This is a genomic window from Cognatundibacterium oligocarboniphilum (assembly GCF_013377855.1).
Taxonomy (GTDB): domain Bacteria; phylum Pseudomonadota; class Gammaproteobacteria; order Burkholderiales; family Burkholderiaceae_D; genus Undibacterium; species Undibacterium oligocarboniphilum.
In genome coordinates this window covers 288,174-345,844 of record NZ_JABXYJ010000002.1, presented here as the reverse complement: position 1 = coordinate 345,844, position 57,671 = coordinate 288,174, and the positions used below count along the sequence as shown (strand labels likewise).

Genomic DNA, 57,671 nt, shown 5'->3' with positions numbered 1-57,671 from the left:
TGCGCTCGCCAAGTTTGAAATCATCGCTTCTAATTTCGAGAAAATGCGCAAGTCCTTTGAAAAGGAAGGCTATAACTCGAAATCATATGTCAAAGCGCAGGAAGCGATTTCCAATGAATTGCTCGGCATCCGCTTCACCGCTAAAGTAGTTGAAAAATTATGTGATACGCTGCGCGGCCAGGTTGATGAAGTGCGGCACATTGAGAAGCAGATTCTGGACGTTGCTGTGAATCGTTGCGGTATGCCGCGCTCGCATTTCATCAAGGTTTTCCCCGGAAATGAAACCAACCTGAGCTGGGTTGAGGGTGAAGTCAATTCTGGCCATGCATACAGCGCTGTTCTCGGGCGTAATGTGCCTGCAGTCCAGCAATTGCAGCAAAAGCTGATTGATTTGCAGGCACGGGTCGTTCTGCCATTAACTGATTTACGCAACATCAATAAAAAGATGTCTGCCGGCGAAATGAAAGCGCGCAAGGCCAAGCGGGAGATGACCGAGGCGAACCTGCGTCTGGTGATTTCGATCGCCAAGAAATATACCAACCGTGGCCTGCAATTCCTTGATCTGATCCAGGAAGGCAATATCGGTTTGATGAAGGCGGTGGATAAATTCGAATATCGTCGCGGTTATAAATTCTCGACTTATGCCACCTGGTGGATTCGTCAGGCAATTACCCGCTCGATTGCCGATCAGGCACGTACCATCCGTATTCCTGTGCACATGATTGAAACGATTAATAAGATGAATCGTATTTCACGTCAGATTTTGCAGGAAACTGGTGTGGAACCGGATCCGGCAACGCTGGCGATCAAAATGGAAATGCCGGAAGATAAAATCCGCAAGATCATGAAGATTGCGAAAGAACCGATTTCGATGGAAACACCGATCGGTGATGACGATGATTCCCATCTGGGCGACTTCATCGAAGACAACCATACGCTGGCGCCGGCCGACGCGGCATTGCACGCATCGATGCGCAATGTCGTGAAAGATGTGCTCGACTCCCTGACGCCGCGCGAAGCCAAGGTTTTGCGCATGCGTTTTGGTGTGGAAATGTCGACTGACCACACATTGGAAGAGGTCGGAAAACAGTTCGATGTGACCCGCGAACGGATTCGCCAGATTGAAGCAAAAGCCTTGCGTAAACTGCGCCATCCATCGCGTTCTGACAAGCTCAAGAGCTTCCTCGAAGGCAATTAATGGTATACAATGGGCGCTGATTTTTTTTCGGTGCCCGTTTAACAAGTTGTGCTGATTGTTCGGCGCAATATTTTGCAGGCGGCAGCATCAGGTTTTTCCTGCAAAGACTGAAGTCAGCATCCAATCCTGGATTCACCTCAGATTACCGCAGGCAGAGCTTGCAGAAAGAATTGGGCCTCTAGCTCATGCTGGTTAGAGCAGCGGACTCATAATCCGTTGGTACCGTGTTCGACTCACGGGAGGCCCACCATTCAATTATCATGACTGATACAAAGTCCCAATCCACTTCTTCCGCAGACACCACCACAGGTTCAGACGTCAAGTTTGACGATTTTGGTTTGTCTCCCGATATATTGCGCGCTTTGTCCGAACAGGGCTATGTGCATCCGACCCCCATTCAGGCGCAAGCCATTCCCGTTGTCTTGCAAGGCAAGGACGTGATGGGAGCAGCTCAGACCGGAACTGGAAAAACGGCAGGTTTTTCCCTGCCGATCATTCAGCGCTTGCTGACGCATGCTAGCAGCAGCGCATCACCTGCACGCCATCCGGTTCGTGCATTGATTCTGACACCGACCCGTGAGTTGGCGGATCAGGTGGCGGATAATGTGAAAGCGTATTCCAGATATACGCCTTTGCGCTCGACAGTCGTATTTGGTGGCGTTGATATGGCACCGCAAACGGCAGCATTGCGTGCGGGTGTGGAGATTGTGATTGCCACGCCGGGCCGCTTGCTGGATCATGTTCAGCAAAAAACAATTAATCTGTCCCAGACCCAGATTCTGGTCATGGATGAAGCGGATCGTATGCTGGATATGGGCTTTTTGCCTGACCTGCAGCGCATTATCAATCTGCTGCCCAAGAGTCGGCAGAATCTCATGTTTTCTGCGACCTTTTCACCGGAAATTAAAAAGCTGGCTGCCAGCTTCCTGAGCCAGCCGCAAACTATCGAAGTCGCCCGTAGTAATGCGACTGCCGACAATGTGACCCAGATTCTGTACAAAGTCGCTGAGGATGAAAAAAGGGATGCTGTCTCTTTCATTATTCGTGAGCGGGGCCTGAAGCAGGTGATTGTTTTCAGCAACACCAAAATTGGTGCTTCACGGCTGGCAGTACATCTTGTGAAGCAAGGTGTGAAGGCGGCAGCTATTCATGGCGATAAATCGCAAAGTGAACGCATGTTGGCTCTGGATGATTTTAAACGTGGTGAAGTGGAAGTGCTGGTGGCAACGGATGTTGCGGCGCGTGGGCTCGATATTTCGGAAATGCCTTGCGTGATCAATTTTGATCTGCCATACAACGCGGAAGATTATGTACACCGGATTGGCCGTACAGGCCGCGCCGGCGCGAAAGGTGACGCCATTTCCCTGCACACTGATCAGGATGAGCGTTTGCTGGTCGATATTGAAAAACTGATTAAGCAAAAGATTGTGCGTCTGAATCTGGCAGGATTTGTGGCAACATCGGTTCATCAGCCTGAGCGGGCGCGTCCGCATCGTGACAGGAATGACTATCCGGATCGCAGCGAGAAACGTGGTTATGCCGCACCCAGGGAAAAAATCGACCCTTGGTTTTTGAAGCCCTATGAACCAAGCGTCGCTGCTCCTGTCGCTGCACATTCGTCAACCATGGGCAGCAAAACAAAATCTGCTGACGATGATGCAAAGCCAGTGCGCCGTGCTGCCTTGCTGGGCGGCTTGCCTAAACGCTGATTTCCCGGGACTGGCGATACTATTCTGTCTGCTGTGCAGGACATTGATTCCATACCAGCTCGGCAGCGCATAAGTCTTCGATGGCGGTACCGACTGACTTGAACAGCGTGATATCCAACCCTGGAATTGATGTCGGTATTTTTTTCCCAGCACACAATTCACTGAGTTCTGCCAGAATATTCCCACGACCGATAATTCCGTTTTTCATTGGCTGAGTTAAATCACCGGCTTCAGACAATGCTCCTGAATACGTATCTACGGCGATCCGGCTGCGGCCGACAGCGGTATCATCCACTTCCCGCATGTCCGGTCGGAATCCACCAACAAGATCCAGATGTGTACCGGGTTTCAGCCAATTTCCCTGAATAATCGGTGCGCGGCTGGTCGTCGCACAACTGATGACATCTGCCTGGCCCGCTGCGTTAGCTAAGTCGGTGGCGACGATGACCTCCACATCGGATGGAAAGTCCGGGTTATTTCTGATATTCATCGCGCATTGATGCGCTTTTTTTTCATCACGTCCCCAGACTTGCACCTGTCTGAATACCCGGGTAACAGTATGCGCAGCTGCCAGTGCCGGAATCAGTGTTCCTGTACCAACCATGAGCAGTGTGCGGCTGTCGGGCCGTGACAAATAAGAGGATGCCAACGCTGATGCCGCAGCCGTTCTTCTTAGTGTCAGTTCTTCGCCATCCATGAGTGCCAGTGGAACTCCTGTCCGGGCATCTAACAGGATAAAAATCGCATGTACGGATGGTGCCGCTGTGTTTTCCGGCGCGACGGTCACCAGTTTGACGCCGGCTTTACCACCTTCTTGCCAGACGGGCATTAATAGCAGTGTGCTTATTGGTTGTTCTGAAATGGTGTGGACATGACGCTGCGGGGCTTGAATCGGTTGACAAAACTGTTCGGCCAGTGCGCTGATCAGTTCCTGATATGGCAGGGCTTGCCGGATTTGTTGCCTGTCAAAATATGGAATCATTCATACTCCAGTGTGGTGCGAAAAAAATTCCCGGCGGAAGAGTCATTTTCTGATTGTCGGGGGGAGTTTTGATCGGGATGGAAGTGCTCCTGACGGAAAGTAGTTTGATGCTGGTACCTATCTTATTTTCCTCTAGTTTTGCGCTCTTCTGATTGAAATATCTGTTCTATCGGTAATTGAAACAGACGCGAAATACCAAAGGCAAGAGGCAGGCTAGGATCATAGCGACCAGTTTCAATCGCATTGATCGTTTGACGCGATACTTCCAGGTTGTCCGCCAGTTCTGCCTGGCTCCATTCCTTCTGCATTCGTAATTCTCTCAAGATATTTTTCATGACTGGTGTTCCGTCCATTTACGAATACAGCTGATTCCTCCCCAGGACCCCATTAGTATCGGCCAAACCCAGAACATGCTGATCAGTGGAAAATCCGCCGACTCCATAAAGCCGTAGGTTAGTGATAAAGCGGCGGTCAGACCGGCGGCGATACCCATGTTTTCGAGCGACCATAAACGTAGATAAGTGTCCATTCGCTGAAATTGGCGCACTATCGCCCATAGTGTTGCCAGCGAAGGAATGATCGGACTGATGATAACGAGTGTTCGTGATAAACCGTTATTCATACTTCGCGCAAAACTGACGGAGGCAAACAGAATGATGCAATAACCAGCAATGCTGATCCATAATTCACGTTGGTATTGGCGATTCATCTCTTTTTCGCGCATGTTTCTCTCCTTTTAGTCAAGTAGACTTGACATCATTGATGAATAAAAAAGCAGGCAAAATAATTTTCCTGCTAAGTCAAAGGGGGTGCTTAACAATAAAATATTGTCATAATGTAAAATATGCTTTACATATTAGTTGATAGAACTGTCTTATCAAGTACGCTTTACAGAAAATTATCCAACAATGCGGATAATTTTCTGTCACAACATGGAGATACGCTGAGATGGTGGGATTGCTATGCTCAGAGAACGTTGAGCTGCACGTCAATATTGCCTCTTGTGGCATTGGAATAAGGGCAGACTTCATGTGCCTTTTGTACCAGCGCAGATGCGGCAGCTTTGTCCATGCCGGGTAGGGAAATATTCAGTGTGACCTGAATACCGAATCCACCATGTCCATTTGGTCCGATACCTACCTGACCGTGAACGGAAACATCCGCCGGCATAGGGATTTTTCCAGCTGCAGCAACAAACTTCATCGCGCCAATGAAGCAGGCTGAGTAACCAGCAGCAAATAATTGCTCAGGATTGGTGCCATCACCACCAGCGCCTCCCAGCGCTTTTGGGGTGGTCAGTTTTACGTCTAATTGCTGATCGTCTGACATAGCGCGGCCATCACGCCCACCGGTTGCGGTGGCATTAGCTGTGTAAAGAATTTGCATGGTAAAGCTCCTTAAAAAATATTAGAAACAATCAAAAGACCGTGCAATTATTTTATTGTGCAATTTAATTGCATGCAATATAAATAGTGATTGAAATTTTCTATGATACGTATTGAAAATTTATTCCTGACGGCTTAATTGTTCGTTTAACTGATCGCGTAAGGCAGATAGTTGCTGTCGTAAACCGGTGACAGAGTCTCTTTGCAAGCCACTGGCACACATGATTTGAAGGGGGACTTCCCGGGCAGCTTTCTTGATATGTTTGCCCTGAGTGGTGAGCGTGATTCTCACCTGGCGCTCGTCCGATGCATCACGGTTTCTCTTTATAAATCCTGCCGCTTCGAGCCGTTTCAACAGTGGTGTCAGGGTACCAGAGTCGAGAAATAACAGACTTCCGATTTCTTTGACTAAAAGATCATTCTGCTCCCACAGCACCAGCATCACCAGATACTGGGGATAGGTCAGGCCGAGTTTGTCCAGTAAAGGCTTATATGTTTTGGTTAATGCCAGTGAGGCGGAATAGAGCGCAAAGCAAAACTGGTTATTCAGTGCCAGTACATCAACATCGGATTTCGTGAAAGATTTTGCGTTCATGAATGTGACCGGGGAATTTCAGAAAAATGAGGGATGTCGCTATCATAATGAAAAGTCTCTGTTCTGCCAGCAGGTTTCGCATCAGACAGGGCAGGTATAATGGCATATTTCTGAAATAGCGCATTTTCGAGCATTATTTCTCATTATTCCTCAAGCATACAGATGCTTTTTAATACCTAAGGGTTTGTTGTGACATTTACAGAGAAACTCAATAGCGCATGGCGCGGCAATCAATCCTTGCTTTGCGTAGGGCTGGATCCGGATATCCCCCGTTTTCCGGTAGAGCTAAAGGGAAAGCCAGATGCGATTTTTACTTTTTGCAAAGCGATCATTGATGCTACGGCAGATTTGGCATGCGCATTCAAACCGCAGATCGCGTATTTTTCCGCTTTGCGGGCGGAAGATCAGTTGGAAGAGATTTGCCGTTATGTCAAAACAACTTATCCTGCCATTCCTGTCGTGCTTGATGCAAAGCGCGGAGATATTGGCGCGACGGCCGAACAGTATGCTCGTGAGGCGTATGAACGTTATGAGGCGGATGCTGTCACCGTGAATCCGTATATGGGATTTGATTCAGTGGCACCCTACCTGGAATGGAAAGACCGCGGCGTTATTATATTGTGCAGAACTTCGAATGCCGGTGGTTCAGACCTGCAATTCCTGGATGTCGGTGGTAAGCCGCTTTATCTGCATGTTGCCCGGCTGGTAGCAGACAAATGGAATCTGAACGGGCAATGTTCACTGGTGGTCGGTGCCACCTTTCCTGATGAACTGGCTCAAGTGAGGCAAGTCATCGGCGACATGCCTTTACTGGTACCGGGTATTGGCGCCCAGGGCGGAGATATCGCTGCGACAGTCCATGCTGGTCAGACAACAGATGGCACAGGCATGATGATCAATTCATCCCGCGCTATTTTGTATGCAAAACAGCTTCAATCTGAGACGTATGCGGCAGCAGCCAGACGGATTGCTGTTGAGACGCGTGATGCGATTAATCGCTACCGCAAGGTCACCGGCTGATCTTATTTCGCCGGAAGTCGCTATTCATAACTTAAACCAGTAAAGACCTGACACGTTCATAGCCGGAGCGGCTCACAGGAATCTTCGCGCCGCTTTTGAGGCAGGCTGATTGCGAGTCTTTACTGGAGCGCTCAAAGCCGGTCAGCGCATGTAATGCCAACAGATAAGAGCGGTGTACCCGAACAAATTTTGCTGGATTCAATTGTTTTTCTATGTCCGACAAGCTCTGGGTTTTCATCCACGATTTCTCCCCGGAATGAATGACGATATAGTCATCCTGCGCCTCGATATAATCAATATCACTGAGTGGCAAGGCATGCACTGTGCCACGATCGCGAATCAGCAGCCGCTGCGATGTTTCTGTGGCGGCCGCCAGTACTTGATGTAAGCTGCCTGGAGTATTGCTAGCCGCTTCGTCCACGCTGTTACTGTCGGTCGTCTTGTTTCCGATGGTTTTTTTTGCTTTTAAAACGGCCTCATCAAAGCGCTGTTGTGAAAATGGTTTGAGCAGGTAATCAACTGCATACAAGTCAAAAGCTTTGACAGCATACTGATCGTAGGCGGTTGTGAAAATAACACCGTGCCGCCGCCCCGTCACTTCCAGGATATCGAGACCAGTCATTTCTGGCATCTGAATATCGAGAAAAATCAGATCCGGTTGCAATGCTTCAATCTGCATCACAGTGTCGAGGCCAGTTTCAGACTCACCGGCAATCTGTAAATCGCCATGTGAGCGCAGATACTCACGAATCAGCCTGCGAGCCAGATATTCATCATCAGCGATCAATATTTTCAGATCAGATTTCATCTTGCTTCAGCTCCAAAGGTAAGGCGATCTCAAGGATGAACTGCTGTTCTTTTTTTTCCCAGTGTATTCTTGCCTGATCACCATACAGGGTGGCCAGTCGCTCGCGGATATTCAATAAACCAAGCCCATTTCCTGTTGTTGGCGTGGTATTGCTGGCGCACGGATTTTCTGTACGGATATGCAGCCAGCCATGATGCTGCAGTATCTGCATGGCGATGGTGCCGCCAGATCGTAAATGGCGTATTCCGTGCTTGATGGCATTTTCAAACAGTGGCTGCAGCAGCATACCCGGTACCAGTGCATCGGCAGCATTGGCGGCAAGTTGAATATCAGTCTGTAGTTTATTGCCAAAGCGAATTTTTTCGACTGCCAGAAAATGTTCGCACAATTCAAGCTCGACACGCAGCGTTACCTTTTCTTGCTCTGCCAGCGTCAGAGTTTTCCGGAAAAAATCCGCCAGAGCAATCGTCATTTCTCTGGCCGCAGAGGGATCAACCACGGTTAATGCGCTGATGGAGTTCAGGCTGTTAAATAAGAAGTGTGGATCAATCTGTGAACGCAATACCTGTAGTTCAGCATCTCTGGCAGCCAGTTTGGAATTGGTTGCGCGGCGTTCGGCTTCGCGCATCGTGTTAAAGGCAATCAAAACGTCATAAGCCAGCAGCGACAGCAGGTACAAGGTGAAACCGAGAATCAGTAACAGAACATTCAGATATTCCGTCATTTGTAAGGCATAAGTACTGCCGGTGAACAATGCCAGTACCTGATTCCAACCCTGGCACAAACCCAGCAATATCGCCCCGGAAATCAGGGCGCTGCTGCCGAAAATAACAATGGCAATATAAAAGGGTCTTTGATTGACCGGAAATGCACGACAGATATAGTAGGCAGATGTTGCAAAAAAACTGAAAACAAAAATGACCGGCAGTGTCAGCAACAGAGAATAAGACCAGTCGCTCATGCCTGCTGTGACCAGAAATCTGGCAAACAGAATTCCAGTCAGCAGCCATGTCACAACATACCAGAGCAGGCGGCGAAAATCAGACAGTACCGGATGCATTATGAATCAGGACGGTCAATTTTTAATTTCAACGCCACCCATGATGGCGTAGCCCTGGATGTGCAATTTTTTGTCTCTCTGCATCGGCGGAACAGTCTGGTCGTCAAAGCCGCCAAGAATCGGTACTCCCTGAGAAATCACGGTCCAGTCATTCGGAATTTTCAGTGAAATGCCACCCCACATGGCAAAGACATTTAATGTTGCCTCGCTTTGGATGGAGGCATTACGCAAATCGAGTTCGATTCCTCCCATGACGGCAGTCAATTCTCCACCACGAAAATCCTGAGTAGAATTTTGCAACTTGGCACCACTCATGATGGCCGACACATTGCTTTCATTACTGCTCAGATTCTCTGTCCGGTAAGGACTCCATTTTCCCTGTCCGTGCATTTTGTCTTTAAAAATAATCAAAAGACCGGCTCCGATCATGAAAACAGGCCATAAATCGCGCATTCTGAAATAAACGATGCCCAGGTGCTGTAGCGTCATCGTCACACCAATGAAAATGAAAACGCCACCGATTAAATGACCCGCGACGTTCTGGCTGCGGGATATTTTCAATAATCCAATCAAGATAAATACGGTTGGCCAGAACTGTATATATTGCGTAAAACTGAAAATATTCAAATTGTCGACCATTGCCAGTACACCGAAAATCAATAGCAATGCGCCGAGAAAAATTCTGGTCTGAGGTTGACGGTTATCCATGATGTTGGCTCCTGTTTGAAAGCGTAATCGTTATTGACGGTTTGAAAGAATACCGGCGATGATGCTTTGTATGCCCCAGGCAATCAGGATCACCGGCCAGCTGGAATGGAAAGTCCATCCCCATAAATGTTCAATCGAGGCATACAGCCAGAACGCAAAGATGATGCGAAAAACACCTTTCGCGATCAGGTCGGGATGACTGCTGCTGAAAATGAGGATGATGCCTGACAAGGCAATCAGTGCCGGGAACAGATACCAGTAGTCGACCGCATCAACCCAGTGCATCTTATCCATCAGAAATAAACTCCCGATGACGATCAGTACCAGACCGAAACTGACATTTTTTCCATTTCTGTATTTTCTTTTGTCTTCGTCGAGACTCATGGTGACTCCTTTTGTTCTGAAATGAATGATCTGCATTCATTTTCCTGATGGTGTGAAGATAATCGACAGATGGTATTTTGTCGCCATCAATTCGGTGAATGGCGTAATGCTGTCGGTGAATGACGAAAAAATGAAGATACGGTGCATTTCCGGATGAAATGCAACGTGAGGCAGTGTGTAAGACAAGTGGCGCTGAAGAGATATGAAATCAGCAAATGTCAGCAGAAATCCCTTACGGTCAGGTCATCTGCTGCAGAGTGTACCCAACAGGATGCCTATCTGCGTATTTGCCGCAGGTTTAGCTGAGCAGTTGATTGAAATGATCTGCCTGACGCACGATCCGCTTTGACTCTGTACCGAAAAGATCGTGCGTTTCCTGCACAATATATTCATTCGATCCTTTGGTGCAATACAGCAGGCCGCGAAAATTGGTGCCCAGATAAGCGAAGGGGGTCAGCTTTGTTTTGACGGGAACATCGCTGTTGATCAGCGCGCGAAGTTTTTTTTCTATCTCGTACAGATTGCCTTCTTTGAGCGAAATCATGCCGCCTTTTGGGGTGGGGAAAGTGGTTTCAAACAATGGTTGCTGCCCCATGGGATTTTTGAATGTGATTTTAATTCCCAGTTTCAGAAATTTCGCCACTGCAAAAAAGTCATTGTCATCGTACATAGCCCTTCTCCTTACGCTTCTTTATTTTTGCTGCTTTATAACAACTTTGTACCTTAAGCTTGCCAGAAAGCTGTTGGTCTGACAATTCATGCAACGATGACAATTGCCATAAATTCAGAAAGTGTTGTTTGCATTCATTTCAGGAAATTTCTGTCGGCAGCAGCGGCTTGTTCCATGGCTTGTATGCGGGCTTTCCATTCGGTATAAGTGTGCGGCACCTTCGCATCACGCACCAGCACCGATCGCAAAGGCATAATGATGGGCATCAGATCATTCGGATCAGTGTGATGCTGAATCCGGTGGAAGGTTGCCAGCATTTGCTGTAAAGGCAGCTCGGAGAATTTCTCCTGACACAGCTCCAGATGCTGCAGCAGTGTGTCATCCGATATCGTGTGGCGGGATACAAAGACCAGCAGGTTATAACTGTCTTCTGAGCGTATCCAGCGCACAGGTTGTTCAAATTGCCGGTGCAGGCGATACAGCATCGGTGCGACAGCACTGGGTTTGCCCCAGATATTGGCAACCAGCACACCATCAGGAGACAGGCAGCGCTGACAATCCCCATAAAATTCTGTACTGTTGAGTGCCGGAACCGGCCCCTGTTCGCTGTAAGCATCCAGAAAAATGACGTCGGCATTTTCCTGGTGATCGCGCAGCCATACAGCTGCATCGGCGTGAATAACGGTCAGCCGCTCACTGTCGGGTGGCAGATTGAACTGATCCCGCATGGCGATGACGTCGGCACTGATTTCAAGCGCAGTAATACGACAGGCAGGAAAATGGCGGTAGCAATATTTGAGTAATGATCCGCCGCCCAAGCCGATTAAAATAATATGTCGTGGTGCCGGATGAAATAATAAAAAGCCCATCATCATTCTGGAATATGCACACAGCAAACGTTCGGGTTCTGCGCGTGACATGGCACTCTGCATGCAGTGAGGTGTCAGGTACATCATACGCAGATCACCATCATCAAACAGGAACGGGCGACCTTGATGAACTACCGATAGCTTTTCCAACTCCTGCAGATGCATTTGTTCCTGCGGTGAAGGTTTGTTCAGGAACAGGTTGGATAGACTCTGGCGGCGTGTCGGCATAAATATCCTGAAATTGGGAACAAAAGCTGGGTGCAGCAAAATGCGCTATGACGAACTTGGAGGTTGAACTTTTCGCTGATATCTGATGCGTTGACGTTCAGCCTGTCGCGTAGCTCGCTGCTGCGGAAAGTCTCAGATTCAATTGCTGGATTTGTGCATGTAATGCAGTGTTTTCCTCTTCAAGTACCTGAATTTTCTGACGCAGGTGGTTGATTTCAGACTGTTCTGGAATTTCAGGTATCTGTTCACGGGGTATTTCTGCACGATCTTGGCCAGCCGGGGCTGATACCGGTGTTTTCCGGGGTGATTTTTGTTCGCGCTGCTTCTCCCGAGCCTGGCGCGCCAGTTGTTGTAACTCTTTACGTCCACCGGCGACGGCGCTGGCCTGTTCCTGTTCCGGAAGGCTGGCAATGGCTGCCGCGGCACTGATGGAGATGGTTCCGGCGCGGACTGCCTGCACCAGCTCTGGCGCGGCAGCACGCTGGATTTTTTCGATCTGTACGACAGCATGACTGCTGATGCCAGCAAGCCGTGCGATTTCCTGGCGGCTCTGTGTCGTTTTAAGAACGGGAGCGACTTCTTCCGCTGGTTCCGGAGCGCTTGTCGTGACGACGGTCTGGCTGACGGATTGCTGACGCGAGATCAGAATTTCTTTTTTACGTAATGCCAGCATTCCACGCTGAAAATCGCTGACGCTGCGTCGGGCCAGATGGTTTTCTATCATCCAGAGCTGCACATCCTCGATATTTTGAAATTGCCCGTTCTGAACCGTTTTAAACGGCAGTTGATGTTTTTGGCAGATGGCATAGCGATTATGTCCATCGATCAGCACATCTCCCCACAGAATCAGTGCATCCCGGCAGCCTTCGGTCAGCAGACTGCGCTCCAGTGCGGCGTATTCATGCTCTGTCAGCGGATCAATATAAGCGCGCAGTTCGTCGTGAAGGATGATATTCATGGCAGTGAGTGCAGATGGAAATACAAGAGCGCGCATTGTAGCTGACAAACTGGTTTTGTCCGCACCCGACGTATCAGTATTGGTCAGCCAGGACATGCAACCTCAGGGAGGCACACTGTTAAAATATGATTTCAATAATTTTTCCTGGAGTCGTGTTTATGATCAAAGGCAGTTGCTTTTCTCTTCGTCATGTCCGCAAAGATGATGTGCCGCAATTGGTTGAGCTGTTAAATCATCCCGACTCAAAGGGCGATTATCTGTCGCTGGAATTAATGTTGCCAGGCGTTGCAGAGAAAAAATATGAAGAAGAATCGCGGTCCAAAGAGTTCAGTGAGACATTCCTGATCGTGGATCAGAATGATGAAATACTTGGACGTGTATTTCATTTCAAGACCGTACCTTATTTTAATGCGCGCGAAATCGGATATGGATTATTTGCCAAACACTTACGAGGCAAAGGGTTGATGACGGAAGCGGTGCAATTGCTGACCGACTATCTGTTTAAGACGACCTTGTTAAATCGTCTGGAAATACACATGAATACTGATAATCTGGCTTCGGAAAAAGTGGCCATTCATTGCGGTTTCACGAAAGATGGCATTGCGCGGGGTGCTGTGTTCTCGCGCGGCAAGCATGTGGATATTGCGATGTACTCATTGCTCAGGGCAGAGTGGGAAGCGCTGCGGGGTTGAGCACATTGCATTGGTGGCATAAAAAATCCGGTGCCGGCAGACGGCTGGCACCGGGAAAATGGATAAATCAGGCATCAGGTGTTGACGCACGTTTTTTGACGGCGCCAGATGTGCTCGATTTTGGTTTGTTGTTTGGATTAGCGTTGGCAGACGTGCTCTTTGCCAGGTTTTTCGGTGCCGGAAACGGAAACTTGGCGACCGGTTCTTTTGCTGCCACAGCTTTGGTCGCAGGAATGGACGGGGTTGATGCCGGTGTTGTCGCTGCTGCAATGGCTGGCGTGGGGATGACAGGTTTTCCGGCCTTGGCAGCGGTGACAGGTTGGGTTGTTTTTGCAGTAGCGACCGTTGCTTTTGCCTTCGTTGCTGGTTTGGATGTTTTTTGTGCTGTGTTCGCTTTTACCGGTGATTTGGTGGCGGGTGTACTGGCTTTTTTTGCACCGGTATTGACGGCGGGAAGCAATAGTTGCTGCGGGTGACCGGCTTCCGGCGTAGACGGAGCTTTGATGACGGGTGCTTCGGTGCGGTGTACTGGGGTTGCATGTGCATGCGATGTGACGGAGGTTTGCGCAGTTCTGACCGTTTGCAACAGGTTTTCCCGGGTTTCCTCAGAGATGGCCGCCAGCTGTCGTCCATAAGCCAGCAAACGTTCCATCTCAGGCTGACTATGTGTCTGTGACAGATGCAGCCAGTCTTGTGGCGCTTTGACTGACCATAGCTGCAGTGAGCGCGCTGTTGCCTGAGAAACGGCTTCTTTGACAGTGGATAAATTCAGTGCGAGGATTTTTTCCAAACCTGTCAGCGTAGTGGATGACAACGCCTGGAGTACGTTAATCTGTTGCGCAAGCTGCTCTTGGGCAGCGGTGGATATCTGTTGTTGTATCAAAGGCATGAATCTCTCCTAAAGGGGGGACAGAATATTTCAGGCAATGGGAAATCAGAAATTGACGCGATGCAGCAATGTTGATTGTAATCGCTGGCATGGTGTTGCTGCAAAATATATTTGCAATGCAACAAATCCTGTTTTCCGAAAGATCGGGATACAACATCCGAATCTTGATTTTTAAAAATTTTAAAGGACCCGCGTATCACTATGGAAACTTCATCATTGCCCATGAAAAATTTGCAAGATGTCCGGGATCGTCTGCGCGACTTTTCTGCGCAGAGAAATTGGGCGCAGTTTCACACGCCCAAAAACCTGGCAAGTGCATTGATCGTGGAAGCGGCTGAATTGCTGGAGCCTTTTCAATGGCTGCAAAGGGGAGGCAGGGAAGAACTGGGGGAACAGCAATGGCAGGCAGTCCGGCATGAAATGGCAGACGTCCTGGCTTATCTGGTGATGCTGGCAGATCAATTAGAGATTGATCTGATCAGTGCCGTGAATGAGAAAATCACGTTGAATGAGCTGAAATATCCCCGCCATATTGTTCATGGGGATGCGCGCAAATATGACCAGTATTGAAGCAGGGCGCAGTTGATGAGCGTGCAGAGATGTCCGGATCAGGCTATTTTAAAGAAGCTGCTATGCGGATCGCTTTCTAACTCTATCCTTGCTTTTTCGATGAAGGCGTGGTGCGGATATTCCTGAATGGAGAGTGGAAATCCTTTTGAGCTTAACCAGGCGCAGGCCTCTTCGGTGGTTTCACAGACATGAAAATGCTCATCGGGATTGACCCCGGCATTACGTTTCATAATATCCAGATGGAATTTGCTGGGGCAGACGAAAACCACATACTCACAACCATGCTGCCAGACCCATTGCAGCATGGAGCTGTAGGATTTCAGGGCAGCTTCCGGCGCCATTTCCCAGTACTGACCTTGCGCCATGCTTACCCATGGCCGCCCTCTGGGTGCGATGGCTTTGAGCTCTTCAAATAAAGCGTTGAATCCCTGTTCATTAAACGCACCGGCAAAAGTACGTATCACAATGTTACGGACTAAACTGATTTCCCATTCACCATGTATTTTCATCAGATCACCTGCAGAATATGCTCAGATTCTAAGCGCTGGCGTGAATTTGCGATACTGGTCAACATGGAAAATAATGTGAATTGCTTACCTTATTGCGCTCGTGGAGGCAGACCATATCGGGTGTAATGACTTAATTCTTTCCTGTATTCCTGTACAGATCCGGTATTTTCCGGTGACTGAGTAAGACCATGACCAGACTGGCTATCGCCAGCAGCAGCCAGTTCAGGCGGGGCCAGTGCCAGCGTTGCGCCAGGTCGAACAGAACACCACCAGTGAGGCTGCCAATCATACTGCCCATGCTTTGATATAGCATTTGTTGCGACATCAGTTTTCCTGTGTCGGCAGAAACCTTATTGGCAAAGCGTGCAGTCAGTACATCGAGAGAAGGGCCGTAAAAAACCTGACCAAATGAAAGTAATGCCGCAGAAGCAATCACTGCGGCTGCAGAATGGGGCAGTCCTACCATCAGGGCAAAGCTGGCAAACAGACATGCATAGCCGATCTGCAGGAACAGGAAATGATCCCGGGTACGGATTGCGCGCTTTGAGACCGGGATCTGGAAAAAAATGATCACCAGTGCACCTAACCAGAATGGTGTCGATACCGGAATTTCGGGAGTGAATTTCGGAATGTGCAGGCTGAATCCGATCATTGGTTGTACCGCAAAGCACCAGAATACGGCATTTGACAGATAAAACAGCAGCGGTAATTTTGTGACTTGTGCCGGAGATGCCACTCTGTCTGTTGCATAGATCGCAGAGGTCGATGTGCCGGTCTGTCCGGATAGCGTTTGTTGCGACAGATATTGTTGCTCATGCTCTGCAATGGAGCGCATGGCGACCAGCATAAAAATGCCATAGGCAATGAATGTAATGAGGACAATCAGAAAAACCAGATTCAGGCTGTCATGCGGTACCCAGCTTGCCGTCAGATAGCCACCCACCAGGCCGATACGGATCGCAAATGCCAGGCGGCTGAAGAGTGAAGACTGATCCAGTTCGCGCAGTTTCAGCAGATAATTTTTCAGTCCCGGAAAAGACAGGCCACTACCCAGTCCCGCCAGTAATGCAAACAGCGCCAGCATCCATGCCTGCGGGAGAAAAGCCATGCAGTACAGCGCAACACCTTCCAGCAGGATATTTCCAGAGACTGACCAGGGATAATTTGCCAGCGTTGAATATTTACCACCCAGATAGGAGCCGATCACGCGTCCCAGATTCAGGCCAAATAAAATCGAGGCAGCCCAGAATCCGGAAAAATGCTGGCCTGTTTCAGAAACGATCAAAGGGGTATAAAGGGCGACTCCGCCGGACGCAATCGCGACACCGATATAAATCAGATAGGCGTTAAAAACGGGATTAAATTTTGGATTTTGCATAGGCGGAAGGTTCAGATGCCGGCAGGTAAGCGCACCGTGATGTTTCTTGCGTTCAGGATTACCCGGGATGTGGGATCGTCTGAAAAAACACCAAATTATTTTTTAGAATCATTACATTGTACGCTGACATCACAGAGCTTGTCGCAGAGCACAGAAAGAGCAATTATTTGCCCAATCATGTATCTTGCCCGACTTACTTTTGTCATAGGTATGTGGGGATGGATTTCTGCCAGTGCGCAGAAAACTATTCGCAATCAAATGCGCCAGATATTTTGCGCAAACGAGAGTGTGTTGGTGCCGCTAGTTATCAAGAGGTGCAGTGTGATCTGCAGATCTGATGCAGTATTCGTTCAGTAAAATTTGTAACCGATTGAAAGGTAGCGTATTGCGGTACCTGCTGTTTTACTGAGGGATGCCTGGGGATTTTTTCTTTTCAATGATTAGTCGTAGTGCCAGACTTGCTTCAAACCCGAGGCCTAAGCGGCATTCTTCCTGAATGCGAGCAACTCCGGGTTCTGCCTGAATAGCTGATGGAGCTGTCCGGGTATTTCATGAAACAAGGAGAACATCATGTTGAAAAATAAAATCATTCTGACTGGTCTGATGGCAGTAGTCATGGTCAGCGGATCTGCATTTGCTCAGGTGGCGCAGGTGCCTCAGGTATATATGGGCGCAACTGTCGGTAAAGGCCAATGGAATGACGATTGTAAAAACGTCGTTTCCTGCAGCACGAATTCAGATACTTACAAAGTATTCGGTGGCTATAACATCGATAAGAATTTTGCAGTTGAGGCCAGTTACTTTTCTCTGGGCACGATTTCTGCCAACAGCAGCGCAGGTGGAGTGAATGCAACATCACAAGTAAAAGGAAAAGGTTTTGAATTAGCCGGTCTGTATAAGCATGAATTCACCCAGCAGTTGAGTGGATTTGCCAAACTGGGAATTGCCAGCATCAAAGCAGAAGGTAGTGGTAGCGTGGCAGGTGTTGGGGTATCCAATGGCAGCACGACTTCGACTCAACCTGTATTCGGACTGGGCGCGACCTATCAGCTGACCAAAGAACTGGCTCTGCGCGGTGAATTTGAAACACGCAAGATCAAATTCAATGGTGACAAAGAGGCTGTGAATAACGTTTCTATAGGCATGCAATACAGCTTCTGATCTGTGGCGGCTCTCGCCGCACGGCTTGATTCCGGTGTGGGTTTCTCACTTTGTCAGGACTGACTGAAAGAGTGGGCGCACCGGGACTTCGCTGAAAAATCATTGTCCGGCACTTATCACCTTATTTGACTATCTGTGTCGAAGCAGTCAGCAGATTTTTCTGTACTGGTGATTGCCCCATACCCACTGGATGATTACCGGTACGGTTTCCACTGTGTTTCTGATTCATCCGACGATAAATCCGTACCGGAAACATGACGTTTCAAATGATGTGCCACGGGTTTCCGAGTACCGGAAACTACTGTTTTTTACGGTAAACGGAAAGAAGAAATTTTTAATCGGAATTATCTATTGCGTTCCCCGACCGGATAAATTTCCCTCTGACCTGTTTTACATTTACTTACGAATGAAACACCAATCCGGTCAACTGTTTGGTAGTGCGCATCGTTTTTGGATTACATTGCAGTCACTTTTTTTGAAAGGAAATACATCATGGCCGAGACAACAAATAAACGCATTCATCCACTGGTTGCAGGGGCTGCAGCTTCCGTGATTCTGGTGAGTCTGGTTGGCGTTGCCGCGATGACCGGCTTATTCCCTAATTCAAACAGCACTCCGAAGGCGGATTCCTCAATGGTCGCTGCGCCCGCATCTTCCGTTGCTGAAACAGATACCGGAATAAAAGGCAATAACATCAGAAATAATGTTGCTACATCCAATTCAACATCAACACATGAACAGCCAGCGCGAACACATTCTGGCGGCAGCTATCAGGCCGTGCATCAGCAGGCACATCAGGTCTGCGACAATTGCGGTGTGGTTGAATCTGTCCGTGCCGTAGAGCAGCAGCCAGCACAGGGCAGCGGTCTTGGCGCGGTGGCTGGTGCGGTTCTCGGCGGCGTCCTGGGCAATCAGATCGGTGGTGGTGACGGACGTAAATTAGCAACAGTCGCCGGTGCTGTCGGTGGCGGTTTTGCCGGTAATGCGATTGAAAAACGGACGCACACGACAACCGTCTATGAAGTCCGGGTCCGTATGGAAAATGGGCAATTGCGCACATTTACACCATCTTCCCAACCCGGCTGGCAATCCGGTGATCGTGTCCGGGTGATTAATGGCAGCCTGCAATCTGCCTGATCGCACCCGATGATCTGAGCGATACCAGATATTGGAAAAAGGCCCGCTTCCCGCGGGCTTTTTTATTTCCTCGTTGTAGTTCAGACAGGTATTAATCCGGTCTTGCCACGACGATTTTTGGTGTTTGACTTGCATCAAACACCAGTAGTGGAGAATTGGCTATTTTTGGGAGAATTTCTATACTGGGTTACGCATACAGTAAGCACTGTGTGTGGATTTTTGGAAACCAGTTGATTTTGAAAAGGAGAAGAAAATGGGTGCATTAAGTAATCGTGGCGGTTTTTTTGATGATTTTTTCAGGGATTTGAGTCCCAGTTTTTATGTCAAACCTCTCCACGGCGACCCGCTGCCGCATCCTTCCCAGATCAAGATTGATGTGAAGGAAACCGATGCCGCTTATACCGTGAATGCGGAAATACCCGGTGTTGCGAAAGACGATATTCATGTTTCTCTGGACGGCAACGTCGTTACGCTGCGCGCTGAGGTGAGGCAGCATGACAGCAGCGAGACGGAGCACAAGGTGTTGCGGAGCGAGCGGTATTTTGGTGAGATTTCGCGCAGTTTTCAGTTACCGCTGGATATTGAGGCCAATGATGCCGGTGCGAAATATGACAACGGTATCCTGACGCTGACCTTGCCTAAAAAACGGACAGCAGGCGGTGTGCAGAAGCTGAAAATAGACTGATCTGGCATATCAGCAGAAACCGCAATCCTTAAAGCCGAAAAAGCGGTTTCTGATGACCGATCAGATATTCACGTTCCGGTTTTGTTATCCCACTGGTCGACCAGCAGTATGCCAGCCAACATGGGCAGGATGAATGCAGCTCCTTTGAGTGGATCAATGCTGATGACCACCAGGGCAGGTCCAGGACAAATACCTGCCAGTCCCCACCCTGCACCGAATAAGGCGCTGCCGGCGATTAACCGCCCTGTAATCCGGGTCAGCACCGGTAATTGCATTGGTGTCCCCAGCAAGCTATAGCGGCGTCTGCGCGCCAGATAAAATGGCCACAGCGCCATGCCGATTGCTCCGGCCATCACCATGGCCAGCGACGGGTCCCAGTGCCCGGCCAGGTCGAGAAATGACAGCACTTTGGCAGGATTGGCCATGCCGGCAATGATCAGCCCGGTGCCAAACACCAATCCGCTGATCGCGGCAAAGATTAGATGTAACATCTGCAAACTTTCTCAGAAAACGTGCCGCAACACAAAAACAGTCAGGAAGCCGGTAAGCATAAAAGTCAGCGTGGCGATCAGGGAACGCATGGACAGGCGCGCCAGACCGCAGACGCCATGACCGCTGGTGCAGCCATTACTGAGCCGTGTGCCGATGCCGACGATGAATCCCGCCAGAATCAATTCACCCCAACTGGCATCGATGCGTATGGCAGGCAAGGGGGCGACAATCCGGTATAGGAAAGAAGATAAAAACATCCCGGCGACGAAGACCAGCCGCCAGCTCCAGTCTCCGCGAACAGGGGTGATCAGGCCAGCGACGATGCCGGTTATTCCGGCGATGCGTCCGAGGCACCACAACAGCAGGATGCTGGCGAGGCCGATCAGTATTCCTCCGATCAGTGAAGAATAAGGTGTAAATTGTTCCCAGACGATATGCATAAAATGTGAGCGAAAGTTTCAACAGGCAGGTGAATCCATGGCATTACTGCCTGGCATGGGGTCAATCAGGATAAACGGTGGCAGGATATTGCCATTAATCCGGAATTCAGAAATGCAGGGATGCTTTTATTTCAGTGTTTGCCAGTATTGTGTACTGGACGGGTACTGAGGACAAAGTCTTCATGGGGGTAGTCCGCCATGGTAAAGGGAAAACCGCGCGCTGTCAGCCAGTTGCATGCTTCTTCCATGTTGGAAAAGTAACGCACCAGATTTTCAGGCATGTTGCCGGTCTGGCGCTGATGGATCAATTGCCGGATCTGGCTTGGAACAACCACGGCAAGGCACACGCAGTTGTTCTGAAACGCCCATTCACGCATTTTGGGAAAAGATTGCAGCGCTGCGGCATTCGACATTTCCCAGTTGGCCGCATTCGTGAGACCCGCCCAGGGTTTGTCGACCGGTGCCTTTTGCTGTGTTTCTTCAAAACATGCCTGAGTTCCGGCTTCATTGAAACTGCCGGCAGTGGTACGGACCAGCACATTCCGAATCAGTGTAATTTTCCAGAGACCATGTATTTTCATGGATGATCAAGTCAGATTCATTGCGGAAAATGGCATTTTACCGGATTTTGCGAATTATTTTTCAAAACATGCTGTACTGTCTGCACCCGAAAAAATGTGGGCGCACTTTAATGCTGAGTGCGGAGATAAGCCAGTAAATCAGCAATTTGCTGTTCATTGCTGATACCGTAAAAACGCATTTTATTTCCGGGAATAAAATCACCCGGCGCACGTAAAAACGCCGCCAGATTTTTTTCCGTCCAGATAATGCGTGCATTTTTCATGGCAGCCGAATATGAAAAATCAGTCGTACTCCCAGCCGTCCGGCCGATGACGGCGTTTAGCTGTGGTGCGAAACCGCCGCGGGCCGAAGACCCAAGCTGGTGGCAGGATGCGCATTGACGAAAGGCTGACTGGCCGGCAACCGCATCACCCGCCGCCTGAGCACTGCCAGCGGACAGCAGCGCCAGGGCGAGCAGGAATGGATATCGCGTCATCTTCATTTGGCGGGAATGCGTTCCAGCACTGCCAGCAACAAGGTCCAGTATTGGCCTACGGTTTTAATATTCACCATTTCATCGGGGCCGTGCGGATAACGGATAGTCGGGCCGATAGACACCATATCCAGATCAGGATAATGCTTTTTGAACAGACCGCATTCCAGCCCCGCATGGATCACCATGATCACCGGTTCTTTGTGATAAATGCTTTGATAGGTGTCTTTGACGATCGCCATGACCGCTGAACTGGTGTCGGGCTTCCAGCCCGGATAACAGCCGGAAAACGTAATCTGCGCCCCTGCGAGATCGCTCAGCGATTGCAGGGTACTTTCGATATTTTCACGACCACTGTCAATCAGCGAGCGGATCAGACACAGGATCGTTACTTCATCTTGTGTGGTACTGATGACGCCGACATTCAGCGAGCTTTCGGTGACACCACTGATTTCGTCGCTCATGCGGATCACGCCATTCGGGCAGCTGTTGATCAGGTTGATCAGCGTTTTTTGGGCTGTCGGTTGCAACACCTGTGCGGGCAATGGCGTGCTTTGCAGACTGAGTTTTAATGCGGGCTCCACGACAGCCAGTTCAGTCTGTAATATCGCCTGATATTGTGCGATGCATTGCTCCAGCAATGGAAGCTGCGCCGCATCAATCGTAAAGTTGCACTGTGCTTCGCGGGGAATTGCATTGCGGAGAGATCCACCTTTAATCTCTGACAACGACAAGCCGAGTTCTGTCGCATGTCCGGCAAGGAAGCGAGCAATCAGTTTATTTGCATTGCCCCGCCCCAGATGGATATTCACACCGGAATGGCCGCCCTTGAGCCCGGTAATGCTCAGCGTGTATGCCATTTGTTGCACCGGTGCCTGCCACTGCAATGGCAAGCTGATTTCAGCATCGACGCCGCCAGCGCAACCCATATAGATTTCGCCTTCCTGCTCAGAGTCGGTATTGATCAGAATATCGGCATTTAACATGCCCGCCTGCAAGCCGAAAGCGCCTGTCATACCGGCTTCCTCATCCACTGTCAGCAATACTTCCAGCGGACCGTGGCAGATATCCTCCGCCCCCAGTATCGCCAGCGCAGATGACATACCGATACCGTTGTCCGCCCCTAGCGTCGTACCGGTCGCTTTGACCCATTCGCCGTCAATCCAAGGCTGTATCGGATCGGTTGTGAAATCATGCACTTTATCGGCATTCTTCTGCGGCACCATATCCAGATGCGCCTGAATCACTACGGTCTTGCGCTCTTCCATGCCAGCGGTGGCCGGTTTGCGGATGATGAGGTTGCCGACATGATCGACCACCACCGGCAAGCCGCGCTGCTTTGCCCATTGCTGGATATGTTCGCTCAATGCGGCTTCATGTTTGGAAGGATGCGGAATGGCGCAGATTTGTTCAAACCATTGCCACAGCGGGCGGGGAAATAACTGATTGATCTCAGATGCAGTAGTCACGATAAGTATCCTGTAAGACCTGTAATGCGTGGGTAACGCAGTGCGGGCAGAGGGCGGCAAGTTTACCATACCGTCATCCTGAGATATTTCCCCGCATTTTCAGGATATTAAGTCGCTGACAGAATCAGGCGAGGTATCTGCTATGCCGTATGTGCTGGTGCGACGAAGCGGACGAGTGGATTTGTACTGCAACCTATCTTGTGCGGCTAAAAGAACGGATAATGGCGCCTGATTTACTTTTAACGCGCTTTTGCTTGCTTTTTTTGGAACATTCTCATGGAAATTAAGGTCAACTTTCTCGATAAGCTTCGCCTCGAAGCCAAATTCGATGATTTCACGGTGATCGCTGATCAGCCTATCCGCTACAAAGGCGATGGCTCTGCTCCCGGGCCTTTCGATTACTTCCTGGCTTCATCGGCATTGTGTGCGGCGTACTTTGTGAAGTTGTACTGCAACACGCGCGATATCCCTACGGAGAATATCCGTCTATCACAAAATAATATCGTTGATCCGGAAAACCGTTACGCGCAGATTTTCAAGATTCAAATCGAATTGCCCTCCGATATTTCTGATAAAGATCGCCAGGGTATTTTGCGTTCGATTGAGCGCTGCACGGTCAAAAAAGTCGTACAGGAAGGTCCGCAATTTGTCATCGAAGAAGTCGATAATCTCGATGCCGACGCACAGGCCTTGCTGACCCTGAACCCAGATGTCGACGCAGCGACCTATATCCTCGGCAAAGACTTACCCTTAGAGCAAACCATCGCGAATATGTCCGGCTTGCTGGCGGGTCTGGGCATCAAAATTGAAATCGCATCATGGCGCAATATTATTCCGAATGTGTGGTCATTGCATATCCGCGATGCGCATTCACCGATGTGTTTTACCAACGGCAAAGGTGCAACCAAAGAAAGCGCTCTGGCGTCAGCACTTGGCGAGTACATTGAACGTCTGAGCAATAATCATTTTTATGCCGGTTCGTTCTGGGGCGAAGACATTGCGAATGCAGAATTCGTGCATTACCCGAATGAAAAGTGGTTCAAGCCGGGTAAAAAAGATGCGCTGCCAAAAGAGATTCTGGATAAGCACACTCTGGCAATTTACAACCCCGAAAAAGAACTGCGCGGCTCACATCTGATTGATACCAATTCCGGTAATACAGAACGCGGTATCTGCTCGTTGCCATTCGTTCGTCAATCGGATGGCGAGACGGTTTATTTTCCATCCAACCTGATCGAAAACCTGTTCGCCAGCAATGGCATGAGTGCGGGTAATACGCTGGCCGAAGCGCAGGTGCAATGTCTGTCTGAAATTTTTGAACGCGCGGTGAAACGCGAAATTCTCGAAGGCGAAATCGCCTTGCCCGATGTACCGCAAGACGTGCTGGCAAAGTATCCCGGCATCCTGGCTGGCATACAGGGCCTGGAAGAACAAGGCTTTCCGGTGCTGGTCAAAGACGCTTCGCTCGGCGGGCAATATCCGGTCATGTGCGTGACGCTGATGAATCCGCGCACCGGCGGCGTGTTTGCTTCGTTTGGTGCGCATCCTAGCTTTGAGGTCGCGCTGGAACGCAGCCTGACAGAATTGCTACAAGGTCGTAGTTTTGAAGGTCTGAATGATTTACCGCAACCGACCTTCGTCAGTCAGGCTGTGACTGAACCAAATAATTTCGTTGAGCACTTCATTGATTCCAGCGGCGTTGTGTCATGGCGTTTTTTCAGTGCCAAAGCCGACTACGAATTTGTGGAATGGGATTTCTCTGGTCAAGGCGAAAACTCGAACGCCGACGAAGCTGCCACCTTGTTCGGCATCCTTGCCGACATGGGCAAAGAAACCTATATGGCGGTGTATGACCAGTTAGGCGCCACCGCTTGCCGCATTCTGGTGCCGGGTTATTCAGAAGTCTACCCAGTCGAAGATCTGATCTGGGACAACACCAACAAAGCCTTATTGTTCCGCAACGATATTCTGAATTTACATCAGCTCGATGATGATGCGCTGGAAGACTTGCTCGATCGTTTAGAGAATAACGAACTCGACGATTACAGCGATATCGCCACCCTGATCGGTATCGAATTTGATGAGAATACGGTGTGGGGACAACTCACCGTGCTTGAATTAAAGCTGCTGATTCATCTCGCCTTAGAACAACTCGAAGACGCGCAGGATTTGACGCAAGCCTTCCTGCAATACAACGACAACAGCGTCGAACGCGGCTTGTTTTATCAGGCGCTGAACGTGGTGCTCGAAGTGACGTTGGACGATGATTTGGAATTGGAAAATTACGAAACCAATTTCCGCCGCATGTTTGGCAACGAGCGTATGGATGCCGTCATCGGATCCGTCGATGGCAGCGTGCGTTTTTACGGCTTAACGCCGACGAGCATGAAACTGGAAGGTCTGGAGCGCCACCAGCGTTTGATTGACAGCTATAAAAAATTGCATGTGGTACGGAGCAAGTTTGCTGGTAAAGCTAGCTGATTTTTTGATGAGCAGCTTAATGTCTGCACATTAGGTGTCAGGCATGAAGCGCTTTACAATCTCGAAATTTTAAAATTCATAAGCGGCTTTTGGGCAAATATGTGCGTCCGCGTCGGAAAAAAAGATAGACTTTTGATTGAGAACAGTTGCAAACAGGTTATTGCGTTAAGCCCTTGATTTAAGCGGGTGATATTTGCAGACAGAGCTATCTGTCGTGCAGCAAGATAATTTTTAACGGAAATCCTTAATGGAAAAAGTTCGGAATTTGCAGTTTCAATCATGCTTGCTGCTGGTCGTATGGCTGTGGTCTTCTTGCTGCTTTTCAGAAACCACGCTAGTGTCAGTAGAGAGTGTCAAAAAAGCGAATTCGACATTGGTTGTTGCGAATAACCGAAGTCGTATTCCTCTGACTTTAAGCTTGAATTTAGTTCGTTCCAGTAACATCGCCTCCAGCACGGGCTGGCCGGTAGTGCGTTATATTGCACCCGGACAAACGCTGGAGTTAGTCGAAATTTCCGCTTTCAATAAGCAGCAAAGGTACGAGTTTTTTTATAAATTTAATTATGTGATTGGCTCGCCAGTCGCGCAGCATGATCCGACTGCGAAATACAGATTGCCTTTTATTTCAGAGCAGCCCATCTTTGTTGGTCAGGCACCAGATGGTCCGATTTTTTCTCACAAGGCAGTTTCAAATAAAAATGCCATAGATCTCGTGATGCCTATCGGTACGCCGATTGTTGCAGCCAGATCTGGCTATGTCATCGAAAACATCAAACAATTTGCAGATAATGGACTGGCGAAGCCTGAGTTTATGGACAAGGCAAACCTCGTGCGGATTCTTCATGACGATGGCACTTGGGCGGACTATGCGCACCTGAAACAATATTCGTCTCACGTCTCTCCGGGGCAGCGAATCGAAGCTGGCATGGTCATTGGGCTGTCGGGGAATAGCGGATTTTCTACCGAACCACATTTGCATTTCCACTTACAAAAAAACGCTAATGGTGTCATCGTTTCGCTGCCAATAGAATTCTGGCATTCTATTAAGGGCAAAATAACACCCCGGTATCACACCTGGCTTGCCCCCGAAAAAAATACTTCAACGCCAACGATTCCTACAAAAAAATTAAAGGAATGTGTGAGGAAAGACGCGATCATTGACGACGCAGTGTTGAAATGTATGAAGCAAACTTAATCTTGTGAAATACGGTTGCACGCAATAATTCGGCGGTCAGAATAGGTTTGCGCTGAACGCTATTCGCGATGAAGAAATACGTGCCGCCAGCGATATTTGAACGTCGGCCGTTCGGCATGATAAAGGCGCGAGAAAGAAAATCACAGCCCGCCCCTAAAGACAAATTTCGTCAATATCCACAAAAACGATCCCTCAACAAAGACAGGCCTCGTGGAACCAAAGCACGCCACAAGCCTCATAAAAACTGCGTATAGTGCGCCATGCGCACCAATGCTGGAAAACGAACAGCTTAAAAAATGAGGAATCCGGTGAAACGGTACTCATGGCACACCCTACGGATGTACGCACGGTACGCTTGCTTGCCATCGGTCACTTCGGATTAACTCCAAGACGACTCCAAAGCATTGGATGAACGAATATTTCAGATGTTGGTTTAATTTGCCCGTCAGAGGGGGTTCTTGTTCCAAGAAAACTCCAAATTTGTCCGGAAAAAGAATCAGTCTTGATACCAATTGCGCCTATTTGAAACAGTGCTTTCACCAATACAATTATGAACGCGTGTAGGCTATTGTTATTGAGATAGGCATTCCCAGCACGAATAATGGGGTCTTTAGAATTTTCGCTATCGTTAATGCAATGTTGCAAACAAAATTCATCGATTTTTAATTTTGACATTGAGGAAAGTTTGAAACTATTGGGCATTTTTTCTAGCAACGGTAGATATTGTGAGAGATTTGGAAAGTGATCACCCCATTCGTAACAGAGATAATCAAATCGTTGAGCTGAATATTCAATTTCAGCTAATCGCACAGTTTGTACCATGATTTTTGTTTGTCCATACGCTTGTTTTAGACATTCATTCACGAACGCTATTGCATCCCTTGGCCTATATAAAGTGCGATTAAATAAATAATCAACAAACCTTTCCCTCGAAATTGACTCTGGAAATAATTCACGCAAAGTTAAAGGGCGCTTAGTGTATTGTTCGCTTGTAAATTTTGCGACACGTTTGTTTAGGAGATCCTCGAGTACTCTTTTGTCCCAGTGAATCGGCAGCAATAGTGATTGATATTTCTCCTCTTGAAATCCTGAATCTCTCGTTCTCTCAAATACGCTGCGCAGCAGGTCTAGTCTAAGAGCAACCACTATTTTTACATTCGGTATAACTCGAAAACTTTTTACTGTTTCAATCAGGGATCTAATGAGTCTGTATCGAAGTTCGCTCTCAACCCAATTTTCGTCTAATTTATCAATGACTACGTAGTATTTTTGTTTGGGGTCATTGAATACTTCTTCTGCCAAAAGGCGCATCACATCCGAGAGTAATTTTACTTGGATAGAATTTACAACACTTTGAGCCTTACTGATAACTTCAAATTTCTTTTCTTCTGATCCCTTGATGCCAATATTTGTTTCTGATTTGAGCAGTTCTATGTTTGTGCCCAAACTACTTTTTAATTCACCTTCCAATTTTTGTGTTACTTCTTTAATTCTATATTCGGTTTGATACCAAAATTTATCTCCCCAATCTCGAATGTAATTCAGCGCACGTTCTTTGGTTTGATCTTTTTTATTTAGTGCGGATAAAAAACTAAATGACCATTTTTTTGTATTTTCTTCGTTTGAGAGATCATATTTATATCTCAATAGTTCAACGGTAAATACATGTTTCCAAAGTAAACTGTAGAAAATGTCCAACTTAACTCCAGCTTTTTCAAGAGTTGATAACATATCTGAGTTTGATATGAAATTTAAGGACAAATTTTCTGGCGTAATTTCAATTACGTTGTCTTCAGAGTTTTTTAAGTTTGCGATAAGGGCGCTTTTACCAGCGCCAGTTCTACCTACTAAAATTCTTTGTGGCTTAGAGCAGTCAATTAGTGTTTCAAAGTCTCCTGTATCAACAAAGCATTGTGACAAAAAAAGTTCGTCGCTTTCAGCATCCGGTTCTCCAATACTTTCATTTCTTCTGAAACGAAATTCAGATCCACTTAATTTGTCAACCATAAGTCTCCAATGCAATTATTTTTAATTGTCGAATTTTCTTACTTCCCCCACGAATCCTTCAAAGTCGTCACCCGATTAAACACCGGTTTCCCCTTCACAGAATCCACGCGATCCGCGACAAAATAACCATGGCGTTCAAATTGCAAACGTGTGTCTGGTTCGACGTTGACCATGCCCGGCTCAACGTAGGCGCGAATGGTTTCTAATGAGGATGGATTCAACAAGGTCATAAAGTCTTTGCCACCTGCATCCGGATTTGCATCAGTGAACAAGCGGTCATACAGGCGTACTTCGACTTCTAAAGAATCAGACACGCTGACCCAGTGAATGTTGCCTTTGACTTTGTAATTCGCGCTGCCTTCGGTGCCGGATTTACTGTCGGGGAAGTAGTTGCAATGCACGGCGATGATGTTGCCGTTTTCATCTTTATCGCAGCCTGTGCATTCGACCACGTAGCCGTAACGCAAACGCACTTTGTTGCCCGGGAAGAGGCGGAAGTAGCCTTTGGTCGGTTCTTCCATGAAGTCTTCTTGTTCTATCCAGAGTTCTTTGCTGATCGTGAATTCACGGTTGCCGCGTTCCGGGTGGTGCGGATGGACGGGCGCTGTGCATGCGACGGCTTCGCCTTCAGGGAAATTGTCGATGATCAGTTTGAGTGGACGCAAGACCGCAGTGGCACGTGGTGCTCTCGGGTCGAGGTCGTCACGCAATGCGCCTTCGAGTGTGCTGTAATCGATCCAGCCGTCAGACTTCGATACGCCGATGCGTTCGCAGAACAGTTGAATCGCTTCGGGTGTGTAGCCGCGACGACGGATACCAACGATGGTTGGCATGCGTGGGTCGTCCCAACCGCTGACGATGTTTTGTTCGACGAGTTGGCGCAGTTTGCGTTTGCTGGTGACAACGTAGGTTAAGTTCAGGCGGGCGAATTCGTACTGGCGTGGCACCGGTTGTTTGAAGAAGCCGCCTTCGGCTGCGCGGGCGATGACCCAGTCGTAAAACGGGCGGTGATCCTGGAATTCTAAAGTGCAGATTGAGTGGGTGATGTTTTCTATCGCATCTTCGAGCGGATGCGCGTAGTCGTACATCGGGTAGATGCACCATTTGTCGCCGGTATTGTGATGATGGGCGTGACGAATGCGATAGATCGCCGGGTCGCGCATATTCATGTTCGGTGACGCCATGTCGATTTTGGCGCGCAGGATGTGGGCGCCATCGGCAAATTCGCCGGTTTTCATGCGGCGGAATAAATCCAGCGATTCGCTGGCTGTGCGATCGCGGAAAGGTGAGTTCACGCCAGGCCGTGAGAAATCACCGCGATTTGCCGCCATGTCTTCAGGGCTTTGGCTATCGACATAGGCATGACCGGCATTAATCAGGTATTCAGCAATCGCGTAAAAAGTATCGAAATAATTACTGGCGTAATACAGGTGATTGCTACCGCCGTTTTGTGCCGAGGCTTGCCAGTCGAAACCCAGCCATTTGACGCTGTCCATGATGGTGTCGACGTATTCCTGATCTTCTTTCTCAGGGTTGGTATCGTCAAAGCGCAGATGGCAAACGCCGTTGTAATCACGCGCTAAACCGAAGTTCAGGCAGATTGATTTGGCGTGGCCGATGTGCAGGTAGCCATTCGGTTCTGGCGGGAAGCGGGTGATGACGGTTGGCATGCCATTGCGCTTGTAAGTGCCGGCGGCGTTGTCGTTATCGATAATGGCGCGTAAAAAATTAGAGGCTGGCGCTGCGTTGTCGGAAGTTGCCGGTGCTGTGGCTTTATTTTTGTTGTCGTTGCTCATATCAGATAATGGGTAGATGTGTGTTGATATTGTGCTGCGATGCCGGAGCAATCTGCGGCGCAGGGGGAAGAACAGAAAAGCCGGATCAGAAAAACTGTCAGTTTGCTATTTTCCCAGAATCGCATCATTTTACCGTAGCGCAGCACAGAAAGCGTATTCCTTGTACGGAAGGAGCAGAGGGAGTGGTTTAAAGTGAGGCGCTGACGAGGCAGGAAGGAAAAGGATGCCGATGACCTGAACAATCGTCAAATCATCGTCATCATCAGAAATCTTTGAATTCAACCCGGTTTCTGCCGCCGCGTTTGGCATGGTAGAGCGCATTGTCTGCGCGTATCATCATTTCCAGAATGGCGTCCGGATAGCGGTAGGAGGTCACACCGAAGCTGGCAGTGACTTTTCCGGCTTCGCCAAAATCGTATTCTTCAATGGCATGGCGTAATTTTTCAGTAATAGAAACCGCGCCATAAGAGGCCGTTTCGCGGAAAATGACGAGAAATTCCTCACCGCCCCAGCGTCCTACGGCGTCAAGGCTGCGCACATGGTTGCGCAGGATTTCGGCAATGCCGATCAATACCCGGTCACCGGTCTGGTGGCCGTAAGTGTCGTTGACCAGTTTGAATTTATCGACATCGGCAATCGCGATTGCAAAATTACCGCCATAACGCTGGCATCTGAGGTGTTCTTCCTCAAGAATATTTTCGAGTTTGAAGCGGTTGTAGAGACCGGTCAGGCGGTCGGTATTTGACAGGTGTTCCAGCGCCTGATTTTTCTGCTCGAGTTCACGGGTCCGGTCGGCAATGATTTTTTCGAGATTGGCATTAATTTCCAGCAATTTGTCATGACTGCTCTGTATTTCTTCCGCCATCTGGTTGAAGCCGTTTTCGAGCTGTTGCAATTCGCCGCCGGATGCGGCAGGAACGCGGACACTGAACTCGCCTTTGGCCATTCTGTGCACGCCATTGATCAGACGCGATAGCGGGCGGCTCAGGTCGTGGCTCATGCCCAGCGCCAGGATAGATGCAGCGGCGGTGCCAATAATGCCGATCAGTAATGTGCTCAGCATAAAAATCGTTTTACTGTGCTTGCTGGCTTCAGTACTCAGTTCCAGATAGACATAACCCATCAGTTTGGGCTGTGCAGCGGTTTTCTGGGGCGAACGGTCAAACAGGTCATATTCCTCGTCTTCCGGTTTGCCCTGATAAACCGGAGCACCAAAAATCAGGTTGCTATGTTTGCCTTTGAGTACCTTACCCTGCATTGCCGCCTGGATGTATTCGGAACGCAGAGTTTCAGGTTTTCCACCATAGGCAAGAATGTGATGTTCATTGTCGGTAATAATGACGGCCTGTGCATCCTCTTCACGCATGACGGCTTGTGTCAGCCCTTCCAGCACGGCGCGGTTTCCGGAAAATACGCCGTACTCACAGGCTGGTGCCAGATGGCGCACGATCAGCGCGCCGCGGGCATGCAGGGCGCCATCAATTTCGGTGACGCCGACGAGCATGACCATCATTGTCAGCAATAGTGTGATGGTACAGACCGGCGCAAGCGCCAGAAACAGGATGCGACGGGAGAGTTGCCAGTCTTTCATTGCACCTGCTCCGTTTGTTGTCTCAGCTGGCGTTGCAATTCTGCTTCCGGTTCGATATTGATACCCAGTGACCGTGCAACCTGCGGATTGGTATTGACGGAGAAATAGCGCGGATACTGTGGCGGCGGTAGGCTCACCGTACCAGACAGGTTTGCGATCAGTTCGGCAACCTGCTGACTGATTTGTGCTGGCTGGCTGTATACGGCGGCCAGCGCACCGGCTTTCACATACGAGGACGAAAAGCCGAATAAGGGAATCTGTTGCCGGTAGCTGGTCAGCAGGATGCTGGGCAAATTATTCCGGTTGTAAATGTGCGCATCAGGCACGGCGAGAATGGCGTCGCTGTTGCCGAGCAGCTTACGCAGGGCATTGAGCAACTCTGCATCATCGGTCACGATTTCTATATGCAGACTCAGGTCCATCTCTTTGGCGGCGCTTTGTATGGCGGGAATATATTCAGCGGATTCTTTGCCGAGCAGGATGCCAACGCGGGTGCGATGCGCGAGACTGATGCGGATCAGGCGTAATTGCCGTGTCCATGACTGATCCATGAAAACGGCTGAGAAGCGCCGGCTGTCTTGCTGCCGGTTATATTGACGGGCGGTTTTCATAAAACTGGCCCGTGGAACCAGTACATTGAGCACTGCCAGATGTGCCGGTTTCTGCGCCATCACCACCATCGCCGGTGTGCCAACAGCAATGAACAGCTGATTGCTCGCCTGCCTTGGCAGATCGTCGTTACTGAGGTTGTTGACATGAATAATTCTGGTACTGGTTTTCTGGGAATTGGTCAGGATATTCTGCAGGTGAGTCGCAAATTCAGAATATGCGCCGCCTTCTTCGCTTAACACGATGGTGACGCTCTCGACTGCAAAACAGGAGATGCTGAATGCACACAGAAAAAACATGGTGAGCATACCCGACAGATATCTTGTTATCTTGCGATAAGGATTCTGTATGTTCGGGAAGTGCAGACAGGGCATTTGCTAAAAATCCAGTTTGAAATTCAGTCTTGCCAGCCGGCCGGGAAATTCATTATCGTGCCGGTATTCAAAATAATGGGCATTCAGCATATTTTGCACAACCAGTGTGACTTCCGCATGTTTTCCGGCCAGCAGAAACTGGCGGTTCAGGCGCCCATCCAGACGACGGTTTCCATCTATGTAATAACCGCGATTCTGGGTCGGGTTGTAGTCTGTTGCATTAAATTTGGTTTTTGCAATCTGGTAGGCGACCAGGCTGCCTTGCCATGACTCGCTGAACGTATGACTTAACATCAGGCTGTGATTGTATTTTGGTAAAGAGTCGCTATAAATCACACCGTTGATATTGTCACTTTTGACTCCGCCGCCAGACAGGCCATAGATGATGCGGGTTTTGTCCGACATGGGAGCTTTCAGCTGCAATTCATAGCCCCGCATCAGCGCGCGCCCCGCATTCAGATTGCCGCTGGCAGCCGATGCCGCCTTGCGAACATCGATCAGATCGTGGTAATCGTCATAAAAGATACGGAAATCAATATCTGCTTTACCCACTTTTCCCATGTAGCCGATTTCAGTGGACTGGACGCGTTCTGGTCGTAATTCTGGCAAAGCAGGGTAAAAATCCGGACCCCGCCAGTAGGCTTCATAGACTTTTTCATACACTGAGGGAGAGCGGGTTGCTCTGGAGTGGCTGATCCGGAAAGTATGTTCGGGTGTCACATGCCAGTTTGCTGCGATACGCGGCGTCACATCGTTGCCGGTGTAGCTGTTATGTTCAAGCATCGCCCCCGTATTGATGATGACATCGGGCCGCACGCGCCATTCGAGATTGCCAAACAGACGTTGCAGATGAAATGGAAATTCGCCGTACAGATACTGGTTGTCACCGACACCGAGATAATACGGCGCATATGTTTTGTCATAGCGCACGCTGCCACCCCAGACCAGACGACCATCCTGAAAAGGAGAAAAGGTATGCTGGACTTCCAGGTCGAAACGGTTGAAACGGATGTCGCCGTCGCTGATGCCATCAGAATCCCTGAGCGTAGCGTCAACTTTTTCTGAGGTATGAAATGCCTTGATGGCGAGTTCTCCGTCGCCATCCAGCGCACGTCGCCAGTTCAGCATTTCAAAATGATTTTCAGCCTGACGGGTAATGGCGGAGACATTTTTATACTCTCCCACTTCGCGTGGACCACCATTGAATCCGAACTGGAATTCCAGCGTATCGCTGGCATTGATCTGATAATCGGTGCGCAGATTGAAAATCTGCATGGTTTTGTTATCAAATTTATTCAGCGTCCAGAACGTATTCTGAGACGTCGGATTATGAATGTAATCATCTTCGCCATTGTCTTTGCGCAGGCTGGCGGTGATGCGGTAACTGAGGTCGCCGCTTTTTCCGCCATAGCGGAATACGCCTTCTGACCGGCTTCTGCCGCCGGTCAGAGATACCGAGCCTCCCTGAGATTCAGCGGCATGACGGGTGATGATATTGATCACGCCCAGATAGGAGTTGGCACCGTAGCTGGCCGAATCGGGGCCGCGTACTACCTCAATGCGTTCAATATCGGCGATCACGATCGGCAGGTCGTTCCAGTTCACGCCACCGAACAATCCGGCATAGACGGAACGACCGTCAATTAAAACCTGCATCCGGTCAGAGGTGGTCGTGGTGACCATGCCGTGATAGGCAACCGTGCTGTCTGCGGAAAAATAAGGATCGGCATGGTACGCCACATACATGCCCGGTACCAGACGGAAAATTTCTGATAAATCCCAGGCTCCGGAATCGCGGATCATCTGATGGTCAATGACGGTGACTGCAACGGGCGCCTCATTGATTGGCTGAGACAGGCGTGAAGCAGACAGAACCACAGGGATATCATCCAGGAAAATCGCTTCTTCCCTGTCGCCCGGCGCAGATGCCGTGGCGGCAAAGCAGGGGATGAACAGTGCAGCGGCCCAGAAAGTTCTGCCACGGTGCCGGAGAGCGTCAAAAAACGGGGAAGACTTACTGAACACAATAGACTCCGGGGCAACATTGGTACCAGTTGAGCGTAACACAGAGCAAGAACCGAAATGTCTCGAAGGCGCAACTTGCAACTTATTTCATCGCAAGTTTTCCTTTGATTTTTGTGAAACCGCATCTGATTTTTCAGAATTATGACAATGGCAGGGAGAAAGCTTGTTTTTGTATTAAACGAAGTGCATTTTTTCTATGCAGATATCCATTTTGATAGAAATTAGTTCACACCGGGACTTATGAATGGTTACTCCTACACGGTAGAATAGCGGGATGACTACAGAATTAACACTATCCTCCGCGGCAGGAGCAGAAGCAGCGCCCGCTTTGACCGGTGATCCAAAATTTGTTCATTTGCGTGTTCACTCTGAATATTCGATTGTGGACGGCCTGGTCAGGATTGATGACGTGATCAAGATGGCTGCCAAAGACCGGCAGCCTGCCATGGCAATGACTGATCTGGCCAACTTGTTTGGCATGGTGAAATTTTATAAGACGGCACGTGGCAAAGGCATGAAACCAATTGCTGGCTGCGATGCCTGGATCACCAACGATAATGACCGCGATAAACCCTCGCGCTTGTTGTTGCTGGTCAAAAATCGCCGGGGATATCTGCAATTATGTGAGCTGCTGGCGCAGGCATGGCTGGTGAATCAGCATCGTGGCCGGGCGGAAATCCGGTTTGAATGGCTGCAGCAACTGCATGAACGTGGCGAGGGAGGCGGGCTGATCGCCTTGTCCGGCGCGCACGCTGGGGATGTCGGTGTTGCCATTGATAATGGCAATCTGGAACAGGCAGAACGTTGTGCACAACGGTGGGAAAGTATTTTTCCAGGACATTTTTATATCGAGATCCAGCGTGCAGGTCAGCCGAATATGGAAAGCCATATCCGGCAAGCGGTGACACTGGCAAAGAAATTGCGGTTGCTCGTGGTTGCTACCCATCCGGTGCAATTCCTCAAAAAAGAGGATTACACAGCGCATGAGGTGCGCGTGTGTATTGCCGAGGGCGATATGCTGGCCAATGCGCGGCGGGTCAGGCGCTTCAATGATCAGCAATGCTTCAAAACCCAGGACGAAATGGCGGCCTTGTTTGCCGATATGCCGGGTGCATTGCAAAATTCGGTTGAAATTGCCAAACGCTGCAATCTCACGCTGGAGCTGGGTAAGCCAAAATTACCTGATTTCCCGACACCGGACGGCATGACGATCAATGATTTTCTGGTGTTTGAAGCAAAGCGCGGTCTGGAATTCCGTTTGCAACATCTGTTCCCGGATGAAGAAAAGCGCGCGAAAGAGCGCGCCCGTTACGAAGCGCGGCTGAAGTTCGAAACCGATACCATCATCAAGATGGGTTTTCCGGGTTACTTCCTGATTGTTGCCGACTTTATTCAATGGGCAAAAAATAACGGCGTGCCGGTCGGCCCGGGGCGTGGTTCCGGTGCGGGTTCGCTGGTTGCGTATTCACTGCTGATTACCGATCTCGATCCTTTGCAGTACAACCTGCTGTTTGAACGTTTTCTGAACCCTGAGCGGGTTTCCATGCCCGACTTTGATATTGATTTTTGTCAGGAAGGCCGTGACCGCGTTATTCAATATGTGAAAGATCGCTACGGCAAGGATGCCGTGTCGCAGATCGCGACTTTCGGTACCATGGCGGCCAAAGGCGCGATCCGTGACGTGGGACGGGTACTGGATTTTGGCTACATGTTCTGCGATGGCATCTCCAAGCTGATTCCTTTTAAACCGGGCAAACAGGTCACGATTGCCGAGGCGATCGTCGAAGAACCTTTGCTGGCGGAGCGTCAGGAAAACGAAGAGGAAGTCAAAACCCTGCTCGATCTGGCACAGCAGGTGGAAGGCATTACCCGCAACATCGGTATGCATGCCGGTGGTGTACTGATCGCTCCGGGCAAACTGACGGATTTTTGCCCGCTCTATACGCAGGGCGGCGATTCCGGCGTGGTGTCGCAATACGATAAAGATGACGTCGAAGCGGTCGGTCTGGTGAAATTCGACTTTCTTGGGCTGACAACGCTGACGATTCTTGATCGTGCAGTGCGCTATATCAAAATGCTGGATCCGGCAATGAAGAACTTCGATCTTGCCAAACTGCCGCTGGATGACAGAGCATCCTATGAATTGCTGACCAAAGCGAAAACCGTCGCTGTGTTCCAGCTGGAAAGCCGCGGCATGCAGGGTATGCTGAAAGATGCGCGCCCCGATCGTTTTGAAGACATTATCGCGCTGGTGGCCTTGTATCGTCCGGGTCCTATGGATTTGATCCCTGATTTCTGTAAGCGTAAGCACGGTGAGAAGTTCGATTATCCCGATCCGCGCACCGAAGGCATTTTGTCGGAAACCTACGGCATCATGGTGTATCAGGAGCAGGTCATGCAGATGGCGCAGGTGGTCGGTGGCTATTCGCTGGGTGGTGCAGATTTGCTGCGTCGTGCGATGGGTAAGAAAAAAGCGGAAGAAATGGCGGAACACCGTCAGATTTTCCGTGATGGTGCCGCCAAGGATGGTTTGCCGCAAGAAAAAGCCGACGAGATTTTTGACTTGATGGAAAAATTCGCGGGCTATGGTTTTAATAAATCGCATGCCGCGGCGTACGCGCTGTTGTCCTATCACACCGCTTACCTGAAAGCGCATCATCCGGCCGCATTTATGGCAGCCAATATGTCGCTGGCGATGGACGATACAGACAAGGTCAAGATTCTGGTGGAAGACGCGATCGATATTTGTAAGCTGAAAATGCTGCCGCCGGATATCAATTTGTCTGATTACCGTTTCATGCCGGTCGGCGAGCCTGGTAAAAAAGCGACGCAGATACGTTATGGGCTGGGTGCGGTGAAAGGTTCCGGGCAGAATGCGATTGAAAATATCGTCGCTGCGCGGGAAACCGGGGGGGCATTTAAAGATTTGTTTGATTTCTGTAACCGGGTTGACAAGCGACAGGTGAACCGCCGGACGATCGAAGCCCTGATCCGCGCCGGAGCCATGGATTGCCTGGGGAAAGATCGCGCCATTTTGCTGGCAACAGTCTCTCTGGCAGTGGAGGCGGCGGAACAGGCAGATGCCGCAGCGAATCAGGTCAGCCTGTTTGGCGATGATGAAGATCTGATTCCGCCACCGGAATACATCAGTGTGCCGCCCTGGTCAGACAAACAGCGTTTAACAGAAGAAAAGCTGGCGCTGGGCTTTTATCTGTCCGGCCATCTGTTTGATTCTTACGCACCGGAAGTGCGGCAGTTTATTAAAACCACTCTGGCGAAAGTTGAGCCATCACGCGATCCGCGTATGATCTGCGGCATCATCACTGGCGTGCGTACCCAGATGACTCAACGTGGTAAGTTGATGATCGTGACGCTGGATGACAGTACCGCAGTGGTGGAAGTCACGGTCTACAGCGAGTTGATGGAAGAATTCAAGAATCTGTTCAAAGAAGATGAATTTCTCGCAGTGATGGGGAAAGTTTCCGAGGACAGATTTTCCGGTGGCCTGCGTATCACTGCTGAAAAAGTCATGGATATCGGCCGCGCCCGGGTGCAGTTTTCTCAGGGGCTGCGCTTGAAATTAAGCGCTGGTACCGATACCCGGAAGTTACAGGATTTGTTACAGCCGCATCTGAACCCGGCAGGCTGCCCGGTGCTGATTCAGTATCAGAATGATGACGCTTGCGTGGAGCTGTATCTGTCGGACGAATGGCGGGTGAACCCCGGCGATCATTTGCGTGCAGACCTCAGCGAGTGGCTGTCTCCGAACAACGTATCGATTGAATACGCCTGATCAGATGACTCAAGACAGCGCATTTTATTCTTCACTTACTGCGTTGCCGGATCATTCTGGCAGCAGCTGGCGGCGCACTTTGCCACAGCAGGTCATGGCTTGGCTGCCGGTGACTTTATTTTTTCCGGTCGGGATCATGTATGCCGGAATACTGCTGTTTTACATCGCCCTGATTGTCGCAGGCGGATGGCGGGAAAACTGGCTGCGTTTGCAACAGCATCCTTTGCTCAGGCCGGTGTTACTGTTATCTGCAGTCAGTCTGACAATTGCTTTGTTTCAGTCCAGACCTGCGGAAATCGAAAATGAATTCTGGCCGGGACTGGGACATTATCAGACCTATCTTTTCCTGTTGCCGTTTTTGATGTTGCCGGCAGGTGCCTGGCAACGCAGGGCGGTCCGGCTTTTTTTGGGCGCTGCAGTAGTCGCTGCCACTTTATTCGTGCTCAATTTTTTCCATTTGCTGCCGGATAATCGTTTGTTTCACAGTTATGCCATGTACCTGGGAAACAAGTCTATTTTGCTGGGGATTTTATTAGCGATTGCTGCAGGCTGGATGCTGCATGAACTCTTTCTTTACAAGGAGCATCGCTGGCTTCGTATCCTGATGCTGATGTATGTTGTGGCGGCGCTTATTTTTTTATCCAAAACCCGTACTGCCAGTCTGATATTCGCATGTTTTGTGCTGCTGATGATTTGTCGTAATTTCCGCTGGTCGTGGCGTAGCATGTTGTTCATTGGGGTGCTGGCGGCCGGACTGGCGGCTGGCTGTAAGCTGGCAGCAGGATTGCCGCGGCCTGCCAGCTGCGTCATTAATCAGGTACAGGCACCGCCATGGGAACTGGCGCAAATCCGGATGCTGTGCACCATTCAGCAGGTGAAGGATTTTTCCGAAGGCCGGAAATCGACGGATGATGATGGAATGCGTGCTGAAATTTACCGTATCACGGCCGGATTGATCATGGAAAAGCCGTGGTCTGGCCATGGCATTGCTTCCTGGGTTCCGAATTACCGGCAAAGAGCGCAGGGTCTCAGCAGTGCCAGCATGACGACGCCGCATAACGACTATTTGCTGTATGCCACAGAATTAGGCATGCCTGGCGTGTTGGCATTGCTCTGGATCTGGATCCGGCAACTGCTGATTGCGCATGGTATGCGGCATCATCCTGATTTGCAGGTCAGGGAGAAAGCCATGTTATTAGCCATGCTGACGGTGGCAATGCTGGTTGGCGCCATGTTTAACGCAATACTGCGTGATGCGGTGTTTGGCCTTGCATTCATGATCTTGCTGCCATTGCCGCTGGCCGGAATCCAGGCTGAAAAAAACGGAAGATGCTGATCCGGACCATGATCCGGGCTGCATTCGCCATGCATGACCTGTCTGGAACAGACAGCTTGCTATCCGCAGAATAATGATAAAAATTTGAAAAAATATGAGTCTGATTAACAAAGAAACGATTGCTGTTTTCCGGCGCTTGTGGGGGGCAGTTCAACCGTACCGGTCGCGTATCTGGTGGGCCTTGCTGACGATGCTGGGAACCGCCTCGACGGAAGTCATGTTCCCCAAGGCGCTGGGATATATCCTGGATCACGGTTTTAAAGGGGATGCCAGTCATCTGGCGCTGTGGAAAGTGCCGGTCGCTGTTATCGGGATTTTTTTGTTGCGGGGAATTTGCACATTCAGCACCAGCTATCTGATGAGCTGGGTATCAACACGCTTATTGAATGAACTGCGCGCCAAGATCTTTGACCGGATATTGAATGTTCCCATCAGTTTTTATCAGGCGGAATCGAGCGGACGTATCATTAACACCATCATGTTTGAAGCCCAGCAGGTTGTGGAGATGCTCAAGGTATCTTTAACGACGCTGTTCCGCGATTCTCTGACGGTGATGGTGTTGCTGGCCGCCTTATTATGGCGTAACTGGGAGCTGACGATGATTGCGCTGATCCTGATGCCGGTCATGGCCTGGCTGGTGCGGGGAGTCAGCAAGCGTCTGCGCCAGTTGAACCAGAGTCAGCTGGATGTGAATAATGAACTGACACAGGTTATTGAAGAAGCGACCCGCGCCAGCCAGGTGATTCGCATTTTCGGTGGGCAGCGTTATGAGCAGCAGCGTTTTGAGGCGAAGAATGAAAAATTGCGCGGCTATTCCATGCGCACCACGGTGGCAGTTGCTTCCACGACACCATTGACACAATTGGCTGCAGCGGTAGCTGTTGCGGTCGTCATTATGTTTGCTGTGTCGCAGGCGAAGGAAGACGCCACCACAGTCGGACATTTCGTCGAATTTGTGAGCCTGATGATGTTGTTGCTGACGCCGCTCAAACGCCTGGCTGACTTAAATGGCCCGATGCAGCGCGGCATGGCGGCAGCTGAGTCTGTGTTTGCACTGATCGATACGTCGGCTGAACGGAATTCAGGCAAGATATTGACGCATCGTGCCATCGGTAAGCTGGATTTTGTCGGCACCAGTTTTTCTTATCCTGGTCAACAGCAGGAAGCACTGAAAGACATTCACCTGAATATCGCGCCGGGAGAAACGATTGCACTGGTTGGCATGTCCGGCGGTGGTAAAACCTCGCTGGTGAATCTGGTTCCGCGTTTTTACACACCGGATTCCGGAGAGATTTTGCTCGATGGTCAGCCGATACAGGAGATTGCGCTCTCCAGTCTGCGTGAACAGATCGCCATGGTGAGCCAGAACGTGGTGCTGTTTGACGATACGCTGGCGGCAAATATCGCTTATGGTGAAACTCAGCCTGACATGGCGCGTATTTTGGCGGCAGTGCAGGCTGCGCATCTGACAGAGGTGGTGCGCGATTTGCCCGATGGGCTCAATACCGTCATCGGTGATAATGGCAGCCGTTTGTCAGGCGGCCAGCGGCAGCGTCTGGCGATTGCCCGCGCTATCTATAAAGATGCTCCGATTCTGATTCTGGATGAGGCTACTTCGGCACTCGACACAGAATCGGAACGGGCGGTACAGGCTGCGCTGGATGAGCTGATGCAGGGACGCACCACGCTGGTGATTGCACACCGGCTTTCCACCATAGAAAGAGCAAGCCGGATTGCAGTGCTGGTAGATGGCCAGATTGTCGAAATCGGTACCCATACCAGTCTTCTGGCGCAGGAAGGCGTTTACGCCAATTTGTACCGCTTGCAGTTTGCTGATTAAACAGCCAACGATAAGAAACTGACTAACTGCCGCAGAAATCAGACTGACAAAGGAATTTTATGATGAATCCCATATCGCGTTTTCCTGTGCCTGAATTAACCGCATTACCGGTTGATATCCGCGAAAAAATCCTGGCGGTCCAGGAAAAAGCCGGTTTCGTTCCGAACGTCTTTTTGACGCTGGCGCACAGACCTGAGGAATTCCGTGCCTTTTTTGCTTACCACGATGCTTTGATGCTCAAGAGCAGCGGCAATCTCAGCAAGGCTGACCGCGAGATGATCGTGACGGCGACCAGCGCCCGGAATCAGTGTCTCTATTGTGTGGTGGCGCACGGTGCGCTATTGAGGATTTACGCTAAAAAAACCTTGCTGGCTGATCAGGTTGCAGTGAATCATCGCAAGGCCGATATTGGTCCGCGCGAGCAGGCGATGCTGGATTTTGCACTCAAAGTCTGCCAGGAGTCACACAATGTGGGCGATGCTGATTATCTGAAGCTCCATGCTCACGGCTTCGATGATGAGGATATCTGGGATATTGCTGCGATCACGGCATTTTTCGGTTTGTCGAACCGGATGGCGAATGTGATTTCTATGCGGCCGAATGACGAATTTTTTCTGATGGGACGTACCTCGCGATGACGCACGGTGTTTCATCCCAGATGACAGGTGTTTCTGCAATAACTGCTGCAAATGGTGTTTCCCGCCTGCTGGTGATTGCTCCCAACTGGATTGGTGATGCAGTGATGGCGCAGCCATTATTACGTCTGCTGAAGCAGCAATACCCGCAGGCCGTAATCGATGTACTGGCGCCGTCCTGGGTTGCGCCGGTGCTGCGTGCGATGACAGAGGTGGATACGATTCTGGAAACCCCGTTCAGGCATGGCGCGTTGCAATTGCGTGAGCGCTGGCGTTTCTCGCGTTTGTTGCGTGAGCGTGGGTATATGGTGGCCTATATTTTGCCCAACACGCTGAAATTTGCCTTGCTGCCCTGGATGGCGGGTATTCGCAAACGTATCGGCTATCGGGGCGAGAGCCGTTATGGGCTGATTAATGTCATGCATTATGACGACAAGAACAAACCGCGGCCGATGGTGGCGTTTTATGCAGCGCTTGCTTTTGCACCGTCTGGCGGTTTGCCTGCCGGTTTGCCGAAGCCGGTACTGACGGTTGCGCCGGAACAGCGTGATCAGGTCTTATCCAGCCTGGGATTGAAGCAAGATCAGCCGCTGATCTGTTTTGCTCCGGGAGCCGAATTCGGTATGGCGAAGCGCTGGCCACCCGGGCATTTTGCACAACTGGCGCATCATATCCTGCAACGGCATCCGGATGCCCAGATTGTGCTGCTGGGGTCCGGCAAGGACAATGAAGTCTGTGATCTGATTCGTAGTCTGTGTCCGGCGGTTCATCATCTGGCAGGAAAAACCAGTCTCGATCAGGCGGTGGCATTGATGTCGGCCGCTACGGCGATGGTCAGTAATGACTCCGGGCTGCTGCATATTGCTTCCGCGCTCAACCGGCCGGTGATTGCGATTTATGGTTCTACCGATCCTGATCACGCACCGCCGTTTTCAGATATCGCCTGTTCGCTGTCGCTGAAACTGAAGTGCGCACCATGCCGGCAAAGAGAATGTCCATTGCAGCATCACGATTGTATGGAAAAACTGTTGCCGGACATGGTGTGGCAGCCGTTACAGCGCATGTTGCCAGCGCTTGCGGGGCATGCGCTTGAGCATGAAGGAAAGTAAGTGGCAATGAAGCAGACACGAATCATGCTGGAAAGTTTTGCCGGCATACCGCTGCCGGGCTGGGATGTGTTAACGCCGTCTTATCAGCTCCGTCATTTCGGTAAGAGTGAAAATATTTTCACGGTGGGTGAATGGCAGCCTTATGTGTATGTTGTCCGCAGCGGTATTGTGAAGTTGACTTATTTGAGTGAGAGCGGTGAGGAATGGATCAAATCGTTCATCAGCGAAGGGGATTTTTTTGCCTGCCCTAATGTGTTGATTACCGGACTGACAACCGATTATTTCGCAACCGCTGTTGATGCCTGTGACATTGAGCAGGTTGATTACGCCGCTATTAACCAGCTGACGGAACAATATCCGGTGTGGCAGCGGGCGATCCGCCAGTTGCTGGCGCAGCACATCGTGCGCAAGGAACAGCGAGAACGTGAACTGCTGACCATGGCACCCGAGGCGCGTTACCAGTCTTTCCTGAAAACATATCCGACTATTGCAGCGCGTATTCAGCTGCGCGATGTCGCCCATTATCTGGGCGTCACGCCTGAAGCGCTGAGCCGTATCCGCAAGCGGATTGCATCAGACTGAGTCAGATTGATCTGGTTGGCCGGATATGATCTGGTCAGTCAGCGCTTGCGTTCAGTCTTCAAAAATATACTTGCCTGGGGCAGCGCCCAATGCAGGATCCTCATGCGGGTGCGGGGCCTTGATTCTGGCAGCGGATGAATGCTGAGTCAGCCATTGTTCCCAATAATTCCACCATGAGCCGGATGTTGTTTCTGCTTCCTGCAGCCAGATTTCCGGATCATGATAGCTGAGCATACGGTGTCCGGCAGGCAGGTGCTGGTAGCTGCGATGGGCGTGGCCAGGTTCCGACACGATGCCCGCATTATGTCCGCCTGAGGCCAGTACAAATTCGATTTTGGCATCGGTCAGTACATGAATCTTGTACACGGAACGCCACGGCGATACATGGTCTTTTGCCGTTCCTACCACAAACATCGGTACCTGAATATCACGTAACGCGATGGCATGTTGATTGACTTCGTAATGCCCTTTCGCCAGATCATTATGCAGGAACAGATGTTTCAGATACTCGCTGTGCATGCGATACGGCATGCGGGTAGTATCGGCATTCCAGGACATCAGATCGTTTGGCTGGGTACGCAAACCAAGCATGTAGTCGCGCATGATTTTTGACCAGATCAGATCACGGGAGTTAAGTAACTGAAAAGAGCCGGACATCTGCTTGCCATCCAGATAGCCTTGCTTCCACATCAGAGCATCCAGCATTGCCAACTGGCTTTCGTCGATGAACAGACCCAGTTCTCCGGGTTCGCTGAAATCTGTCTGTGCTGCCAGTAGCGTGATACTGCAGATTTCCGCCGGATGAGGGACTTCCTGGCGCGCAATCTGACCGGCCAGCGCCGCTGCGCCAATCGCCAGTAAGGTACCGCCCAGGCAATATCCCACCGTATGTATTGGGCAGCGGAAACGGTGATGGATGTCATTCAGTGCGGCAAACAGCCCGCTGCTGAGATAATCGTCCATACCCAGATCCCGGTCATTTTTATCGGGATTACGCCATGAGATCATGAAGACCGTATGCCCTTGCTCCACCAGAAACCGGACCATGGAATTATGTGGTGACAAGTCAAGGATGTAATACTTCATGATCCAGGATGGAACGATCAGAATAGGTTCCGCGCAAACGGTGTCGGTTTGCGGAGAATATTGAATCAGTTCGATCAGATGGTTACGGAACACCACTTTTCCTGCTGTCAGGGCGACATCGCGACCTGGCTGGAAAGTTCTGACCGGATGATCATCCTGATTGCAGTGATCCGGGAGTTCACAGCCCATGTCCTGCAACCAGTGCAGCCAGCCTGACAGCAAGTTTTTGCCGCCGCTTTGCTGTGTGGCATCGATGATTTCAGGATTCAGCCAGCCGTAATTCGAAGGTGATGCCACGTCAAGCAGTTGGCGCGCCATGAACTGCACCACGTCTTCGTGATGCGCCGTGACGCCGCGTATGCCGGTGGTGGCGCTTTGCCAGAAATCCTGCGTTTGCAGAAAGGCTTTGCTCATGGCATTAAATGGCCATTGAGCCCAGCCAGGATGGGAAAAACGGTTATCCGGTACAACGCTGTCTGCTGCCGGTGCGGCATCCGGATTGACGGGAGTTGTCGCTGGTGCCGTCATCTGGGCCAGATTATTTCGCAAAAAAGCAGGCCATTCAGCCGCCTGCTGCTGCCACATGCCGATCAGATCGAGTTGCTTACCGGGGGCGGTTGTCAGGTGCATGGCCCAGTCCATCCATGCCAGACTGACACTGGCCGGGGAAATCCCGCCTGTCAGTTTGGCGATGTGGTTCTGCAGGGCCATATCCAGCGAGCTGACTGCCGCTTCTTTTCCGGTCAGATAACAGATCGGGGAATGCGGTGCATTTTCTACAGACGTACCGGGGCTGGGTTGGCTTTGCTGAATGACGGTATCGGACGTCTGGACAGGTTTGGTCTTGCGCATCGGAGAATCCTCAGGTGATGGGCTCAGGTGGTGATTTTGATTGTCACAAAATGCAAGGTTGTTCGAATTGATGCGAATCAATTCGATTGTGCACTCACAGCAATACACTACGATGACTTATGCTTGTTGTCACGTCCTTCAACATGGGCCCTACCCCAATAGCAGGATAGGATGTTATATTTTTGTTGCTTAATTAATCATTTTTATCTGGCAATCATGCCGGAAAATGGCTGGAAAATTATGGAAAACAGGATATTCCCATATTATTTGATCTGTATCAGTCTTTTTACGATGAGCTTGCCTGTCAACGCTGCGGAAACACTGGAACAGGCCTGGAGCATTGCTTTACAGCGCGATCATCAGCTTTTTGCAGCACAGCAAAAAGAGTTGGCAGCACAATCTATGACCGGTGCTGCGCGTTCGAATTACCTGCCAAAACTGACATTGGAGTACGGTTATCTGAGGACAGAAACCGAACCTGCTGCAAAAATCAGTATTCCCGCCTTACCTATGCTCAAAGGTGCCAGCCTGCCGTTTGCCCAGGATGCCGCTTATTTTGGTGGTGTCACGCTATCGGCACCGCTGATCACCAGCGGAAAAATTTCGTCCGGCGTGGCTGCAGCTGAAGCATTGAGCGAGGCGGCAGCGGCGCAAACCACATTGACCCGCAGTGAACAGAAGCTGGCTGTCGCGTCGTCGTATATTGCGGTACTGCGCGCTGAACATGCGGTCGCCGTGGCACAGAGTCATATTGACGCAGTCAGTAAGCATGTCAGTGACGTGCAGCAGCTGGCAACACAAGGATATGTGGCGCGTCATGATCTGCTGGCCTCCGAAGTGGCACTGGCGAATGCGCGGCAGCTTGGCTTGCAGGCCAATAATGCGCTGGAACTTGCGCGGGCAGCTTACAACTGCTGGCTGGGACGCAGCTTTGAACAACCGGTGGCGTTGGCGGATCTGGCGCTGTCTGCCGATAGTCAGACAGAAACAGCGCTCGCTACCTTATTGCAAACAGCCAGTACGGAACGCCGGGAACTGCATGCGCTCAGCCGTCAGGGCGAAGCGTACCGCCAGCAGGCATCCAGCATCCGGTCCGGACAATTGCCACAGCTTGGTATCAGCGCCGGTTACAACAAATTGGAAAACCGTTATCTCGCTGCGGATAAAGGCTGGTGGGTCGGGCTGGTCATGAAATGGGAAATTTTTGATGGCGGACTGATCCGTCATCAGGCATCCCAATTATCGGCCAATGCGCAGGCTATCCGCGAGCTGGAACAGGATGCACGGGAAAAAATTGCCTTGCAGGTCAGACAGTCATGGCTGAACCGCCAGGAAACAAAAGCGCGTCTGCAACTGGTGGCAAAAGCTGTCGAGCAGGCAGATGAAGTATTGCTGCTGGCGCGCGAACGTTATCGTGAAGGCCTCGCACCGAACAGCGATGTGCTGGATGCAGAAACTCGGCGTCTGCAGGCGTATTCCAATCGCGATAACGCCATTTATGACAATGAACTGGCACGTTTGCAATTACTGCATGTCACCGGTCAACTTTGATGGATGAGCGAAGAATGGAAAAGAAATCTCAATTATTGGGGCCAGCATTAATCGGTGCGGCTGCTATTGTGATTGTGGCAGGCGGTATGTACTACCTCGCCGGCAGCCGGCAATTACCGGAAGGGCTGATTGCCGCCAGTGGACGAATTGAAGGTGAGCGCATTGTAGCGGCCGCTAAATTTCCGGGACGGATTCGTCAGATGCTGGCAAAAGAAGGAGATGCGATTGTTGCCGGTGCAGTGGTGGCGCAACTGGAAGACGACAGCTTTCAGGCAAAAACCGAGCAGGCAAAACAGGCATTGAATGCCACTGAAGCGCAGCTGAGTGCCGCTCAGGCGAGTCTGGAGATTGCGCAGAAAGAAGTGCCGATGGGCGTCAGTGTGGCCGATGCAACGCAGAGCCAGGCGCAGGCAGCGTTGCACAAGGCAGAAGCGGTGGAGCAGCAGGCAGCGCGCGATGCGCAGCGGCATAAAGAACTGTTTGAGCGTGGGGTGATTGAGCGTCACCGCTATGAACAGGCAGACCTCGGATCGCGTGTGGCCAGTGCCGATGTCAGCGCTGCGCAACAAGCCGTGAACCGTGCCCGGCAGGGCGCCGCACAGGCAGGTCTCGGCAACGATAAAATCAAGGCGAAACAGAAAGAAGTCGATGTCCTGAGGGCACAAAAAGACCGTGCCGCTGCGGCGCTCAGCGAAGCCAATTCGGTCCTGGTCGACCTGACAATTAAAGCGCCGTCGGCTGGTATCGTCCTGACGCGCCTGCGTGAACCCGGTGAAGTCGTCATGCCGGGAGGTGCGGTGCTGGAAATGGTGAATCTCGATCATCTGTATCTGAAGGTGTATGTGCCTGAATCACGTATTGGCCAGGTCCGGCTGGGTTTGCCAGTACGGATTTATACCGATGCGCAGCCGGATAAATATTACGAAGGGAAGGTCAGCTATATTTCATCGCGTGCAGAATTTACGCCGAAAGAAGTGCAGACCACCGATGAGCGGGTCAAGCTGGTGTACGCAGTCAAACTTGCCATTAAAGAAAATCCAGGACATCAGCTGACTCCGGGGTTACCGGCAGATGCCGTCATCCGCTGGCAAGACGGCATCGAATGGCAAAAACCACGCTGGAAATAATGATGCCTTTGTCGATGCAGACGGCGACTGACCCGGTGGAAAAAATCGTCGTTGATGCGCAGGGTTTGAGTAAATGCTATGGCAGCCAGATTGCCATGGATGGTGTAACGCTGCAGGTCAGGGCGGGTGAAATCTATGGCTTGATCGGCCCCGATGGCGCAGGCAAAAGCAGTCTGCTGAAATCGGTCGCCGGCGTCTTGGCGCATGACAGCGGACGTTTGCAGATATTCGGGCAACTGGTTGATTCTGAGGCCGCCAGCGAAATGGTCAAAGACCGCATCGGCCTGATGCCGCAAGGTCTGGGACAAAACCTGTATGGGGATTTGTCGGTGGAGGAAAACATCGACTATTTCGGTGGCTTGCGCCTGTTAAGCCGGGAGGAGTTCAGCGAGCGGAAAGAGGCATTATTAAAAAGCACCCGGTTGGAGCGCTTTCGCGACCGGCCTATGAAAAATCTCTCAGGCGGCATGAAACAGAAACTCGGGCTGGTCTGTACCCTGATCCACGAACCAAGACTGGTGATTCTGGATGAACCGACAACGGGCGTTGACCCGGTGTCACGTCGTGAATTCTGGAGCATTCTGGCACGCTTGCTGAAAGAAAAAGGCATTACCGCACTGGTATCAACGGCATACATGGACGAGGCCAGCCGCTTTCACCGCGTATCCCTGATGCACGCCGGAAAAATTCTGGCTTCCGGCGAGCCGGAACATATCCGCGTGCTGGCTGCCGGCAGTATTGTCGCCGGAGTGTGCGCAGACCCCGGGCAGCAAGTCCTGGCCGCGCATCGTTTATCTGCGCAGTTTCCGCAAATGGAAGTGCTGGGCCAGGAAATACGTGTGTTCACCGATACGACGGACAGACAGCAGGCCAGGACGATGGTGCTGGATTGCTTGCCGGATATTGCGTTGTCCGCGTGCGAAGTGCTGGAACCTGAACTGGAAGATGTGTTCATCGCGCTGTTGCGGCAAAAAAATCTGGTGCGGAAAGAGACTGAAACAGATGTCGTGCAGCTGTCATCTGATGGCCCACGCTACGGCGCACAGGGGCTGGCAATCGAAGCGGAACAGCTGAGCCGGACTTTCGGGGAGTTCAAGGCAGTCGATCAGGTCAGTTTCCAGGTGCCCCAGGGGGAAATTTTTGGCTTGCTCGGTGCCAATGGCGCGGGCAAGAGCACCGTGATTAAAATGCTGACCGGTATTCTGAGCCAGACCGAAGGAAAAGGCAGGGTTGCTGGTGCTGACGTCCGCACTGGCGGCCGTCAGATTCGTGAACGCATTGGCTATATGTCACAGGCTTTTTCCCTGTATCTCGATTTATCGGTATTGGAAAATATCCGCCTGTATGCCGGTATTTATGGCCTGACAAGAAAAGAAACAGCCGCCCGGATGGACTGGATACTCGACATGGCAGGTCTGCGACCTTTCGGGTACAGCCTGACGGCCAGCTTGCCTATGGGGTTGCGGCAGCGCCTGGCCTTAGGTTGCGCACTGATTCACCGCCCGCAGGTTTTGTTTCTGGATGAGCCGACTTCCGGCGTTGACCCGCTGGGGCGGCGTGCTTTCTGGGATGTGCTGTTCCGGTTATCGCGTGAAGAAAATGTGACGATTCTGGTGACCACGCATTACATGTCGGAAGCGGAGCATTGCGATCATATTGCACTCATGTATGCAGGCCGGGTCGTGGCAGATGCGTCACCGGAACAACTCAAGCGGGATGTCGAACAGCAGGCCGGAAAGCTGTATGAAATTCATTGTCAGGATGCACCGGCGGCCTTGCAGCAACTGCAGGCAGCAGGATTTCTGAACGTTGCATTATTCGGTTCCCGTATCCATGTTCTGCTGCCGTTGCCTGAACACGATTTACAGAAGATCACTGCCGTGCTGGGAAGTACCGGAGAAATCAGTATCCTGCCGCGGCGTTTGTCGATGGAAGATGTATTTGTGCATATCGTGACCAAACTAGAGGCGGAAGACCGGCATCCGGGAGGAGCTCAGTCATGAATTTACGGCGTATCCGGGTTGTGGCATATAAGGAGTGGCGCGAAATTGTGCGCGACAGATTATTCTTTATCCTTGCCTTCGTTGTACCGTCTTTGCTGATGCTGCTGTTCGGTTATGGATTGTCGCTGGACGTGGAGAATATTCCGTTCGCAATTATTGATTACGATCAGTCATCCCTGTCCCGCGATTATGCACACCGCTTCACGGATTCCCGGTATTTTTCATTTCAGGGCTATGCACAGCGAGAGGCAGAGGTCGAAAAACTGGTCATCGATAACACGCTGCGGGCAGTCATCATTATTCCCCCACGCTTCGGTGAAGATATCAGAGCGGGACGTGCAACCGATGTCCAGACCTGGATTGACGGTACTTTTCCATTCCGCGCCCTGACCACGAAAGGATATGTCACGGCCATTAATGCTGCTATTAATCTGGAAAACCTGTCGGCCCATGTGTCGGCACTCAGCGGCGTCCGGCAGGAAGATATTCAGTCACATTTGCAGCCTGTACAGCTGGAAACCCGCTATCTGTATAACCAGGAAGTGAAAAGCATCTGGTCGGTTGCACCGAAGCTGATCATGGTGATCCTGATGCTGTCACCGCCATTTCTGACCGCGCTCGGAGTGGTGCGGGAAAAGGAATCCGGGGCCATTTACAATGTGTATTCTTCCACGCTGTCACGGGGAGAATACCTGATCGGAAAATTATTACCTTACGTCGGTATTTCAGTCATCAATGCCTGTGCGCTGACGGCGTTTGCGTTATTGCTGTTCGGCGCACCGTTCAAGGGTAATCTGCTTTTCTTTTTCCTTGCCACGATTTTGTATGTGATCTGCACGACCGGTATCGGTTTGCTGGTATCGGTGGTGGTCAATACTCAGGTGGCTGCCATGGTGGGAACCGCGATTGTGACAGTGGTGCCCGCAGTGCTTTATTCCGGAATGATTATTCCGATTCCTTCCTTATCGGCGGTCGCGGCAGTGATTGCACATCTGCTGCCGGGAATGTATTACGCAGAAATTGTGATCGGCAGTTTTCTGAAAGGTGTCGGTTTAATGGCCTTATGGCCGGATATGCTGATTCTGGCAGCCTATGCCGCCGTGCTGTTCAGTGCCGGCTTTCTGGCATTTCATAAACGTCCGCGTTATTGATGCCGCCGAATCACCTGATGCTCTGGAGCCTGACGTATGTTTTTATTTGACCGTATCTGGTGGAGCCGCCTGCAGGCGATGACCTGGAAAGAGTTATTGCAGTTATTCCGCGATCCGGTGCTGCTGATTTTTGTGCTGTACGCTTTTTCTGCCGATATTTATAACGCTGCGTCAGGTGTGTCATTCCAGTTAAATAATGCGGCATTAATCTTGTCGGATATGGATCGCAGTGCGGCTTCCCGCGAACTGGCCGGACGTTTCATGCCACCAGAGTTCCGTTGGGCGGGCACGATCAGCCATGCTGCGCAGGGACAGCAGCAGCTGGATGACGGAAAGGCGATGGCCGTGCTGGATATTCCGCCTGGTTTTGGTGCCGCTTTAGCCCGTGGTGAGAAAGCAGCAGTGCAATTGCAGATCGATGCCTCCAATTCCGTGCAGGGCTTTCTTGCATCGGTGGATGCAACGCAGATTGTGGCCCGGTTCGGACTGGAGCAGATCGCCGGGCAATGGGGGATCAATGCGGGTGGAGGAAATGCAGCAGGTGATTTGCCGATGATCCGGAGTCATACGCGGGTCTGGTTTAATCCGAATCAGAACGATGCCTGGTTTATGGGAATATCGGAATTGCTGAATGTGGTGACTTTATTTTCCATGCTATTGCCGGCAGCAGCCATGGTCAGGGAAAAAGAACGCGGAACGATCGAACAGCTGCTGGTATCGCCACTGTCACCGATGCAGATCATGGTGCCAAAGATGATAGCGATGGTGGCCGTGATTCTGGCAGGAACCGCACTGGGGTTGTTTGGCATGCTGATTCCGGTATTTTCGATTCCGGTTAACGGCAGTCTGTTGCTGTTTTTTGCGCTGACAACCTTATACGTCAGCACGTTGGCAGGAATAGGAATCCTGATTGCGACCGTGACCAGAAATATGGCTCAGGCAGGCATGATGGTGATTCTGATTCTGGCGCCGATGATGTTTTTATCCGGCGCCTGGACGCCGCCTGAGGCAATGCCTGCCGTGATGCGTTTCGGGATGTACGTGTCGCCTTTGTATTACTACATCAATGCCAGTTATGGCATTCTGATGAAAGGTGCCGGGATTGCTGTGCTGTGGCCGATGTTTCTGGGTATCTTTTGTATCGGCGTGCTTGTCAGTCTCAGTACGATACGACGTTTTCATCGGCAGTTTGCCTGAACCTGCGATGCCATCAGAAATATTTAAAACGGAATTGACTATGAAGCCGGAATCCTTGTTTTCACTAGCAGGCAAGCGTGGTGTGATCATCGGGCTGGCAAATGCGCACAGCATTGCGTATGGCTGCGCTGTCGTTGCCCATGCGCTGGGGGCACAGATGGTATTGTCCTGTCTGAACGATAAAGCCCTGCAGTTCGTGGCGCCGCTGGCAGAGCAGCTGCAATCGCCGCTCTTGGTCTGCGATGTTGAAAAGGAAGGAGAGCTGGAGCGGCTGATTCAGTTTGCTGCGGACAGAATGGGTAAAATTGATTTCCTGATTCATTCTGTTGCCTGGGCTCCGCTCACCGATTTGCATGGACGTGTGCTTGACAGCTCTGCGCAAGGATTTTTGCAGGCGATGAATATTTCCTGCCATTCATTTGCGCGCGCTGCTCGTTTATGTGAGCCACATCTGGCGCCGGGAGCCAGCCTGATGACCATGAGCTATCTCGGTGCAGATGAAGCCGTGGCGCACTATGGTCTGATGGGGCCGGTCAAGGCGGCGCTGGAATCGCTGGTGCGGTATCTGGCTGTGGAGATGGGGCCGGCCGGAACGCGGGTGCATGCGATTTCACCCGGACCGGTACCGACCCGCGCTGCATCCGGTTTGCAGGAATTTGATGCGCTGATGGAAAAAGCAAAGACGAATGCACCCTTAAAGCGCTTGGTCACTTTGCCGGAGATTGGCCAGCTTGCCGCCTTTCTGATCAGCGATGCCGCATCGGGCATGACGGGTCAGACCCTGTATGTGGATGGCGGTTACCATATTGTGAACTGAGCGCCCCGTCTGATGGCGGTCGGCAGATAAAGATGAACAACGAATCCGGCAAGATCCGTCGCCTTGCAAATTTCAACCTGGGGAAGTCAAAATGAATGATCCTGTTTATCCTGTGCATACACAGCAGGGGCTGATCTCGAATGTCGTGTATGACGATATCCGGATCGGGCAGAGTGCGAGTTATACACGGACGCTGAATCAGGCAGATATTCAGGCATTTGCAGCCGTTTCCGGCGATGTGAATCCGGCGCATCTTGATCCTGAGTATGCCCAAAATACCTTGTTTCATGGTGTGATTGCACATGGTATGTGGGGAGGTGCGCTGATTTCAACGGTGCTCGGAACTCAGTTACCCGGACCGGGAACGATTTATCTGGAGCAGAATCTGCACTTCTCCAAACCGGTCCGTATCGGCGACACCCTGACTATCACTGTCACGGTGTTGTCCAAAGATGACGAGAAAAAACGGGTGACGCTGGACTGTCTGATTAAAAATCAACAGGACATCACCGTTGTGTCCGGTCATGCACTGGTGATTGCACCGACGGAAAAGGTCAGCCGGCAGCGTATGCAGTTGCCGACCGTGGCCATGTTCGAGCTTGGTATGCGGCAGAAAAAACTGCTGGACAGCGTCAGCGGGCTGGAACCGGTACGTTGTGCCGTGGTCCATCCCTGTGATGCTGATTCACTGGCAGGTGCGCTTGATGCTGCACGTCAGGGATTGATTATTCCCGTACTGATTGCACCCTGTGAAAAACTGCGTGATGTCGCCAGTCGTGCCGGGCTCGATATCAGCCAGTTTGAACTGATCGATGTTCCTCATAGTCATGCGGCGGCAGATCGCGCGGTTGCGCTGGCAGAAAGCGGACAGGTTGAAGCACTGATGAAAGGCAGTCTGCACACCGATGAACTGATGGGCGCGGTGGTGCATAGCACAGCGCTGCGCACCAAGCGCCGCTTATCGCACGTGTTTCACCTGGATGTACCGATGTATCACAAAGTGCTGCTGCTGACAGACGCTGCTTTGAATATCGTACCGGATCTGGCGGAAAAGACGGATATCCTGCAAAACGCCATTAATCTGGCACACGCATTGCAGATTGCTCAGCCCAAGGTGGCGTTGCTGTCTGCAGTGGAAACGGTCAATTCTAAAATGCAGTCGACACTGGATGCTGCTGCGTTGTGCAAGATGGTTGAGCGCAGACAGATTACCGGTGCTGTGGTCGATGGGCCGCTGGCATTTGATAATGCGATTTCCGCAGAGGCGGCACAGATCAAAGGGATCGATTCGCCAGTCGCTGGTGATCCTGACATTTTGATGGTCCCTGATCTGGAGTCCGGTAATATGCTGGCCAAGCAGTTTGAATATCTGGCCGGAGCGGCAACTTGCGGTATCGTTCTGGGGGCGCGGGTGCCGATTGCGCTGACCAGTCGCGCTGATGGCGTGGCAAGCCGTGTTGCATCGGCCGCACTGGCGAAATTGCTGGCGCATGCATACAGAAAAAATACACCATGACCCTAGCGCAGAGCATTTCCGCAGAGCGGCAGCAAGCGATCCTGTCGGTGAATTCAGGTTCCTCAACGGTGAAGTTTGCCTTGTACCCGCTACATGATCAACTGGTGGATGCCGCTGTTGTCTCCGGCTTGGTGGAAGGGCTGGAACCGGGCGGGAAACCTGCGATCTGCCTCATTGACCAAACAGGGCGCCAGACTTTTCCACTGACTACAGACGTCACCGGAAGTGACGCTTTTACGGCCGCATTGACCGAATTGCGTCGTCTGATTGCGTCGTACGGTAAGGATATTGACGTGACTGCTATTGCACACCGGGTTGTGCACGGTGGCGAGCAATATGCGGCCTCGGTACTGATTGATAGCGCTGCGATCAGTTACCTGCAAACCCTGAATCCACTGGCACCACTGCATCAGCCGCATAATCTTGAAGGTATTCTGGCGTTTCAGCGCGCTTATCCGGACATTCCCCAGATTGCCTGCTTTGATACCGGATTCCACGCAGAATTGCCGGTGTATGAAAAAACACTGGCTTTGCCACAATCATTGCGCGATGCCGGAATCCGTCGTTATGGTTTTCATGGGCTGTCTTACCGCTATGTCTCACAGCGACTGGCAGAATACAGCTGCAGAGCAAAGCAGCGTGTCGTGATGGCACATCTGGGTAACGGCGCCAGTGCATGCGCCATGTTGCAAGGAAAGAGCGTCGCTACCACCATGGGTTTTTCGGCGCTGGATGGTCTGATGATGGGAACCCGGTGCGGTGCGCTGGACCCGGGTGTTTTACTGTATCTGATGCAGGCAGGATGGGATGCGGTCAGACTGGAAAAGACGCTGTATAAAGAATCCGGTTTGCTGGGTGTTTCCGGCCTTTCAGCCGATATGCGGACATTGCGCCAGAGCGACGCCCCGGCGGCACAGGCTGCAATTGCCTTGTTCACATACCGGGTCATGCGTGAATGCGCCGGTCTGACCGCTTGCACCGGCGGGCTGGATGTACTGGCCTTTACCGGCGGGATCGGGGAGCATGATACGGTATTGCGCCGACAGGTCGCAGAGGGCTTGCATTATCTGGGACTGAAGATTGATCCGGAAAAAAATGCTATCGCTACCGGCGATCAGGCGATGACCATTCATGCAGCAGACAGTCAGGTCGAAATCTGGGTTATTCCAACGGATGAAGGCCGGATTGCCGCAATGGATGCTTCTGCGATCATTGCCCCCCAACGGGTCTGTCCGGCTTGAAAGAAAGCCAGGCCGGAGGTCTGAATAAATACTGCAGCGGTCGTCGCGCCGGTTGTTGCGTCAGCCGGAAAACAAACACGGGAAGCAGTATTCCAGCGGCGCAGCCTGCCAACAAATGCAGCCAGGTGGAGTCAATATGCAGAAATCTGCTCAAAACAATCCGTATGCCGCTGCCCGCCAGAATATGCATCAGATAAACCGGCATGGAGTAATATCCCAGCGTTTCAAATATCTGCAGCCAGCGTATGCCTGACCGTACCATTGACATCGCCAGACCATTGACCAGCATGATGCCGCTGCAGGCCAGCAACAGGTTCAACGGAGAATGATCACTGAACAGCAGTCGCAACGGCACATGAAACAGCCATTCGGCACTCACAAACAGCAATCCTGATGCGATCAGCAATGGCATTGCGTAAGGTGCCAGATAGCGATGCAGTTCGTCTTTCCAGTAAAAGCCGTAAGCGCCCATCAAAAAGAAAATCAGATATCCACCCAGGAAATCAAGCGGAAAAGGCAACGCCAGCCACACAGACAGACACCATGCGGCCAATGCACCGCCCACAGCCAGTAGCGTTGAGCGGCCAGTCACAGGCTGATGCTGGCGCAGCGTGATTGCCATCAGCACAAATAAGCCGAACAGGACATATAAAAACCAGAACTGCGCGCGCGGCTGCCAGAGCAGCGATAAGACTTCCGTCATGTTT

General features: G+C 50.8%; 51 protein-coding genes and 1 tRNA gene (2 of these 52 cut by a window edge). 25 read left to right on the top strand and 27 right to left on the bottom strand.

Translation table 11 applies throughout. The annotated features are described in order from the left end of the window. The 3 genes from rpoD to HV832_RS04595 all read left to right on the top strand — a co-directional run. A protein-coding gene (gene rpoD, locus HV832_RS04605; protein ID WP_317889299.1) for an RNA polymerase sigma factor RpoD crosses the window boundary here: on the top strand, positions 1-1,198 show its 3' portion. Its footprint begins 971 nt before the window's first position; 1,198 of the gene's 2,169 nt are visible here — the last part of the coding sequence; its start codon lies off the left edge, out of view; the stop codon is at positions 1,196-1,198. A gap of 172 nt (positions 1,199-1,370) precedes the next feature. Next, positions 1,371-1,448, top strand: a tRNA-Ile gene (locus HV832_RS04600). A 10-nt stretch (positions 1,449-1,458) separates the two neighbouring features. Beyond that, positions 1,459-2,907: a DEAD/DEAH box helicase gene (locus HV832_RS04595; RefSeq protein WP_176802371.1), complete on the top strand. Its 1,449-nt coding sequence runs from the start codon at positions 1,459-1,461 to the stop codon at positions 2,905-2,907. Between the two features lie 19 nt (positions 2,908-2,926). Here HV832_RS04595 and lhpI read toward each other — a convergent pair whose 3' ends face one another. From lhpI to HV832_RS04570, 5 genes are all read right to left on the bottom strand, one after another. Next, positions 2,927-3,889: a bifunctional Delta(1)-pyrroline-2-carboxylate/Delta(1)-piperideine-2-carboxylate reductase gene (gene lhpI / locus HV832_RS04590; RefSeq protein WP_176802370.1), complete on the bottom strand. Its 963-nt coding sequence runs from the start codon at positions 3,887-3,889 to the stop codon at positions 2,927-2,929. 122 nt (positions 3,890-4,011) lie between these two features. Further along, positions 4,012-4,224: a helix-turn-helix transcriptional regulator gene (locus tag HV832_RS04585; protein WP_176802369.1), complete on the bottom strand. Its 213-nt coding sequence runs from the start codon at positions 4,222-4,224 to the stop codon at positions 4,012-4,014. After that, on the bottom strand, positions 4,221-4,613 hold the full coding sequence (locus HV832_RS04580) for a hypothetical protein (protein ID WP_176802368.1): 393 nt from the start codon (positions 4,611-4,613) through the stop codon (positions 4,221-4,223). The genes HV832_RS04585 and HV832_RS04580 overlap by 4 nt, the downstream gene beginning before the upstream one ends. A 242-nt stretch (positions 4,614-4,855) precedes the next feature. Continuing rightward, the gene (locus tag HV832_RS04575; RefSeq protein WP_176802367.1) at positions 4,856-5,275 is read right to left on the bottom strand and encodes an organic hydroperoxide resistance protein; all 420 of its coding nucleotides are present in this window, start codon (positions 5,273-5,275) and stop codon (positions 4,856-4,858) included. 120 nt (positions 5,276-5,395) lie between these two features. Further along, entirely contained in the window at positions 5,396-5,869 is a 474-nt protein-coding gene (locus tag HV832_RS04570) for a MarR family winged helix-turn-helix transcriptional regulator (protein ID WP_176802366.1), read from the bottom strand. 189 nt (positions 5,870-6,058) lie between these two features. Here HV832_RS04570 and pyrF point away from each other — a divergent pair, with 189 nt between their 5' ends. Next, positions 6,059-6,889: an orotidine-5'-phosphate decarboxylase gene (gene pyrF / locus HV832_RS04565; RefSeq protein WP_176802365.1), complete on the top strand. Its 831-nt coding sequence runs from the start codon at positions 6,059-6,061 to the stop codon at positions 6,887-6,889. A gap of 31 nt (positions 6,890-6,920) precedes the next feature. On the opposite strand, the gene HV832_RS04560 is transcribed toward pyrF, so the two are convergent. The 7 genes from HV832_RS04560 to HV832_RS04530 form a co-directional block, all read right to left on the bottom strand. Then, positions 6,921-7,697: a LytR/AlgR family response regulator transcription factor gene (locus HV832_RS04560; protein WP_223827137.1), complete on the bottom strand. Its 777-nt coding sequence runs from the start codon at positions 7,695-7,697 to the stop codon at positions 6,921-6,923. Next, positions 7,687-8,757, bottom strand: coding sequence for a sensor histidine kinase (locus tag HV832_RS04555; RefSeq protein ID WP_176802364.1), 1,071 nt, complete (start codon positions 8,755-8,757; stop codon positions 7,687-7,689). Before HV832_RS04555 ends, HV832_RS04560 begins: the two co-directional genes overlap by 11 nt. Positions 8,758-8,772: 15 nt before the next feature. Beyond that, positions 8,773-9,465 (bottom strand): LiaI-LiaF-like domain-containing protein, encoded by a 693-nt coding sequence (locus HV832_RS04550; RefSeq protein ID WP_176802363.1) that lies wholly within the window; start codon positions 9,463-9,465, stop codon positions 8,773-8,775. Between the two features lie 30 nt (positions 9,466-9,495). After that, positions 9,496-9,849 carry a LiaI-LiaF-like domain-containing protein gene (locus tag HV832_RS04545; protein ID WP_176802362.1) on the bottom strand — a complete coding sequence of 118 codons (354 nt, stop codon included), beginning with the start codon at positions 9,847-9,849 and terminating at the stop codon, positions 9,496-9,498. A 298-nt stretch (positions 9,850-10,147) separates the two neighbouring features. After that, positions 10,148-10,519: a hypothetical protein gene (locus tag HV832_RS04540; RefSeq protein ID WP_176802361.1), complete on the bottom strand. Its 372-nt coding sequence runs from the start codon at positions 10,517-10,519 to the stop codon at positions 10,148-10,150. Positions 10,520-10,653: 134 nt separating this feature from the next. Continuing rightward, the gene (locus HV832_RS04535; RefSeq protein ID WP_176802360.1) at positions 10,654-11,616 is read right to left on the bottom strand and encodes a fused MFS/spermidine synthase; all 963 of its coding nucleotides are present in this window, start codon (positions 11,614-11,616) and stop codon (positions 10,654-10,656) included. Between the two features lie 97 nt (positions 11,617-11,713). Continuing rightward, the gene (locus HV832_RS04530; protein ID WP_176802359.1) at positions 11,714-12,574 is read right to left on the bottom strand and encodes a ParB N-terminal domain-containing protein; all 861 of its coding nucleotides are present in this window, start codon (positions 12,572-12,574) and stop codon (positions 11,714-11,716) included. A gap of 158 nt (positions 12,575-12,732) precedes the next feature. On the opposite strand from HV832_RS04530, the gene HV832_RS04525 reads away from it, so the two are divergent. Next, positions 12,733-13,266 (top strand): GNAT family N-acetyltransferase, encoded by a 534-nt coding sequence (locus HV832_RS04525; protein ID WP_176802358.1) that lies wholly within the window; start codon positions 12,733-12,735, stop codon positions 13,264-13,266. A gap of 67 nt (positions 13,267-13,333) precedes the next feature. Here the strand turns inward: HV832_RS04525 and phaP are convergent, their stop codons facing one another. Further along, complete coding sequence (gene phaP, locus HV832_RS04520; RefSeq protein WP_176802357.1) at positions 13,334-14,155, bottom strand: TIGR01841 family phasin; 822 nt, start codon at positions 14,153-14,155, stop codon at positions 13,334-13,336. Positions 14,156-14,377: 222 nt separating this feature from the next. Between phaP and HV832_RS04515 the strand changes: the two genes are divergently transcribed. Next, positions 14,378-14,725: a nucleotide pyrophosphohydrolase gene (locus HV832_RS04515; RefSeq protein ID WP_176802356.1), complete on the top strand. Its 348-nt coding sequence runs from the start codon at positions 14,378-14,380 to the stop codon at positions 14,723-14,725. 38 nt (positions 14,726-14,763) lie between these two features. On the opposite strand, the gene HV832_RS04510 is transcribed toward HV832_RS04515, so the two are convergent. Further along, entirely contained in the window at positions 14,764-15,234 is a 471-nt protein-coding gene (locus HV832_RS04510; RefSeq protein WP_176802355.1) for a hypothetical protein, read from the bottom strand. Positions 15,235-15,364: 130 nt separating this feature from the next. Beyond that, positions 15,365-16,612 carry an MFS transporter gene (locus tag HV832_RS04505; protein ID WP_176802354.1) on the bottom strand — a complete coding sequence of 416 codons (1,248 nt, stop codon included), beginning with the start codon at positions 16,610-16,612 and terminating at the stop codon, positions 15,365-15,367. 570 nt (positions 16,613-17,182) lie between these two features. Between HV832_RS04505 and HV832_RS04500 the strand changes: the two genes are divergently transcribed. The 3 genes from HV832_RS04500 (at position 17,183) to HV832_RS04490 (ending at position 19,595) form a co-directional block, all read left to right on the top strand. Further along, entirely contained in the window at positions 17,183-17,773 is a 591-nt protein-coding gene (locus HV832_RS04500; RefSeq protein ID WP_176802353.1) for an outer membrane beta-barrel protein, read from the top strand. 492 nt (positions 17,774-18,265) lie between these two features. Further along, positions 18,266-18,910: an outer membrane lipoprotein gene (locus tag HV832_RS04495; protein WP_176802352.1), complete on the top strand. Its 645-nt coding sequence runs from the start codon at positions 18,266-18,268 to the stop codon at positions 18,908-18,910. A gap of 253 nt (positions 18,911-19,163) precedes the next feature. Continuing rightward, positions 19,164-19,595, top strand: a complete 432-nt coding sequence (locus HV832_RS04490; protein ID WP_176802351.1) for an Hsp20/alpha crystallin family protein — start codon at positions 19,164-19,166, stop codon at positions 19,593-19,595. A 68-nt stretch (positions 19,596-19,663) separates the two neighbouring features. Here HV832_RS04490 and HV832_RS04485 read toward each other — a convergent pair whose 3' ends face one another. The 5 genes from HV832_RS04485 to HV832_RS04465 form a co-directional block, all read right to left on the bottom strand. After that, positions 19,664-20,086, bottom strand: a complete 423-nt coding sequence (locus HV832_RS04485; RefSeq protein ID WP_176802350.1) for a DUF6691 family protein — start codon at positions 20,084-20,086, stop codon at positions 19,664-19,666. A 12-nt stretch (positions 20,087-20,098) separates the two neighbouring features. Further along, complete coding sequence (locus HV832_RS04480) at positions 20,099-20,527, bottom strand: YeeE/YedE family protein (protein ID WP_176802349.1); 429 nt, start codon at positions 20,525-20,527, stop codon at positions 20,099-20,101. A 131-nt stretch (positions 20,528-20,658) separates the two neighbouring features. After that, positions 20,659-21,108: a hypothetical protein gene (locus tag HV832_RS04475; RefSeq protein ID WP_176802348.1), complete on the bottom strand. Its 450-nt coding sequence runs from the start codon at positions 21,106-21,108 to the stop codon at positions 20,659-20,661. 107 nt (positions 21,109-21,215) lie between these two features. After that, positions 21,216-21,590 (bottom strand): c-type cytochrome, encoded by a 375-nt coding sequence (locus HV832_RS04470; RefSeq protein WP_399309955.1) that lies wholly within the window; start codon positions 21,588-21,590, stop codon positions 21,216-21,218. Then, entirely contained in the window at positions 21,587-23,050 is a 1,464-nt protein-coding gene (locus HV832_RS04465; RefSeq protein ID WP_218131957.1) for an aminoacyl-histidine dipeptidase, read from the bottom strand. The genes HV832_RS04470 and HV832_RS04465 overlap by 4 nt, the downstream gene beginning before the upstream one ends. A gap of 276 nt (positions 23,051-23,326) precedes the next feature. On the opposite strand from HV832_RS04465, the gene HV832_RS04460 reads away from it, so the two are divergent. Continuing rightward, on the top strand, positions 23,327-25,531 hold the full coding sequence (locus tag HV832_RS04460) for an OsmC domain/YcaO domain-containing protein (RefSeq protein WP_176802346.1): 2,205 nt from the start codon (positions 23,327-23,329) through the stop codon (positions 25,529-25,531). A gap of 247 nt (positions 25,532-25,778) precedes the next feature. Then, entirely contained in the window at positions 25,779-26,726 is a 948-nt protein-coding gene (locus HV832_RS04455; RefSeq protein WP_176802345.1) for a M23 family metallopeptidase, read from the top strand. A 369-nt stretch (positions 26,727-27,095) separates the two neighbouring features. Here the strand turns inward: HV832_RS04455 and HV832_RS04450 are convergent, their stop codons facing one another. The 5 genes from HV832_RS04450 to HV832_RS04430 form a co-directional block, all read right to left on the bottom strand. Then, entirely contained in the window at positions 27,096-28,733 is a 1,638-nt protein-coding gene (locus HV832_RS04450) for a P-loop ATPase, Sll1717 family (RefSeq protein ID WP_223827136.1), read from the bottom strand. Between the two features lie 38 nt (positions 28,734-28,771). Further along, positions 28,772-30,529, bottom strand: coding sequence for a glutamine--tRNA ligase/YqeY domain fusion protein (locus HV832_RS04445; RefSeq protein ID WP_176802344.1), 1,758 nt, complete (start codon positions 30,527-30,529; stop codon positions 28,772-28,774). A gap of 262 nt (positions 30,530-30,791) precedes the next feature. Further along, the gene (locus HV832_RS04440) at positions 30,792-32,120 is read right to left on the bottom strand and encodes a diguanylate cyclase (protein ID WP_176802343.1); all 1,329 of its coding nucleotides are present in this window, start codon (positions 32,118-32,120) and stop codon (positions 30,792-30,794) included. Continuing rightward, complete coding sequence (locus tag HV832_RS04435) at positions 32,117-33,037, bottom strand: ABC transporter substrate-binding protein (RefSeq protein ID WP_176802342.1); 921 nt, start codon at positions 33,035-33,037, stop codon at positions 32,117-32,119. Before HV832_RS04435 ends, HV832_RS04440 begins: the two co-directional genes overlap by 4 nt. Before the next feature lie 69 nt (positions 33,038-33,106). Continuing rightward, positions 33,107-35,128: a TonB-dependent receptor plug domain-containing protein gene (locus HV832_RS04430; RefSeq protein ID WP_176802341.1), complete on the bottom strand. Its 2,022-nt coding sequence runs from the start codon at positions 35,126-35,128 to the stop codon at positions 33,107-33,109. A gap of 274 nt (positions 35,129-35,402) precedes the next feature. Here HV832_RS04430 and dnaE point away from each other — a divergent pair, with 274 nt between their 5' ends. The 6 genes from dnaE (at position 35,403) to HV832_RS04400 (ending at position 44,423) form a co-directional block, all read left to right on the top strand. After that, positions 35,403-38,921 carry a DNA polymerase III subunit alpha gene (dnaE, locus tag HV832_RS04425; RefSeq protein WP_176802340.1) on the top strand — a complete coding sequence of 1,173 codons (3,519 nt, stop codon included), beginning with the start codon at positions 35,403-35,405 and terminating at the stop codon, positions 38,919-38,921. Between the two features lie 4 nt (positions 38,922-38,925). Beyond that, positions 38,926-40,257, top strand: coding sequence for an O-antigen ligase family protein (locus HV832_RS04420; RefSeq protein WP_176802339.1), 1,332 nt, complete (start codon positions 38,926-38,928; stop codon positions 40,255-40,257). A gap of 94 nt (positions 40,258-40,351) precedes the next feature. Further along, positions 40,352-42,097 (top strand): lipid A export permease/ATP-binding protein MsbA, encoded by a 1,746-nt coding sequence (msbA, locus tag HV832_RS04415; protein WP_176802338.1) that lies wholly within the window; start codon positions 40,352-40,354, stop codon positions 42,095-42,097. A gap of 62 nt (positions 42,098-42,159) precedes the next feature. Further along, positions 42,160-42,735 carry a peroxidase-related enzyme gene (locus HV832_RS04410; RefSeq protein WP_399310058.1) on the top strand — a complete coding sequence of 192 codons (576 nt, stop codon included), beginning with the start codon at positions 42,160-42,162 and terminating at the stop codon, positions 42,733-42,735. A gap of 20 nt (positions 42,736-42,755) precedes the next feature. Next, positions 42,756-43,841: a lipopolysaccharide heptosyltransferase II gene (gene waaF / locus HV832_RS04405; protein ID WP_176802336.1), complete on the top strand. Its 1,086-nt coding sequence runs from the start codon at positions 42,756-42,758 to the stop codon at positions 43,839-43,841. A gap of 6 nt (positions 43,842-43,847) precedes the next feature. Then, on the top strand, positions 43,848-44,423 hold the full coding sequence (locus HV832_RS04400) for a Crp/Fnr family transcriptional regulator (RefSeq protein ID WP_176802335.1): 576 nt from the start codon (positions 43,848-43,850) through the stop codon (positions 44,421-44,423). 51 nt (positions 44,424-44,474) lie between these two features. Here the strand turns inward: HV832_RS04400 and HV832_RS04395 are convergent, their stop codons facing one another. Beyond that, on the bottom strand, positions 44,475-46,361 hold the full coding sequence (locus tag HV832_RS04395) for a PHA/PHB synthase family protein (RefSeq protein ID WP_218131956.1): 1,887 nt from the start codon (positions 46,359-46,361) through the stop codon (positions 44,475-44,477). 291 nt (positions 46,362-46,652) lie between these two features. Between HV832_RS04395 and HV832_RS04390 the strand changes: the two genes are divergently transcribed. The 8 genes from HV832_RS04390 (at position 46,653) to HV832_RS04355 (ending at position 56,964) form a co-directional block, all read left to right on the top strand. Continuing rightward, positions 46,653-47,912 (top strand): TolC family protein, encoded by a 1,260-nt coding sequence (locus HV832_RS04390; protein WP_176802334.1) that lies wholly within the window; start codon positions 46,653-46,655, stop codon positions 47,910-47,912. A 14-nt stretch (positions 47,913-47,926) separates the two neighbouring features. Then, a complete protein-coding gene (locus HV832_RS04385; protein WP_218131955.1) occupies positions 47,927-49,039 on the top strand; it encodes an HlyD family secretion protein in 1,113 nt (370 codons plus the stop codon). Next, positions 49,015-51,042 carry an ATP-binding cassette domain-containing protein gene (locus HV832_RS04380; RefSeq protein ID WP_218131954.1) on the top strand — a complete coding sequence of 676 codons (2,028 nt, stop codon included), beginning with the start codon at positions 49,015-49,017 and terminating at the stop codon, positions 51,040-51,042. The genes HV832_RS04385 and HV832_RS04380 overlap by 25 nt, the downstream gene beginning before the upstream one ends. Beyond that, entirely contained in the window at positions 51,039-52,193 is a 1,155-nt protein-coding gene (locus HV832_RS04375; RefSeq protein ID WP_176802332.1) for an ABC transporter permease, read from the top strand. Before HV832_RS04380 ends, HV832_RS04375 begins: the two co-directional genes overlap by 4 nt. 36 nt (positions 52,194-52,229) lie before the next feature. Continuing rightward, positions 52,230-53,390: an ABC transporter permease gene (locus HV832_RS04370; RefSeq protein WP_176802331.1), complete on the top strand. Its 1,161-nt coding sequence runs from the start codon at positions 52,230-52,232 to the stop codon at positions 53,388-53,390. Positions 53,391-53,430: 40 nt separating this feature from the next. Next, entirely contained in the window at positions 53,431-54,207 is a 777-nt protein-coding gene (gene fabI / locus HV832_RS04365) for an enoyl-ACP reductase FabI (protein ID WP_176802330.1), read from the top strand. A gap of 91 nt (positions 54,208-54,298) precedes the next feature. Next, the gene (locus HV832_RS04360; protein ID WP_176802329.1) at positions 54,299-55,723 is read left to right on the top strand and encodes a bifunctional enoyl-CoA hydratase/phosphate acetyltransferase; all 1,425 of its coding nucleotides are present in this window, start codon (positions 54,299-54,301) and stop codon (positions 55,721-55,723) included. Continuing rightward, positions 55,720-56,964, top strand: a complete 1,245-nt coding sequence (locus HV832_RS04355; protein WP_176802328.1) for an acetate/propionate family kinase — start codon at positions 55,720-55,722, stop codon at positions 56,962-56,964. The genes HV832_RS04360 and HV832_RS04355 overlap by 4 nt, the downstream gene beginning before the upstream one ends. On the opposite strand, the gene HV832_RS04350 is transcribed toward HV832_RS04355, so the two are convergent. Beyond that, positions 56,933-57,671, bottom strand: the 3' portion of a protein-coding gene (locus tag HV832_RS04350; protein ID WP_176802327.1) for an acyltransferase family protein. Its footprint extends 329 nt past the window's final position; the window shows 739 of its 1,068 coding nt (coding positions 330-1,068); its start codon lies beyond the right edge, outside the window — the gene reads right to left on this strand; the stop codon is at positions 56,933-56,935. The two genes, HV832_RS04355 and HV832_RS04350, sit on opposite strands and share 32 nt — an antisense overlap.

Coding starts and splice junctions, on each gene's coding strand:
- HV832_RS04445 (WP_176802344.1), bottom strand. CDS start 30,529: ATGAGCAACGACAACAAAAATAAAGCCACAGCACCGGCAACTTCCGAC.
- HV832_RS04510 (WP_176802355.1), bottom strand. CDS start 15,234: ATGAAAATACATGGTGAATGGGAAATCAGTTTAGTCCGTAACATTGTG.
- HV832_RS04535 (WP_176802360.1), bottom strand. CDS start 11,616: ATGCCGACACGCCGCCAGAGTCTATCCAACCTGTTCCTGAACAAACCT.
- HV832_RS04505 (WP_176802354.1), bottom strand. CDS start 16,612: ATGCAAAATCCAAAATTTAATCCCGTTTTTAACGCCTATCTGATTTAT.
- HV832_RS04490 (WP_176802351.1), top strand. CDS start 19,164: ATGGGTGCATTAAGTAATCGTGGCGGTTTTTTTGATGATTTTTTCAGG.
- HV832_RS04395 (WP_218131956.1), bottom strand. CDS start 46,361: ATGCGCAAGACCAAACCTGTCCAGACGTCCGATACCGTCATTCAGCAA.
- HV832_RS04575 (WP_176802367.1), bottom strand. CDS start 5,275: ATGCAAATTCTTTACACAGCTAATGCCACCGCAACCGGTGGGCGTGAT.
- fabI (WP_176802330.1), top strand. CDS start 53,431: ATGAAGCCGGAATCCTTGTTTTCACTAGCAGGCAAGCGTGGTGTGATC.
- HV832_RS04480 (WP_176802349.1), bottom strand. CDS start 20,527: ATGCATATCGTCTGGGAACAATTTACACCTTATTCTTCACTGATCGGA.
- HV832_RS04370 (WP_176802331.1), top strand. CDS start 52,230: ATGTTTTTATTTGACCGTATCTGGTGGAGCCGCCTGCAGGCGATGACC.
- HV832_RS04570 (WP_176802366.1), bottom strand. CDS start 5,869: ATGAACGCAAAATCTTTCACGAAATCCGATGTTGATGTACTGGCACTG.
- HV832_RS04550 (WP_176802363.1), bottom strand. CDS start 9,465: ATGGATAACCGTCAACCTCAGACCAGAATTTTTCTCGGCGCATTGCTA.
- HV832_RS04390 (WP_176802334.1), top strand. CDS start 46,653: ATGAGCTTGCCTGTCAACGCTGCGGAAACACTGGAACAGGCCTGGAGC.
- dnaE (WP_176802340.1), top strand. CDS start 35,403: ATGACTACAGAATTAACACTATCCTCCGCGGCAGGAGCAGAAGCAGCG.
- HV832_RS04420 (WP_176802339.1), top strand. CDS start 38,926: ATGACTCAAGACAGCGCATTTTATTCTTCACTTACTGCGTTGCCGGAT.
- lhpI (WP_176802370.1), bottom strand. CDS start 3,889: ATGATTCCATATTTTGACAGGCAACAAATCCGGCAAGCCCTGCCATAT.
- HV832_RS04530 (WP_176802359.1), bottom strand. CDS start 12,574: ATGAATATCATCCTTCACGACGAACTGCGCGCTTATATTGATCCGCTG.
- HV832_RS04470 (WP_399309955.1), bottom strand. CDS start 21,590: ATGAAGATGACGCGATATCCATTCCTGCTCGCCCTGGCGCTGCTGTCC.
- HV832_RS04435 (WP_176802342.1), bottom strand. CDS start 33,037: ATGCTCACCATGTTTTTTCTGTGTGCATTCAGCATCTCCTGTTTTGCA.
- HV832_RS04580 (WP_176802368.1), bottom strand. CDS start 4,613: ATGCGCGAAAAAGAGATGAATCGCCAATACCAACGTGAATTATGGATC.
- HV832_RS04375 (WP_176802332.1), top strand. CDS start 51,039: ATGAATTTACGGCGTATCCGGGTTGTGGCATATAAGGAGTGGCGCGAA.
- HV832_RS04500 (WP_176802353.1), top strand. CDS start 17,183: ATGTTGAAAAATAAAATCATTCTGACTGGTCTGATGGCAGTAGTCATG.
- HV832_RS04455 (WP_176802345.1), top strand. CDS start 25,779: ATGGAAAAAGTTCGGAATTTGCAGTTTCAATCATGCTTGCTGCTGGTC.
- msbA (WP_176802338.1), top strand. CDS start 40,352: ATGAGTCTGATTAACAAAGAAACGATTGCTGTTTTCCGGCGCTTGTGG.
- HV832_RS04410 (WP_399310058.1), top strand. CDS start 42,160: ATGAATCCCATATCGCGTTTTCCTGTGCCTGAATTAACCGCATTACCG.
- HV832_RS04515 (WP_176802356.1), top strand. CDS start 14,378: ATGAAAAATTTGCAAGATGTCCGGGATCGTCTGCGCGACTTTTCTGCG.
- HV832_RS04485 (WP_176802350.1), bottom strand. CDS start 20,086: ATGTTACATCTAATCTTTGCCGCGATCAGCGGATTGGTGTTTGGCACC.
- HV832_RS04555 (WP_176802364.1), bottom strand. CDS start 8,757: ATGCATCCGGTACTGTCTGATTTTCGCCGCCTGCTCTGGTATGTTGTG.
- HV832_RS04525 (WP_176802358.1), top strand. CDS start 12,733: ATGATCAAAGGCAGTTGCTTTTCTCTTCGTCATGTCCGCAAAGATGAT.
- HV832_RS04495 (WP_176802352.1), top strand. CDS start 18,266: ATGGCCGAGACAACAAATAAACGCATTCATCCACTGGTTGCAGGGGCT.
- HV832_RS04450 (WP_223827136.1), bottom strand. CDS start 28,733: ATGGTTGACAAATTAAGTGGATCTGAATTTCGTTTCAGAAGAAATGAA.
- HV832_RS04540 (WP_176802361.1), bottom strand. CDS start 10,519: ATGTACGATGACAATGACTTTTTTGCAGTGGCGAAATTTCTGAAACTG.
- HV832_RS04360 (WP_176802329.1), top strand. CDS start 54,299: ATGAATGATCCTGTTTATCCTGTGCATACACAGCAGGGGCTGATCTCG.
- HV832_RS04460 (WP_176802346.1), top strand. CDS start 23,327: ATGGAAATTAAGGTCAACTTTCTCGATAAGCTTCGCCTCGAAGCCAAA.
- HV832_RS04400 (WP_176802335.1), top strand. CDS start 43,848: ATGAAGCAGACACGAATCATGCTGGAAAGTTTTGCCGGCATACCGCTG.
- HV832_RS04585 (WP_176802369.1), bottom strand. CDS start 4,224: ATGAAAAATATCTTGAGAGAATTACGAATGCAGAAGGAATGGAGCCAG.
- HV832_RS04595 (WP_176802371.1), top strand. CDS start 1,459: ATGACTGATACAAAGTCCCAATCCACTTCTTCCGCAGACACCACCACA.
- HV832_RS04380 (WP_218131954.1), top strand. CDS start 49,015: ATGGCAAAAACCACGCTGGAAATAATGATGCCTTTGTCGATGCAGACG.
- HV832_RS04355 (WP_176802328.1), top strand. CDS start 55,720: ATGACCCTAGCGCAGAGCATTTCCGCAGAGCGGCAGCAAGCGATCCTG.
- HV832_RS04385 (WP_218131955.1), top strand. CDS start 47,927: ATGGAAAAGAAATCTCAATTATTGGGGCCAGCATTAATCGGTGCGGCT.
- waaF (WP_176802336.1), top strand. CDS start 42,756: ATGACAGGTGTTTCTGCAATAACTGCTGCAAATGGTGTTTCCCGCCTG.
- HV832_RS04560 (WP_223827137.1), bottom strand. CDS start 7,697: ATGAAATCTGATCTGAAAATATTGATCGCTGATGATGAATATCTGGCT.
- HV832_RS04545 (WP_176802362.1), bottom strand. CDS start 9,849: ATGAGTCTCGACGAAGACAAAAGAAAATACAGAAATGGAAAAAATGTC.
- HV832_RS04440 (WP_176802343.1), bottom strand. CDS start 32,120: ATGAAAGACTGGCAACTCTCCCGTCGCATCCTGTTTCTGGCGCTTGCG.
- phaP (WP_176802357.1), bottom strand. CDS start 14,155: ATGCCTTTGATACAACAACAGATATCCACCGCTGCCCAAGAGCAGCTT.
- HV832_RS04475 (WP_176802348.1), bottom strand. CDS start 21,108: ATGAAAATACATGGTCTCTGGAAAATTACACTGATTCGGAATGTGCTG.